The organism is Streptacidiphilus sp. EB103A (genome assembly GCF_041261405.1).
GTDB lineage: Bacteria > Actinomycetota > Actinomycetes > Streptomycetales > Streptomycetaceae > Streptacidiphilus.
Map to the genome: position 1 here is coordinate 342,034 of NZ_JBGCAQ010000003.1, position 57,055 is coordinate 399,088.

The 57,055-nt window shown below is 71.7% G+C and carries 50 protein-coding genes and 1 riboswitch (2 of these 51 running past the window's edge); of the genes, 23 read left to right on the plus strand and 27 right to left on the minus strand.

The genetic code is table 11. The features are described from left to right. Positions 1 to 317 carry the 3' end of an AlkA N-terminal domain-containing protein gene (locus ABH941_RS06710; protein WP_370127653.1) on the plus strand. Its footprint begins 1,162 nt before the window's first position, so 317 of the gene's 1,479 nt are visible here — the last part of the coding sequence; its start codon lies beyond the left edge, outside the window; its stop codon occupies positions 315 to 317. A 14-nt stretch (positions 318 to 331) separates the two neighbouring features. Then, a complete protein-coding gene (locus ABH941_RS06715; RefSeq protein ID WP_370127654.1) occupies positions 332 to 811 on the plus strand; it encodes a methylated-DNA--[protein]-cysteine S-methyltransferase in 480 nt (159 codons plus the stop codon). 71 nt (positions 812 to 882) lie between these two features. On the opposite strand, the gene ABH941_RS06720 is transcribed toward ABH941_RS06715, so the two are convergent. Together ABH941_RS06720 and ABH941_RS06725 are read right to left on the minus strand one after the other, a co-directional pair. After that, positions 883 to 1,365, minus strand: a complete 483-nt coding sequence (locus ABH941_RS06720) for a MarR family winged helix-turn-helix transcriptional regulator (protein ID WP_370127655.1) — start codon at positions 1,363 to 1,365, stop codon at positions 883 to 885. 34 nt (positions 1,366 to 1,399) lie between these two features. Continuing rightward, positions 1,400 to 2,395 carry a helix-turn-helix domain-containing protein gene (locus ABH941_RS06725; protein ID WP_370127656.1) on the minus strand — a complete coding sequence of 332 codons (996 nt, stop codon included), beginning with the start codon at positions 2,393 to 2,395 and terminating at the stop codon, positions 1,400 to 1,402. Between the two features lie 233 nt (positions 2,396 to 2,628). Here ABH941_RS06725 and ABH941_RS06730 point away from each other — a divergent pair, with 233 nt between their 5' ends. Continuing rightward, positions 2,629 to 4,095 carry a cell division protein gene (locus ABH941_RS06730; RefSeq protein ID WP_370127657.1) on the plus strand — a complete coding sequence of 489 codons (1,467 nt, stop codon included), beginning with the start codon at positions 2,629 to 2,631 and terminating at the stop codon, positions 4,093 to 4,095. Positions 4,096 to 4,111: 16 nt separating this feature from the next. Here ABH941_RS06730 and ABH941_RS06735 read toward each other — a convergent pair whose 3' ends face one another. Continuing rightward, on the minus strand, positions 4,112 to 5,080 hold the full coding sequence (locus ABH941_RS06735; protein ID WP_370127658.1) for a DUF4328 domain-containing protein: 969 nt from the start codon (positions 5,078 to 5,080) through the stop codon (positions 4,112 to 4,114). 102 nt (positions 5,081 to 5,182) lie between these two features. After that, positions 5,183 to 5,785 (minus strand): TetR family transcriptional regulator C-terminal domain-containing protein, encoded by a 603-nt coding sequence (locus ABH941_RS06740; protein ID WP_370127659.1) that lies wholly within the window; start codon positions 5,783 to 5,785, stop codon positions 5,183 to 5,185. 200 nt (positions 5,786 to 5,985) lie between these two features. On the opposite strand from ABH941_RS06740, the gene ABH941_RS06745 reads away from it, so the two are divergent. The 3 genes from ABH941_RS06745 to ABH941_RS06755 are packed head-to-tail and all read left to right on the plus strand — an operon-like array spanning position 5,986 to position 7,747. After that, a complete protein-coding gene (locus ABH941_RS06745) occupies positions 5,986 to 6,876 on the plus strand; it encodes an RNA polymerase sigma factor SigF (protein ID WP_370127660.1) in 891 nt (296 codons plus the stop codon). Between the two features lie 32 nt (positions 6,877 to 6,908). Continuing rightward, positions 6,909 to 7,301, plus strand: a complete 393-nt coding sequence (locus tag ABH941_RS06750) for an STAS domain-containing protein (protein WP_370127661.1) — start codon at positions 6,909 to 6,911, stop codon at positions 7,299 to 7,301. Beyond that, complete coding sequence (locus tag ABH941_RS06755) at positions 7,301 to 7,747, plus strand: ATP-binding protein (protein ID WP_370127662.1); 447 nt, start codon at positions 7,301 to 7,303, stop codon at positions 7,745 to 7,747. Before ABH941_RS06750 ends, ABH941_RS06755 begins: the two co-directional genes overlap by 1 nt. Positions 7,748 to 7,778: 31 nt before the next feature. On the opposite strand, the gene ABH941_RS06760 is transcribed toward ABH941_RS06755, so the two are convergent. The 4 genes from ABH941_RS06760 to ABH941_RS06775 form a co-directional block, all read right to left on the minus strand. After that, positions 7,779 to 8,822 carry an agmatine/peptidylarginine deiminase gene (locus ABH941_RS06760; RefSeq protein WP_370127663.1) on the minus strand — a complete coding sequence of 348 codons (1,044 nt, stop codon included), beginning with the start codon at positions 8,820 to 8,822 and terminating at the stop codon, positions 7,779 to 7,781. Between the two features lie 11 nt (positions 8,823 to 8,833). Beyond that, complete coding sequence (locus tag ABH941_RS06765) at positions 8,834 to 10,531, minus strand: urease subunit alpha (protein ID WP_370127759.1); 1,698 nt, start codon at positions 10,529 to 10,531, stop codon at positions 8,834 to 8,836. A gap of 56 nt (positions 10,532 to 10,587) precedes the next feature. Then, positions 10,588 to 11,292, minus strand: a complete 705-nt coding sequence (ureA, locus tag ABH941_RS06770) for an urease subunit gamma (protein WP_370127664.1) — start codon at positions 11,290 to 11,292, stop codon at positions 10,588 to 10,590. Positions 11,293 to 11,408: 116 nt separating this feature from the next. Next, positions 11,409 to 14,447 (minus strand): alpha-mannosidase, encoded by a 3,039-nt coding sequence (locus ABH941_RS06775; protein ID WP_370127665.1) that lies wholly within the window; start codon positions 14,445 to 14,447, stop codon positions 11,409 to 11,411. A 214-nt stretch (positions 14,448 to 14,661) separates the two neighbouring features. On the opposite strand from ABH941_RS06775, the gene ABH941_RS06780 reads away from it, so the two are divergent. Continuing rightward, positions 14,662 to 16,899: a SpoIIE family protein phosphatase gene (locus ABH941_RS06780; protein WP_370127666.1), complete on the plus strand. Its 2,238-nt coding sequence runs from the start codon at positions 14,662 to 14,664 to the stop codon at positions 16,897 to 16,899. Here the strand turns inward: ABH941_RS06780 and ABH941_RS06785 are convergent. Next, positions 16,890 to 17,960, minus strand: coding sequence for a DUF2637 domain-containing protein (locus ABH941_RS06785; protein ID WP_370127667.1), 1,071 nt, complete (start codon positions 17,958 to 17,960; stop codon positions 16,890 to 16,892). The genes ABH941_RS06780 and ABH941_RS06785 overlap by 10 nt on opposite strands. A 145-nt stretch (positions 17,961 to 18,105) precedes the next feature. Between ABH941_RS06785 and ABH941_RS06790 the strand changes: the two genes are divergently transcribed. Beyond that, entirely contained in the window at positions 18,106 to 19,608 is a 1,503-nt protein-coding gene (locus tag ABH941_RS06790) for a glycosyltransferase family 39 protein (protein WP_370127668.1), read from the plus strand. On the opposite strand, the gene ABH941_RS06795 is transcribed toward ABH941_RS06790, so the two are convergent. From ABH941_RS06795 to moaA, 3 genes are all read right to left on the minus strand, one after another. Beyond that, positions 19,575 to 20,396, minus strand: a complete 822-nt coding sequence (locus ABH941_RS06795; protein ID WP_370127760.1) for a hypothetical protein — start codon at positions 20,394 to 20,396, stop codon at positions 19,575 to 19,577. The two genes, ABH941_RS06790 and ABH941_RS06795, sit on opposite strands and share 34 nt — an antisense overlap. A gap of 238 nt (positions 20,397 to 20,634) precedes the next feature. Continuing rightward, the gene (locus ABH941_RS06800; protein ID WP_370127669.1) at positions 20,635 to 21,447 is read right to left on the minus strand and encodes a hypothetical protein; all 813 of its coding nucleotides are present in this window, start codon (positions 21,445 to 21,447) and stop codon (positions 20,635 to 20,637) included. Positions 21,448 to 21,565: 118 nt separating this feature from the next. After that, complete coding sequence (gene moaA / locus ABH941_RS06805) at positions 21,566 to 22,573, minus strand: GTP 3',8-cyclase MoaA (RefSeq protein WP_370127670.1); 1,008 nt, start codon at positions 22,571 to 22,573, stop codon at positions 21,566 to 21,568. A gap of 130 nt (positions 22,574 to 22,703) precedes the next feature. Here moaA and ABH941_RS06810 point away from each other — a divergent pair, with 130 nt between their 5' ends. Further along, positions 22,704 to 23,285, plus strand: coding sequence for an NTP transferase domain-containing protein (locus tag ABH941_RS06810; RefSeq protein WP_370127671.1), 582 nt, complete (start codon positions 22,704 to 22,706; stop codon positions 23,283 to 23,285). A 119-nt stretch (positions 23,286 to 23,404) separates the two neighbouring features. Here the strand turns inward: ABH941_RS06810 and ABH941_RS06815 are convergent, their stop codons facing one another. Continuing rightward, the gene (locus ABH941_RS06815) at positions 23,405 to 24,199 is read right to left on the minus strand and encodes an IclR family transcriptional regulator (protein ID WP_370127672.1); all 795 of its coding nucleotides are present in this window, start codon (positions 24,197 to 24,199) and stop codon (positions 23,405 to 23,407) included. A 151-nt stretch (positions 24,200 to 24,350) separates the two neighbouring features. On the opposite strand from ABH941_RS06815, the gene aceB reads away from it, so the two are divergent. Then, on the plus strand, positions 24,351 to 25,985 hold the full coding sequence (gene aceB, locus ABH941_RS06820) for a malate synthase A (protein ID WP_370127673.1): 1,635 nt from the start codon (positions 24,351 to 24,353) through the stop codon (positions 25,983 to 25,985). 350 nt (positions 25,986 to 26,335) lie between these two features. Here the strand turns inward: aceB and ABH941_RS06825 are convergent, their stop codons facing one another. The 7 genes from ABH941_RS06825 to ABH941_RS06855 form a co-directional block, all read right to left on the minus strand. Beyond that, positions 26,336 to 27,289 carry a zinc-binding alcohol dehydrogenase family protein gene (locus ABH941_RS06825; RefSeq protein WP_370127674.1) on the minus strand — a complete coding sequence of 318 codons (954 nt, stop codon included), beginning with the start codon at positions 27,287 to 27,289 and terminating at the stop codon, positions 26,336 to 26,338. Between the two features lie 226 nt (positions 27,290 to 27,515). Beyond that, a complete protein-coding gene (locus ABH941_RS06830) occupies positions 27,516 to 28,898 on the minus strand; it encodes an 8-oxoguanine deaminase (RefSeq protein WP_370127675.1) in 1,383 nt (460 codons plus the stop codon). Positions 28,899 to 29,004: 106 nt separating this feature from the next. Further along, positions 29,005 to 29,928, minus strand: a complete 924-nt coding sequence (pucL, locus tag ABH941_RS06835; protein WP_370127676.1) for a factor-independent urate hydroxylase — start codon at positions 29,926 to 29,928, stop codon at positions 29,005 to 29,007. Between the two features lie 7 nt (positions 29,929 to 29,935). Next, positions 29,936 to 30,253 carry a hydroxyisourate hydrolase gene (gene uraH / locus ABH941_RS06840; RefSeq protein WP_370127677.1) on the minus strand — a complete coding sequence of 106 codons (318 nt, stop codon included), beginning with the start codon at positions 30,251 to 30,253 and terminating at the stop codon, positions 29,936 to 29,938. 9 nt (positions 30,254 to 30,262) lie between these two features. Next, positions 30,263 to 30,742: a 2-oxo-4-hydroxy-4-carboxy-5-ureidoimidazoline decarboxylase gene (gene uraD, locus ABH941_RS06845; RefSeq protein ID WP_370127678.1), complete on the minus strand. Its 480-nt coding sequence runs from the start codon at positions 30,740 to 30,742 to the stop codon at positions 30,263 to 30,265. An 88-nt stretch (positions 30,743 to 30,830) separates the two neighbouring features. Beyond that, complete coding sequence (locus ABH941_RS06850) at positions 30,831 to 31,214, minus strand: helix-turn-helix domain-containing protein (RefSeq protein WP_370127679.1); 384 nt, start codon at positions 31,212 to 31,214, stop codon at positions 30,831 to 30,833. Next, the gene (locus ABH941_RS06855; RefSeq protein ID WP_370127680.1) at positions 31,211 to 31,489 is read right to left on the minus strand and encodes a thiamine-binding protein; all 279 of its coding nucleotides are present in this window, start codon (positions 31,487 to 31,489) and stop codon (positions 31,211 to 31,213) included. The genes ABH941_RS06850 and ABH941_RS06855 overlap by 4 nt, the downstream gene beginning before the upstream one ends. A 162-nt stretch (positions 31,490 to 31,651) precedes the next feature. Here ABH941_RS06855 and ABH941_RS06860 point away from each other — a divergent pair, with 162 nt between their 5' ends. The 11 genes from ABH941_RS06860 (at position 31,652) to ABH941_RS06910 (ending at position 44,109) form a co-directional block, all read left to right on the plus strand. Then, entirely contained in the window at positions 31,652 to 32,503 is an 852-nt protein-coding gene (locus ABH941_RS06860) for a TIM barrel protein (protein ID WP_370127681.1), read from the plus strand. A gap of 153 nt (positions 32,504 to 32,656) precedes the next feature. Then, a complete protein-coding gene (locus ABH941_RS06865; RefSeq protein WP_370127682.1) occupies positions 32,657 to 33,547 on the plus strand; it encodes a 2-hydroxy-3-oxopropionate reductase in 891 nt (296 codons plus the stop codon). 1 nt (position 33,548) lies between these two features. Continuing rightward, on the plus strand, positions 33,549 to 35,327 hold the full coding sequence (gene gcl, locus ABH941_RS06870; RefSeq protein ID WP_370127683.1) for a glyoxylate carboligase: 1,779 nt from the start codon (positions 33,549 to 33,551) through the stop codon (positions 35,325 to 35,327). 172 nt (positions 35,328 to 35,499) lie between these two features. Beyond that, positions 35,500 to 36,651 carry a glycerate kinase gene (locus ABH941_RS06875; RefSeq protein WP_370127684.1) on the plus strand — a complete coding sequence of 384 codons (1,152 nt, stop codon included), beginning with the start codon at positions 35,500 to 35,502 and terminating at the stop codon, positions 36,649 to 36,651. A gap of 113 nt (positions 36,652 to 36,764) precedes the next feature. Next, entirely contained in the window at positions 36,765 to 38,129 is a 1,365-nt protein-coding gene (gene allB, locus ABH941_RS06880) for an allantoinase AllB (protein ID WP_370127761.1), read from the plus strand. After that, positions 38,126 to 39,364 (plus strand): allantoicase, encoded by a 1,239-nt coding sequence (gene alc / locus ABH941_RS06885; protein WP_370127685.1) that lies wholly within the window; start codon positions 38,126 to 38,128, stop codon positions 39,362 to 39,364. The genes allB and alc overlap by 4 nt, the downstream gene beginning before the upstream one ends. Before the next feature lie 117 nt (positions 39,365 to 39,481). Next, the gene (locus tag ABH941_RS06890) at positions 39,482 to 40,942 is read left to right on the plus strand and encodes a catalase (RefSeq protein ID WP_370127686.1); all 1,461 of its coding nucleotides are present in this window, start codon (positions 39,482 to 39,484) and stop codon (positions 40,940 to 40,942) included. A gap of 143 nt (positions 40,943 to 41,085) precedes the next feature. After that, the gene (locus ABH941_RS06895) at positions 41,086 to 41,874 is read left to right on the plus strand and encodes a VOC family protein (RefSeq protein ID WP_370127687.1); all 789 of its coding nucleotides are present in this window, start codon (positions 41,086 to 41,088) and stop codon (positions 41,872 to 41,874) included. Positions 41,875 to 41,942: 68 nt separating this feature from the next. Further along, positions 41,943 to 42,725, plus strand: coding sequence for an IclR family transcriptional regulator (locus ABH941_RS06900; RefSeq protein WP_370127688.1), 783 nt, complete (start codon positions 41,943 to 41,945; stop codon positions 42,723 to 42,725). 65 nt (positions 42,726 to 42,790) lie between these two features. Then, entirely contained in the window at positions 42,791 to 43,537 is a 747-nt protein-coding gene (locus ABH941_RS06905; RefSeq protein ID WP_370127689.1) for a GPP34 family phosphoprotein, read from the plus strand. A gap of 86 nt (positions 43,538 to 43,623) precedes the next feature. Then, complete coding sequence (locus ABH941_RS06910; protein WP_370127690.1) at positions 43,624 to 44,109, plus strand: hypothetical protein; 486 nt, start codon at positions 43,624 to 43,626, stop codon at positions 44,107 to 44,109. Between the two features lie 7 nt (positions 44,110 to 44,116). Here ABH941_RS06910 and ABH941_RS06915 read toward each other — a convergent pair whose 3' ends face one another. From ABH941_RS06915 to ABH941_RS06945, 7 genes are all read right to left on the minus strand, one after another. After that, positions 44,117 to 45,544: a sugar porter family MFS transporter gene (locus ABH941_RS06915; protein ID WP_370127691.1), complete on the minus strand. Its 1,428-nt coding sequence runs from the start codon at positions 45,542 to 45,544 to the stop codon at positions 44,117 to 44,119. 956 nt (positions 45,545 to 46,500) lie between these two features. Next, complete coding sequence (locus ABH941_RS06920; protein ID WP_370127692.1) at positions 46,501 to 47,337, minus strand: bifunctional 5,10-methylenetetrahydrofolate dehydrogenase/5,10-methenyltetrahydrofolate cyclohydrolase; 837 nt, start codon at positions 47,335 to 47,337, stop codon at positions 46,501 to 46,503. Between the two features lie 20 nt (positions 47,338 to 47,357). Beyond that, positions 47,358 to 47,443, minus strand: a riboswitch (ZMP/ZTP riboswitch). 57 nt (positions 47,444 to 47,500) lie between these two features. After that, positions 47,501 to 48,733: an XdhC family protein gene (locus ABH941_RS06925; protein ID WP_370127693.1), complete on the minus strand. Its 1,233-nt coding sequence runs from the start codon at positions 48,731 to 48,733 to the stop codon at positions 47,501 to 47,503. Positions 48,734 to 48,794: 61 nt separating this feature from the next. Then, entirely contained in the window at positions 48,795 to 50,309 is a 1,515-nt protein-coding gene (locus ABH941_RS06930; protein WP_370127694.1) for an NCS2 family permease, read from the minus strand. Between the two features lie 289 nt (positions 50,310 to 50,598). Beyond that, positions 50,599 to 52,944: a xanthine dehydrogenase subunit D gene (gene pucD, locus ABH941_RS06935; protein ID WP_370127762.1), complete on the minus strand. Its 2,346-nt coding sequence runs from the start codon at positions 52,942 to 52,944 to the stop codon at positions 50,599 to 50,601. 11 nt (positions 52,945 to 52,955) lie between these two features. Beyond that, positions 52,956 to 53,450, minus strand: coding sequence for a (2Fe-2S)-binding protein (locus ABH941_RS06940; RefSeq protein WP_370127695.1), 495 nt, complete (start codon positions 53,448 to 53,450; stop codon positions 52,956 to 52,958). Beyond that, a complete protein-coding gene (locus tag ABH941_RS06945) occupies positions 53,447 to 54,355 on the minus strand; it encodes a xanthine dehydrogenase family protein subunit M (protein ID WP_370127697.1) in 909 nt (302 codons plus the stop codon). Before ABH941_RS06945 ends, ABH941_RS06940 begins: the two co-directional genes overlap by 4 nt. Before the next feature lie 255 nt (positions 54,356 to 54,610). Here ABH941_RS06945 and ABH941_RS06950 point away from each other — a divergent pair, with 255 nt between their 5' ends. Beyond that, on the plus strand, positions 54,611 to 56,629 hold the full coding sequence (locus tag ABH941_RS06950; protein ID WP_370127698.1) for a M3 family metallopeptidase: 2,019 nt from the start codon (positions 54,611 to 54,613) through the stop codon (positions 56,627 to 56,629). 156 nt (positions 56,630 to 56,785) lie between these two features. Further along, positions 56,786 to 57,055 carry the start of a PucR family transcriptional regulator gene (locus ABH941_RS06955; RefSeq protein ID WP_370127699.1) on the plus strand. The gene runs 1,305 nt beyond the window's last position, so only the first 270 of its 1,575 coding nucleotides appear in the window; its start codon is at positions 56,786 to 56,788; the stop codon falls past the right edge of the window.

Sequence of the window (57,055 nt, forward strand, 5' to 3'; positions counted from 1 at the left end):
CACGGCAGCGGGCGCTGCGCGGACTGTGCGCGGCGCTGGCCTCCGGCGAGGTGGACCTCAGCCCTGGCGTGGACCGGGAGCAGGCCGCGGCCGCGCTGCTGGCCCTGCCGGGGATCGGCCCGTGGACCGTCTCCTATGTGCGGATGCGGGCCCTGTGCGACCCGGACGCCCATCTCCCGACCGACATCGGCGTCCGCCACGGGCTGGCTGCCGCCGGCGCGCCCGAGACCGTCGACCCGGCGGGGTGGCGCCCCTGGCGCTCGTACGCGGTGCACCACCTGTGGGTGGCGGCCACTGAAGCTGACAAGAAGAACTGACGAGGGAGTATGTGATGACCAGCTACACCACGATGGACTCACCGCTCGGCGCGCTGCTGCTGGTGGCGGACGGGCAGGGACGGCTCTCGCACGTGCTCGCACCCAGCATGAAGGGGCAGGTGAGCCGCCCCGACCCGGCCTGGACCGAGCACCCGGCGCCGTTCACCGCAGCCGTCGCCCAGCTCACCGCGTACTTCGAGGGCGAGCTCAAGGAGTTCGACCTGCCACTGGCCCCGGTCGGCAGTGAGTTCCGGCAACGGGTGTGGGACGCCCTCGACACCATCCCCTACGGCGCCACCGTCACCTACGGCGAGCTCACCACGGCAGCGGGCCGACCCGCCACGTCGGTACGGGCGGTCGCCGGGGCGGTCGGGGCCAACCCGCTGCTCATCGTCCGCCCCTGCCACCGCGTCCTGGGTGCCAACGGCGCGCTCACCGGGTTCGCCGCAGGGCTTGATGCCAAGCGCCTGCTGCTCGGCCTGGAGTCGGCCTGAAGGGGCGCGAGGAACTGCGCTGCCAACCATGCACCTCCGTAGAGGGTTGGTCGCGCAGTTCCCCGCGCCCCTTAGGTAGTCGGTGGTTCGGCTCCGAGGGCTACTGCGAGTCGCTCCAACCCACCCAGTGCCCCCAGGACCGCTGCGCTGTCCTCCGCCGAGATCAACGACAACGCCGCGGCCATCCGCCGCTCGTGCGCCTGCTGCCAGTCGGCGAGCTGGCGGTGTCCGGCCTCGGTCACCGCGATCCGCGCGGTCCTGCGGTCGCCGGGATCGGCCTGCCGGTCCACGAAGCCCGACTCCAGCAGCTTCCCGATGAGCCCGCTGACCGTGTTCGGCGCCAGCCGCTGACGCGCCGCCAGTTCGCCGACCCGCAGCGGTCCCGTGGCCAGCGTCTGCAGCAGCTCGATCTGGGCCATCGGCAGCGACTCCCACGGGTAGTCCGTGCGGATGCTGCTGCGCAGGGCCCGGCGCAACTGGGTCACCACGTCGGTGAGGCGCTGCACCTGCGCGGGGTTCACGGCGGTTGTGGTGCGGGAGGCAGGATCGGACATGACCACAGACTAGTGTGCGACGCCGGCACCGCTCCTAGCGGGAGACCCAGCCGCGCTCGTACGCATGCCAGCCGAGCTGCATCCTGGTGGTGACCTCGGCGAGGTCCATCAGCCGCTTGACCCTGCGCTGCACCGTGCGCAGACCCAGGTCGAGCTGCTTGGCGACGCTCACGTCGGTCAGCCCCACCAGCAGCAGCGAGAGGATCTGCAGGTCCACGTCCTCCGGCTGCTCGCCGGCGTCCCGCACCAGCGCGCGCCGTCCGGAGGCTTCGGACACCCGCAGCGGCAGGGCCGACTCCCAGACGGATTCAAACAGCCCGGTCATGGCCTCCAGCAGGCCGCCCGCACGGACGATCAGCGCGGAGGGTTCGCCGGGGGCGTTCAGCGGACGGAGCGGCAGCATCGCCAGCGAGCGGTCCGCCATGATCAGCTTGGTGGGCACCCGGTCGGCGACCCTGACCTCCTCGTTCCGGTCCAGGGCGGTGAACAGCGCCACGGAGTTGGCGGGATCGTCCAGCGCGGCGCGCTCCAGGACCACCCGGTAGTCGACCCCGCGCGCCACCGCGGCGGGCTCGGCCTCGTTGTCGTCGCCGTTCACGGCCACCGGGGAGCTGGTGACCAGAGCCAGCACCTCCTGCTCCGCGCCCAGTTGCAGCTGTTCGAAGCGGTGGCGCACGGCGTCGGCCCCGGTGACGACCTCGATGAGGTCGCCGAGCGTGAGGCCGACGGCGTTGCGGCGGTACTCCTGTGCCAGGATCTCCACCGACTGCTCGGCCTGGGTGAGTTCGTGCCTGCGCTGGGACAGGAGTGCTCCGAGGGCGACCGCGGGCGGCGCGGCCACGAGTCGGCCGGGCTCGATCGTGGACTGCGCGACCAGGCCCAGGCCCTCCAGCACGGTCAGGGAGTCGGCCACCTGGCCGTGGCGGAGGCCGAGCTTGCCCGCGAGCTCGTCGATCGCGGCCGAGCCCAGGCCGACGAGCAGCCGGTAGACCTCTTCGCTCACGTCGTCCAGACCGACGAAGCCAAGCACCTGACCCGCCTCGCTTTCGCGTCGCCGTCCCGCCCGGGAAGCTGGAGCAACCGGAGTACTTCAAGGTCATCATGCCTGGCCAGGCGCTTTCCGGGTAGTCGGGACCCTGTGGAGGAAGTGTGCTTGCGCGCCACGGGGTGATCCGATTCGCCCGTTCCGCCCGGTGAGCGGGGTCGGGACGTGGACAATGGCGTCCGTCCGGGGTGCGGAATTGTCGCTGAGGAGACGAATCGATGAGCAGCCAGGGTGGACCCGCGTCGGGTGGGGCGGACGGTTCCTGGTGGGATGCCGTGTACGAGGGGCCGGGGGACGAGGTCCCCGACGCGCCGCGGGCCGATGCCGGGCCCGGGTCGGTGGACGACTGGTTCGACTCGGCCAGCGGCATGCTGAGCGGCGCGGCGCCGTCGCCCCCGTCGGCACCCCCGTCAGCACCCCGCGACGAGAGCCCGGAGGACGCCGCCCCGGCCGGTCCGCCCACGCTGGTCGACGCACCGCCGCAGCATGCCGCACCGCCGCAGGATGCCGTACCGCCGAAGGACGCCGCCGAGCCGCCGCCGCTGCCGCCGCTGCCGGTGCGTCCGCCCCGGATACCGGCGCTGAAGGCCGACCCCAGGGCCGTCCCCCCGCCGCGGGCGCCAGCCGATTCCGTGAGTGACGGGCAGGGGACGGTGACTGACGAGTCGTTCGATCCCTATGACCCCTTCGACGACATCCCGGACCTCCCGGTCCCACCGCTGCCCAGTGCCGCACCGAGCAGGCCGACGGCCCCGCCCACCGTCCCGCGGATCACCGTGCCCGCGGCCCGGCCGCTGCCGCCGCGCGCGGGGGAGCCGGCGTCCGACGACGAGCCGGAACCCGCGGCGCTGCCGGCCGCCGACCCCGACCTGCTCGTCGGCATGGTCCCGGACACCGCCCTGGACGGGGCCCGCTACGGCACCATGACGCTGCGCGCCGCCTCGGTCCGCGGGGACAGGGCCCGCCGTCGCGGTGAGGTCCGCGCCGACCGGCTGCTGACCCTGCGCTTCGGCGAGGGCAGCGAGGCGCTGCTGCTGGTCGTCATGGCGACCCCGCCCCCCGAGGAGAGCCCGTCGGTCGCGGACGACGCCTGCCGCCAGCTGGCCGCCTCGGTCGGTCGCAGCCGCAGCGAGCTGCTCGCCGACCTGCGGGTGGGCGCGCAGGAGCGGTTGCGCTACGGACTGCAGCGGCTCACCGCCCGCGCCGCGGTCCGGCTGCAACGGGTGCCGGAGTCCGGCTCGTCCACCGAACTCAGCGGTACCGGCGGGTCGTTGCACGCGCTGCTCGCTCCGCTGGACCCGACCAGCAGGCTGCGAGCGGGGTTCGGCCTCGGCCCCGGCGGGCTGCTGCTGCTCGGCGACGACGCCTGGTACGACGCGTACGCCGGGCGGCGGCTGGTCGGCTCGCAGCAGCCGAACGGCGGCGGGGCCGACAAGCCGGCGGCGCCGCGCAGCCCGGACCGCTTCCGGTTCCGGGTGGTGGTGCCCGAACCCGGGGACGTGCTGCTGCTCTGCAGCGAGGGCCTGGACCAGCCGCTGCGCGAGGAGCCCGCGGTGTCCGACTTCCTCGCCGACCACTGGGCGCATCCGCACCCGCCCGGCCAGGTCGACTTCCTGCGGCAGATCCAGGTCCGCGCCGAGGGCTATGCGGCGGACCGCACGGCGGCGGCGATCTGGGAGGACTGACCGGGCTCGGGCGCGGTCACTCCTCGGGCACCGCCGATTCGGCAGGTTCGGCGGTGGACTTGGCCAGTTCCACGGCCGGTGCGTCAGCCGGCGCTGGAGCCGGAACCGCGTCCTGCGGCGGCTGGTAGGGGGCAGGCGCCGGCACGGTCCCGTAGACCGGCGGCCGCATCGCCGCGGCCATCGAGTACGGGTGCCCCGCCCCCGGGCCCTGCATGATGCGCACCTGCTGGCGACTGGTCACCCGGCGCACCATCAGGATGCCCAGCACGGCCGCCGCGATCCGCAGCGCTCCGATCACGAACGCGAGGACGAACCATGCCGTGGCGACCGACGCGGTCGTGTCGTCACCCGTTTCGTTGTTGTGCTGCACCATCATGTTCATCGGGAAATAGGGCAGCGCGATCACCACCTGGCTGAGGGCGAAGGCGAGCCACCAGAACGTCACAAGCCGCGTTCGAGGCTTCCACACCCGCTGCTCGGTCAGCGGCTCGCTGGCCCGCCAGATGTCCCCGGCCACCAACCGGGGAAGCACCAGGTAGGCGAGCGGGACGAACCAGCCGCCGATCGCCCAGCCGGGGCCCAGCCGCTGCTGCCCAGGGGCGAGCACAGCGGAGAGCTTGGCGGACTTGAAGAACCACATGATGAAGGTGATGCCCGTGCCGAGGATCAGCAGCATCTCCAGGACCAGGAGCAGCGCGGACCCCCCGAGGGTGGCGGTGGCCGCGTCCCAGTGGCTGCCGGCTCCGTCCACGCCTATGGAGTGGGACAGCGCCATGCCGTAGCCGTCCAGGCCGAGGAACAGCAGCGACGTCAGCAGGCTGGCGCCGAACAGGATCTGCACGGCCAGCGCCAGGCCGGTGGGTGCGGAGGGAACGGTGTAGGCGACGGGGTAGTAGGCCGAGGGTTGGGCGCCGCCGCCCCAGCCGCAGGCGGAGCACCGTCCGTAGGGGTCGACGTACGGGGAGGAGCAGGACGGACAGGACACAGTGACTCCACCAGAGAAAGCCCGCTCATCGGCGGCGGGGGGCTGATGCTACCGAGCGGTCGGGTGGCCGTCCATCGGCTTCCCGGCTCCGGCCCGGGACGATCAGCGCAGGTGAAGGGAGTCGTCCAGGTATTCGCCGATGTGTGCCAGCGCGGCCTCCCGGCTCGCCCCGGGGACTCCGGTGACCACGGGCGTGCCGAAGCCGTCCAGCAGCGCGCCGAGCCGTACCGCGAAGCGCTCCGGATCGACGGCGCGGAACTCGCCGGCGGCGATGCCCCGGCGCAGCAGCGCGACCAGGTCGGTCCGCCAGGCGGCCTCGATCGCGGCCTGCCCGGTGCGCATCGCCTCGACGGCGAGCGAGCGGCCCCACACCTCCACCCACAGGGCCCAGCGCGGGTCGCCGGCCCTGGTGGGCAGGTAGAGGGCGACGTAGTCGTCCAGCTGCCGTGCCGCCGGCGCGTCCGAGGCGAGCGCGGCGCGGCGGCGCTCGCCCAGTTCGGCCTCGCTCCAGCCCAGGGTCTCCAGCAGCAGCCGGTCCTTGCTGCCGAAGTAGTAGAGGAGATGTCCGGCGCTCATGCCGAGGCGTCGTCCGAGCGCGGCCATGGTCAGCGCGGCCAGCCCCTGCCGGGCGATGGCGTCCATCGCGGCGGCGAACACCTCCTCGCGCGGCGGCGCGGGGCGTCGGCCCTGCTCCCGGTCTGACACGCCGGTCCCTCCGATGGCGTTGGAATGTCGTTCTAAGCCAGTAAAGCAGCCGGACCGGAGCGCCCGTCCGAAATCATCCGGCTCCCCGGCGCATGAGGTCGGCGGACGCGGGTACACGACGGCCCGAAGTCAGTCCCGATCAGTGAGCGATCGACCGCGTGGAAGCCGTTCACGCCGGTCCCGTCCCAGGGAGGAGCACCATGCACAGCAGGACCGAGGTCATGACGAGGAGCACCACCGCCGTCCCGCGGCGGTCCGCCGAACCCGTCGCGGACGTGGCACTGCCTGCCTTCGCCGTCCCTACCGCGCTGCGTCCTGCCGCTGTCGGCCCCGCCGACGCCCGGGCCATGTCCAAGGTGCTGTTCGCCCGGATGGCGACGCTGGAGGAGGGCACGCACGAGTACCAGTACGTGCGCAACACCCTGGTGGAGCTCAACCTGGCGCTGGTCCACTTCGCCGCCGCCCGGTTCCGCACCCGTAGCGAGCCGATGGAGGACATCGTCCAGGTCGGCACGATCGGCCTGATCAAGGCCATCGACCGGTTCGACCCGGCCCGCGAGGTCGAGTTCCCCACCTTCGCCCTGCCCACCGTCCTCGGCGAGATCAAGCGCTTCTTCCGGGACACCAGCTGGGCCGTCCATGTGCCGCGCCGGCTCCAGGAGTTGCGGCTGGCACTGGCCCGGGCCGGCGACGACCTCTCGCAGACGCTGGACCGCGCCCCGACCGCGGCCGAGCTCGCCGCGCACCTCGGCATCACCGAGGAGGAGGTCTGCGAGGGCCTGGTCGCCAGCAACGCCTACTCGGTGAGTTCCCTGGACGCCCAGCCCGGTGAGGACGAGACCGAGGGCTCCTTCGCGGACCGCGTCGGGGAGGTCGACCCCGGGCTGGAGGGCATCGAGAACCTGGAGTCGCTCAAGCCGCTGATCGGCCGGCTCAGCGAGCGCGAGCGGACGCTGCTGTCGCTCCGTTTCGGCGCCGAGCTGACGCAGGCTCAGATCGGCGAGGAGCTCGGGATCTCGCAGATGCATGTCTCCCGGCTGCTGTCCCGGGCGCTGGAAACGCTGCGGTCGCACCTGCTCGTCGAGGAGTGACCGGTGCTCACCGAGCCCAGGGAGGTGCCGAGATGAGCCGAAAGGTCGTCGCAGGCGGTGCGGACGCGATCCCCCGCTTCGCGGTGGAGCTTCGTCCCGTCGGACCCGCCACGGTGCTCGCCCTCACCGGTGAGCTGGACCACGACACCGCCCCCGCGCTGCGGGAACGACTGGCGCAGGCGCTGGCGCGGGCCGGCCGGCCGGGACACACGCCGACCGTGGTCGTGGACTGCGCCGGGCTGCTCTTCTGCGACTCCACCGGGCTCAATGTGCTGCTGACGGCCCGGCTGCAGGCCGACGAGCAGGGCATCTCGATCCGTCTGGCCGCCCTGCGCGGCCATGTGGTGCGGATGTTCGACATCACCGGCGCCGGAACGGTGTTCAGCATCCATCCGGATCTCGACGACGCCCTGGCGGCCGTGTGATGGGACAGGACACCATCAGGCGCTCCCCGGTGCTGCCGCCCGGCGGCCAGATCCGGCGGCTCGCCCTGACCGGCACCGCCGCTCCGGTCGGGCGGGCCCGTGACTTCTCCCGGAAGGCGCTGACCGACTGGGAATGGCTCCCCGGGGAGACCGCGGAGCAGCGGGCGGTGGCCGAGGACGTGCTGCTGCTGGTCTCGGAACTGGTCACCAACGCCTGTCTGCACGCCGGCGGACCGACCGAACTGGCACTGCGCTGCACCGGCGAGCGACTGCGGGTGGAGGTCTCCGACCTCAGCCCGGACCCGCCCCGCCCGCGCACCCCGCACGAGGCCGCCCGCCCGGGCGGCCACGGCCTGCACATCGTCGCCCGCCTGGCCCACGCCTGGGGCACCGTCCCGTCCGACCGGGGTAAGACGGTCTGGCTGGAGGTCCGGACACCCCACTGAGCGGCCCGCCGCGCCGGGCCCGTCGCCTCCTTCAGGCCGAGGGCTGCTGCTGGGTGATGCAGTGGATGCCGCCCCCGTTTGCGAAGATCTCCCGGGCGTCGACCAACTCGACCTTGCGGTCCGGGAAGTGATGGGCGAACAGTTCGGCGGCGGACTGGTCGCGGGGGTCGTCGAAGGCGCAGAGGACGACTGCGCCGTTGCAGAGGTAGTGGTTGATGTAGGAGTAGTCGACGGGTTCGCCGTGCTCCTCGAAGAGGACGGTGGGGGCCGGGAGTTCGACCACCTCCAGTCGGCGCCCCCGGGCGTCGGTGGAGGCTCGGAGCAGGTCGGCGATCTGCCGGGTGACCTCGTGGTCGGGGTGGGCCGGGTCGGGCTGGCTGTGGACGACGACGGTGCCGGGCCTGAGGAAGGCGGCGACGATGTCGATGTGGCCGCGGGTGCCGAAGCGCTGGTAGTCGCGGGTCAGCCCGCGCGGGACCCAGATCGCCTTGGTGGTGCCCAGGTGGGCGTGGATCTCCGCCTCCACCTGCTCCTTGGTCCAGTCCGCGTTGCGGCCCTCGCCCAGCTGCACGGTCTCGGTGAGCAGTACGGTGCCCTCGCCGTCGACGTGGATGCCGCCGCCCTCGTTGATCAGGCGGGAGGCGAAGCGGCGGACCCCGGCCAGGGCGCTGACCTCCTCGGCGATGTGCTGGTCGTGCTCCCAACTGGCCCATTCCTGGGCGCCCCAGCCGTTGAAGACCCAGTCGGCGGCGGCCAGTCCGCCTTTGCCGTCGGTGAGGAAGGTGGGGCCGATGTCGCGCATCCAGGCGTCGTCCAGCGGCCGTTCGACGATCTCGACCTCGGCGGACACATAGCCGCGGGCCGCCTCGGTCTCGCCGAGATTGACGACCAGAGTGACCGGCTCGTAGCGGACCACGGTGTTGGCGACGGCCGCCCAGGCCGCGCGGGCGGCGTGCAGGTCCTCGCCGCCGAAGGTCTCGTTGGGGGTGGGAAAGGCCATCCAGGTGCGGTCGTGCGGCTGCCATTCGGCGGGCATGGAGTAGCCCAGCTCGGCCGGGGTCTGATGGTTCGTCATGGTGCTTGTCCTTAGAGGAAGTAGAGGCGACTGAGGGACACCGATTCGGCGGCGACGGACTGCAGCAGTTCGCCGTCCAGCGAGACCAGCCCGGTGGCGGGGTTGACGTCGACCGTGCCGGTGCGGCCGTTGCGCAGCATGTCCCGCGGGCCGATGCCGCGGGTGTTGCGGACGGCGACGCGGCGGCGGCGGGTCGGCATGGCGTCGCCGTTGTCGACGGCGGCCCGGGCGACGAAGGCCACCGAGATGTCGGCGGCGGTCGCCCCGTGCGCCCCGAACTGCGGGCCCAGTACCAGCGGTTCGCAGCGGTCGGTGGAGGCGTTGGGGTCACCGGTGACGCCGTAGGCGGGGAAGCCGGACTTCAGCACCAGCTGCGGCTTGGCGCCGAAGTGGTCGGCGCGCCAGAGCACCAGGTCGGCGAGCTTGCCGACCTCGATGGAGCCGATCTCGTGGGCCAGGCCGTGGGCGATGGCCGGGTTGATGGTGAGCTTGGCGATGTAGCGGAGCACCCGCTCGTTGTCGTCGCCGCCGTTCACTTCGCCGAACGAACCTGTGCCGTCCATCGGGCCGAGCTCGTACTTCATCTTCCCGGCCAGCGCGAAGGTCCGGCGCACGGTCTCGCCGGCCCGGCCCATGCCCTGGGCGTCGGAGGAGGTGATGCCGATGACGCCCAGGTCGTGCAGCACGTCCTCGGCGCCCATCGTCCCGGCGCGGATCCGGTCGCGGGCCATGGCGGCGTCGCCGGGCAGGTCGACCTTGAGGTCGTGGGCGGAGACGATCATGCCGAAGTGCTCGCCCAGCGCGTCCCGGCCGAAGGGCAGGGTCGGGTTGGTGGAGGATCCGATGACATTGGGGACGCCCGCCATCTTCAGCACATTGGGGACGTGCCCGCCGCCGCAGCCCTCGATGTGGAAGGCGTGGATGGTGCGGCCCGCGAGCACGGCGAGGGTGTCCTCGACGGACAGGCACTCGTTCAACCCGTCGGTGTGCAGGGCGACCTGGACGTCGTGCTCCTCGGCGACCCGCAGCGCGGTGTCCAGGGCCCGGGCGTGGGCGCCCATGTCCTCGTGCACCTTGAAGCCGGAGGCGCCGCCCTCGGCGAGGGCCTCGACCAGCGGCGCGCCGTCCGAGGAGGAGCCCCGGGCCAGGAAGCCGATGTTCACCGGCCAGGCGTCGAACGCGTTGAACGCGTGCCGCAGCGCCCAGGGCGAGTTGACGCCGACGCCCCAGACCGGGCCGAACTCCTGGCCGATGATCGTGGTGACGCCGGAGGCCAGCGAGGCTTCCATGATCCGCGGCGACAGCAGGTGCACATGGGTGTCGATGGCTCCGGCGGTGGCGATCATGCCCTCGCCGGAGACGATGCTGGTGCCGGTGCCGACCACGACGTCCACCCCGTCCAGGGTGTCCGGGTTCCCGGCCCGGCCGATGGCGTGGATCCGGCCGTCACGGATGCCGATGCTGGTCTTGCGGATGCCCAGCACGGCATCGATGACCAGGACGTTGCTGATCACGACGTCGCAGGTGTCGCGGACGGCGGCGGCCTTGAGGTGCAGGCCGTCCCTGGCCGTCTTGCCGAAGCCGGCCAGGAACTCCTCGCCGGGCTGCTGGGAGTCGGACTCGACCCGGACGATCAGGCCCGAGTCGCCCAGCCGGACCCGGTCGCCGGCGCGCGGACCGTGCACGGCGATGTAGTCGGCGGGGGTGATGGTGCTGCTGGGCCCGGGGCGGCCGTGGCAGCCGTGGGCGTCGAAACCGCTGGCGGTCACTGGCCGTCCTCCTGGTACTGCGTCAGATATCCCGTGGCGCGGGCCTTCTCCAGCGCCGCTTCCCTGGCGCCGGGGGCGTCCAGGGGGCCGTCCACCAGGCCGGCGAAGCCGATGGCGACCCGGGCGCCGGCGATCGGCTGCAGTTCCACCTCCACGGTCGCGCCCGCGTCGAAGCGCACCGTGGAGCCGGCCGGGATGGCCAGCCGGGTGCCGTAGGCGGCGGCGCGGTCGAAGGCGAGCCGGGGATTGGCCTCGAAGAAGTGGAAGTGCGAGGTGACGCTGATCGGCACCGGCGCGGTGTTGCGCACCGGCAGCCGCACCGGCGGCTCGGGCGGCTGATAGCCCTCGCCCGCGCCGGGCAGCGCGGCCCCCGGGGCGTCCGGCCCCAGCGATCCCGCGCCGCGGAACGGGTCGTCGATCACGCAGAGCCTGGTCCCGTCGTCGAACACCGCCTCCACCTGCAGCGTGGTCACCACGTCCGGAACACCGGGCAGGACGTCCGCCGCGGTGAGCACGGACCGCCCGGCCTCGACCGCCTCGGCCAGCCGCCTGCCGTCCCGGGCGGCCTCGCACACAGTGTCGGCGATCAGCGCGGTCGCCTCCGGCACATTGAGCCGCACCCCGCGCGCCCGCCGCGCACGGGCCAGCTCGGCGGCGGTGAAGAGCAGCAGCCGGTCCCGCTCGGTCGGTGTCAGTCGCACAATGCCTCGTCCCGGTCTTTAGAACGCCGTTCAAACCCTCGCTGGCATTGAACCCCGAGGGCCGGGTCGATGTCCAGCAAGGACCGTTCGTGGCGGTGACCGGACTGCGGTCCGGCTCACTCCCGGCGGAGCCGCACCGTCAGGATCTGGAAGGGGCGGAGGGGGAGGGTGAGTGTGCCGTCGGGGGCCGGGGAGAGCGGGGTGGTGGGGCGTTCGAGGAGGTCGGTGAGGGTGGCTGAGGTCGGGGGGAAGGCGGGGTGGAGGGTGCAGGTGGTGCGGGCGCCGAGGGATTCGTAGAGGCGGACGACCACGTCGCCGGAGCGGTCGTCGGCGAGCTTGACGGACTCGACGACAGCGGTGGTGGGGCCGGTGAGGGAGATCAGCGGGGGCGCCGGTGCGGCGGCGGTGCGGCGCAGCGGGAGGTTGAGGGCGTGGCCCGCGGCGACCGCGTCGGTCAGGGTCGCGCCGGGCTGCAGGGCGTAGCGGAAGCGGTGGCGACCGGTGTCGGTCTCCGGGTCGGGGGAGTGCGGGGAGCGCAGCAGGGTCAGCCGGACGGTGGTGGTGGATCCGTCGCGGCTGATGTCATGGCCGTAGGTGGAGTCGTTGACGACGGCGATGCCGTAGCCGGGCTCGCCGACATGGACCCACCGGTGCGCGCAGATCTCGAAGCGGGCGGCGTCCCAGCTGGTGTTGGCGTGGGTGGGGCGCTGGACGTAACCGAACTGGATCTCGGAGCTGGAGCGGTCGGCGTGGACGTCGAGCGGGAAGGCGGCCTTGAGCACCTTCTCCGACTCCTGCCAGTCGATGTCGGTGTCGATCAGCAGCCGCGGCGATCCGGCGTCGAGGGTCAGCAGCTGGACGATGCGTGATGCGCCGAAGGCGCGTTCCACCCGGACGGTGGCGCTCATCGGGCCGTCCGAGGCCACGGTCACCGACTCCGCCGCGGTGAGGTCGGTCCAGCGGCGGCGGTAGTGGCGGTCGATGTCCCAGGCGTCCCATTTGCTGGGGTGGTCCGGGTGGAGCTGGAGCAGATTGCCGTAGGTTCCCGCAGCCAGGGCTTCACGGCCGACCGGGCCGGCGGTCAGGTCCAGGACCGAGCCGAGCAGGCCGTCCGGGGTGACCGTGATGCGCAGCAGTCCGTTGTCGAGGACGGTGCCGTCGGGCGAGGAGGCGGTCCGGACCGGGGCGATCCCGGCCGGGAGGCCGGCCGAGAGGGTGCCGACGCCCAGCGCGGGGGCCTGCGCCCACCGGCCGTCCAGCACTTCGGCCCGGTCGAACGAGGAGGCGTTGAGGATCCGGTCGCCGTCCTCCCCGTCGCCGGCCGGGCAGGCGGAGGCGATCAGGGCCTCCAGCTCCTCCGCCACCGCCCGGTAGGTCTCCCGCGCCTCCCGGTGCACCCAGGCGATGGAGCTGCCCGGCAGGATGTCGTGGAACTGGTGCAGCAGCACCGTCTTCCAGAGCCGGTCCAGTTCCTCGTAGGGGTACTCCGCCGCAGGCAGGAAGCTCGCGGCCGACAGCTCTGCCTCGCGCAGCAGGTGTTCGCTGCGGCGGTTGCCGCGCTTGGTCGCGGCCTGGGTGGTGTAGGTGGCGCGGTGCAGCTCCAGGTACATCTCGCCGGACCAGACCGGTGCCGCCGCCCCGTACTCGGCCTCCGCCGCGGCGAAGAAGGCCGACGGCGCCTCGACCACCACCCGCGGCGAGCCCTCCAGGTCGCGGACCCGGCGGGCCCGCTCCAGCATCTCCCTGGTGGGGCCGCCCCCGCCGTCGCCGTAGCCGAAGGGGAGCAGCGAGCGGGTCGCCAGCCCTTTGTCGCTGAACGTGCGCACGGCCCGGGCCAGCTCGTTCCCCGACACGGTGGCGTTGTAGGTGTCGACCGGCGGGAAGTGGGTGAAGACCCGGCTGCCGTCGATGCCCTCCCACCAGAAGCTGTGGTGCGGCATCCGGTTGGTCTCGTTCCAGGACATCTTCTGGGAGAGGAACCAGCGCACCCCGGCCAGCCGGGCCAGCTGCGGGAACGCGGCGGTGTAGCCGAAGGAGTCGGGCAGCCAGACCTCCTCGGTCTCCACCCCCAGCTCGTCCAGGAAGAACCGCTTGCCGTGCACCAGCTGCCGGGCCAGGGCCTCGCCGCCGGGCATGTTGGTGTCGGACTCCACCCACATGGAGCCGACCGGGGCCCAGTTCCCGGCCGCCACGGCGTCCTTGATGCGCTGCCAGATCTGCGGCTGGTGGTCCCTGGTCCAGGCGTACTGCTGGGCCTGTGAGCAGGCGAACACCAGTTCCGGATAGTCCTGCGCCAGCGCGGTGACATTGGCGAAGGTCCTGGCCGTCTTGCGGACGGTCTCCCGCAGCGGCCAGAGCCAGGCCGAGTCGATGTGGGCGTGCCCTACCGCGGAGAGCCGGTGTGCGCTTGCGTGCGCGGGGCGCGCGAGCATATGCGCGAGCTGGTCTCGTGCTTCGAGCGCCGTTCCGGGGACGTCGTGCAGGTCCAGCATGTCCAGCATCCGCTCCAGGGCGCGCAGGATCTCGTGCCGGCGCGGGTCCTCGGTGCTCAGCTCGTGCATCAGGCCGCTGAGCACCTCGATGTCCAGATCGAGGTGGAAGACCTGCTCGTCCAGGACGGCCAGTTCGGCCCGGCCGAGCCGGTAGAGCGGGGTGTCGCCGCCGGTCAGCCGGTCGCCGAGGGCAGTGGGGCGGAAGCCGTTGCCGAGGATGTCGGGGTTGGCCGCGGTCTCGGCGAGCAGCTCCACCCGCTCGCCACCGGCGACCGGAGCGCCGACCGCGATCCAGCGGTTGTCCCGGTGGATGCCCTTGACGGGGACCCCGTCCCGGTCGTGGACCAGGGCCTCGGCGTTGAATCCCGGCCAGGCCCCGCCGTAGCCGAGGTCGAGCAGGGCCTCGACCCGCCGTCCGGCCCACTCCGGAGGAACCTCGCCCTGGAACCGGAACCAGGTGGTGGACCAGGGCCCGCCCCACTCCCCGCCGGTCTCGAACGGCCGGTACTCCGCCTTCAGGGCCTCCTGCACCGGCACCGGCTCGCCCGGGGCGTGCCAGGCCGACACCTGCAGCGGCACGGTCAGCGGATAGCGGGCGGGGTGGACGAACTGCGACACCGCCCGTTCCAGACGGCTTTCCACCATGCGACGGTCGTCGTGCACGACAGCCACCTCCTGTGGGGTCACCCTCGGCTTTCCCTGGTCACCGAGGGCTGAATCGGAGGACGCGCCGGGCTCCGATTCCGGCATTGCCGCTGATACCTTCATCCGACAGGATGAAGCCAAGATAAACGTGAGGATTCACTGAGTCGCCGACCCGCTGTTCAGCGGGTTGCCGACGGCGAAGAATCACCGACCACGACCGGCAGGGAGAGCAATGGCGTCCGCACCCCAGTCGCCGTCGCCGCGCCCGCCCGCCGACCTTCCGGGCTTCCCGTTCCTGCCGGCATCCGGCCTTCTGGCGGCGGGCCCCCAGAACGGCGGCGCCGAGACCAACGGCGAGGCCGCTCCCGCCTGGCTGGCGCCGGCCATGGCCGCCAACGGGATCGGCTCCTTCGACTGGGACCTGCACACCGACCTGGTCGACGGCGACGACCGCGCCTGCCTCATCCTGGGTATCCCCCTCGACGACGGGACCGGCCACCGCCCCCCGCCGATGAACTCCGAGTCCTTCCTCGCCATGCTGCACCCCGACGACGCCCCGATCGTGCGACGCCGGGTGGCCAGGGCCGTCGAGACGCTGGGCCAGTGCGGCGCCTACTACCGCACCGTCTTCGCCGACGGCGAGATGCACGCCGTCCGCTTCCGCGGCCGGGTCCTGGCCGATGAGCGGGGCAGGCCCTCGCACATGGTCGGCTTTGTCTGGGACGCCACCGCTGAGCTGCACAAACGCGTCCGCGCCGACCATCTCGCGGTGCTCCGCGAGGAGCGCACCCGCTTCATCAAGGAAGCCGCCCGGGCCCTGTCCGAGGCGACCACCATGAACGACGTCGCCCGGGTCTTCACCGAGCTGCCGCTCCCGGGCATCCCGCCGGACGGGCTGATCCTGGCCGCGCTGGAGAACGGCCGGATCCAGATCCTGCGCTCCACCGGCTACGACCCGGACACCGCGCCGCCGCCGCACAACCACGTCCCGCTGGACGCCGACCACCCTGCGGCGCTGGCGCTGCGCACCCGCACCCCGGTGTTCATCTCCAGCCGGCCCGAGTACCAGGAGCGCTTCCCCGTCGCCTGGGCGCCGGTCGTGCACTCACGGCACAGCACCTGGGCCTTCCTCCCGCTGATCGCCAGCGGTCGCCCGCTGGGAGTGTGCCTGGTCAGCTTCACCGAGGAACGGTCCCTGGACGCCGAGGACCGGACCCTGCTCAGCACCCTGGGCGGCATGGTCGCCCAGTCGCTGGCCCGGGCCCGGCTGCACGACGCCGAGCACGAGCTGGCCGCGGGCCTGCAGCGGGTGCTGCTGCCGCGCCGGGTGCCGCCGCTGCCCGGGTTCAGCACCGCCGTGCGCTACCTCCCGGCCGGGACCGGGCTGCAGATCGGCGGCGACTGGTACGACGTGGTGCCGCTGCCCGGCGGTCATGTCGGACTGGTCATCGGGGACGTCCAGGGGCACGATGTGCACGCCGCCGGCGTGATGGGCCAGCTGCGGATCGCCCTGCGCGCCTACGCCGCCGAGGGCCACCCGCCGGCCGCCGTGATGGCCCGTGCCTCCCGCTTCCTCGCCGACCTGGACACCGGGCACTTCGCGACCTGCCTCTACGCCGAGGTCAACGTCGACTACGGCGCCGTCTACGCGGTGCGCGCCGGGCATCTGGACCCGCTGGTGCGCCGCGCCGACGGCAGCGCCGCCGTGCAGCCGGTGGCGGGCGGGCTGCCGCTGGGCATCGACCCCGACAGCGCCTACCCGGTCACCCGCTTCACCCTGGACCCCGGGGAACTGCTGCTGCTCTGCACCGACGGACTGGTGGAGACCCGCAGCATCGACATCGACGAGGGCATGGAGCGGCTGCGCCGGACCATCGCCGGTCCGCACCCCGAGGGGCCGGCCGCCCTGGAGGCGCTGGCCGACCGGCTGGAGGAGCAGGCCGCCGACAGCCATGAGCGGGACGACGACATCGCGCTGCTGCTGCTCCGCTGGGAGGGTCCGGCCGAGAACCGCCCGCGGCAGCTGCGCCGCCGGATCCAGCAGGCCGACCTGGCGCAGATCTCCGAGGTGCGCGGCGAGCTGCGCGACGCGGTACGGCGCTGGGGTGTCGGCGACCTCGCCGACACCGTCGAACTGCTGACCTCGGAGCTGATCACCAACGCCCTGGTGCACACCGACCGGGACGCGCTGCTGACCGCCCGGCTCTACCGGGAGGGCGGCCCGGCCGGCCCGGCCCGGCTCCGGGTCGAGGTGGACGACGAGTCCGACCTCTGGCCCCGGCGCCGCACGCCCGGGGAGCAGGCATCCTCCGGGCGCGGGCTGATGCTGGTCGAAGCGCTCTCCGACGCCTGGGGCGTGGACCCGCGCGGCAGCGGCAAGCGGATGTGGTTCGAGCTGATCCACCGTCAGCCGACGGCCGGGGCCGCCCCCGAGCCGAAGCCGGAGGCGGCGCCGGAACCTCAGCCGTAGAGCTGCTCCAGGTCCTTCAGCTTCTGCTCCAGCGAGTCCAGCCGGGGCAGGGTCAGCGTGTCGTCCTCGGCCGACAGGTCGAAGGTCCGCTCCTCCGGCCTGGGCCGCACCGGCAGTTCGACCACCGGCGTCTCGATCCTTGCTGTCTCGATCCTCGGCGTCTCCGTCTCCAGCGGGTCGTTGCCCGCTATGACGGGCTCCGCGGCCGGCGAGCGTTCGCCCCCCGCCGTCCGCGGACCGGCCGACGCGGGCAGCTCCGCCCGCGCGCGCAGCCCGCGCGACCAGCCCCGGCTGCTCAGCGCCCGCAGCTCGGCGCGCTCATGACGGGAGGCCCGGCGCTGCTCGTGCCGCTCGATCTCGCGCTGCCGCTTGTCGTCGCGAACCTCGTCGACGGCCTCGTCCAGGCTGCGGACGTTCTCCAGCAGCATCAGCGACCAGGCGGCGTAGGTCTCCCTGGGCGCGCGCAGCCAGCGCACGATCCGGATCTGCGGCAGCGGCCGCGGCACCAGGCCCTGCTCGCGCAGCGCCGCCCGGCGGGTCTGCTTCAGCGCGCGGTCGAACAGCACCGCCGCGGAGAGCGACATGCCGGCGAAGAACTGCGGCGCACCGTGGTGGTCCACCCCGCGCGGCGCGTGCACCCAGTTGAACCAGGCGGAGGCGGCCGCGAACAGCCACACCAGGATGCGTGACCCCAGCGCGGCGTCGCCGTGGCTGGCCTCGCGCACGGCCAGCACCGAGCAGAACATCGCCGCGCCGTCCAGCCCGAACGGCACCAGGTACTCCCAGCCGCCGGAGAGCCCCAGGTTCTGCAGACCGAAGCCGACCAGCCCGTGGAAGGACAGCGCGGCGGCGACGGCGGCGCAGCAGAACAGCAGGACGTAGGAGGCCGAACCGTAGAGCGCCTCCTTCTTCCGGCGCCGTTCCTCGCTCCGTTCCCAGGAGTCGGTGCTCGCGCGTGAAGCCGAGCCGCGCGACCGCAGCAGGGTCGCCAGCCCCGCGATGAGAAGGAGGCTCGCGACGACCGCGACGCCCCACCCCAGCGTTATGTCGGTAACTCTCATGCCCCTGCCCAAACCTCGGATGCCCCGGCCGGTGCCGAAGTGGGAACCATCCTGGCTCAAACCTGCGGGGCGCATGATGCTTTTGGGATGGATACACCGGAAGGGTGTATCCATCGTTGGTGTACGCACCGGGTAGGGTGGCCGGATGTCCCCCGTCCCCACCCACTCCGGCCTGCGGCTTCGCCCCTCCGAGCAGCCCGGGGACGGCCGTCGCGGACCGGAGTGGACGCCCGGGACCCTGGCCCTGCTGCTGCCTCCTGTGGTACTGGCGTTGACGCTGGGTCTGTGGGGCATCGGCCGGGACCGCAGCCTCTGGGGTGACGAGGCGGTCAGCCTGGAGGTCGCGCACCGCAGCACCGCGCAGATCTGGGCACTCGCCCACCACGTCGACGCCGTGCACACGCTGTACTACCTGCTGCTGCACGGCATGTTCCAGCTCCACGACGGCGGCCCGGCGCTGCTCCGGCTGCCCTCGGTGCTGGGCACCACGGCCGCGGCGGCCGGAGTCGCCCTGATCGGACGCCGGCTCGCCGGACCGCGCGCCGGGCTCGCCGCGGGGCTGGTCCTGCCGGTCTTCCCGGCCGTCCAGCAGTACGCCCAGGAGGGCCGCTCGTACGCGCTGGTCATGGCCGCGGTGGTGGGCAGCGGACTGCTGCTGCTCCGGGCCGTGGAACGCCCCGGCCCCGGGCGCTGGTGCGGCTACGCGGCTGCCACTCTGGCCACCTGCCTGCTGCACGAGTACGCGGCGCTGGCCGTCGCTGCCCATGCGGTGACGCTCGGACTGGCCCGGGTGGAGCGCCGGGTCCGGGTGGGCTGGTGCCTGGCCATGGCGGCGGTGCCGGCCGGCCTGGCGCCGCTGGCCGTGGTCGGGACGGAGCAGGCCAAGCAGGTCGCCTGGATCACCGCGCCGACCACTGACACGGTGCTGTTCGCCGCCGGAATGTGCCTGCTGGGCGCGCTGTGCGCGCTGGTCCCGCAACGGCCGGCCGGCGGCGTGAGCCTGCGTGGGTTCGCGCTGCCACTGCTCCTGCTGCCGCAGGCTCTCCTGCTGGCCGTCTCACTCGTGCACCCGGTCTACCTGGACCGCTATGTCCTGTTCGAGTACGCGGGACTGGCCCTGCTGGTCGGCTCGGCGCTGGACGCGCTCGGACGACGACTGCCCCGGGTCGGCCCGCGCGCCCTGCTGGCCGTGCCGCTGGCGCTGCTCCTGCTGCTGCCGGTCGAGACCCAGCTGCGCACACCGATGAGCCGGTCCGACGACCTGCAGGGAACCGCAAGGGCCGTCGCCGCGCTCGCCCGGCCGGGGGACGGGGTGCTCTTCCTGCCGTCCTCGCGACGCTATTCCGAGCTGGTCTTCCCGCAGGACTACGCGGGGCTGACCGATCTGGCGCTGTCCGCTCCGGTGGCCGGATCCGCGACGCTGGGCGGTGTCGAGCTGACCCCGCAGCAGATCGAGGCACGGATGGCCGGCTTCGCCCGGATCATCACCGTCCGCACCAAGGGCAAGGGCCCCTCTCCGACCGCTGCGAGCCGGGACAAGGCCAAGCAGGCGGCGCTGACCGCCGGCTTCCAGAAGTGCACCAGCCTGGAGGTCCGGGGCGTCGAGGTCAGCCTCTACGCCCGCCCCGGCGCCTGCCCGTCCCGCTGATCGGCGCGCTGGTCGGGCCGCAGGCCGTCCGGATCGCGCTCCTCGGCCAGCCACACCGGTACGTCGCCGAACGTCCGTACCAGGCGGGCGGCCTGGGCCCGCAGCAGGACGGCCTCCGGGCTGGGGGAGACCTCGGCGAGCGCGGCCAGCGCGGGGGCGATGCCGATGGCGAAGCCGACCAGCTCGCGCAGCCGCAGTGACTCGGCGAAGCCGTGCCTGGCCCCGGCCAGGTTCCCGTCCTGCTGGGCGATCGAGGCGAGATGCCGCCAGGTGTAGGAGAGCAGCAGGTCGTCCCGCTGCTGTTCGGCCCCGGCGTGGGCGCGGCGGTAGGTGGTGCGGGCGGCGGCCGGGTCCTTCAGCAGGTTCTCGGCGACCAGGCCGCGGCGGAAGTCCAGCAGCGGACGGCCCGGTGCGTCCGGCGGCAGCATGGCCGAGGCCCGGCCGAGGGCCATCTGGGCCTCGTCCAGTCGGTCGTGGACCTGGAGCAGGGTCGCGCAGTAGGCGAGGTAGCCGCGCGCGCAGGCCGCCGCGGCGCGAGTGGTGTCGACCCGCGCGCCGGCCTCGGCCAGCCGCAGCGCGGATTCGGCTTCGCCCCAGCCCCGGTTCTCGAAGAGCGCGCGCTCGATCAGCAGCTCGGCCCGCTCCAGCGCCGCCTCGGCGGAGTGCGCGGCGGCCGGCTCCAGCAGTGCGGCGGCGGCCTGCCAGCAGCCGCGCGAGCGCAGCAGCCACACCGTGGCGCCGTCGTCGGGGGCGGCGGCTCCGGGAACCGAGTCGTCGGGGTTCGGGATCGCTGCCGTTCGCTGGTCCGACGCGTCTCGGTTGACCGACAAGGACGGCTCCCCTCCGTGCTGCTGGCCGGTACTCCAATTTTTCGGGGCGCGACGCCCCGTACCCCTGCGAACCCCGCTGGTGGCCTGCTTGCGTCGACTTGAACCCGCCTGGTGAAGCTGAGGGGTGACGGAATTGCAACACGAGTCGACCACCCGCGCCAGATCAAACACACGCCCAGTTCCAACTGACGATACGTCAGTTCGAGCCGCCGGTGCGCAACAGCTCCCGGGCCGCGGAGTTCACCGGTTGCGGCACGCCCTCCAGATCCAGCTCGAAGAGGGCCACCAGCAGCTGGTCCGCCCGGTTGCGGGACTCCTGGTTGTAGCCGGCCAGCGTGAACATCACCGGCTGCAGTTCGTCGGCGTGCAGGGTGTTCAGCCACAGGCACTCGACCGCGCGCAGGTCGGCCGGTTCGGTCCAGGTGTCGACCTGGGCGACGACCGTGCTGCCCAGCAGGCACACCCCCTCACGGTCCTGCGAGTCGGACACCTCCAGCGTGCCGAAGCCCAGCCACTCCAGATAACGGGCGGCGGCCAGGATCGCGTCCTCCGAGGTCCGCACCGGATGCGGGACGAACGGCGGTCGCGAGGGCGCCGGGCGCCGGGCCACCGGGGGCGGCACGACGGGCGGCTGCTGCCCGGCCGGGTGCTGGACCGCCGGGCGCTGGACCGGCGGCGGCTTGGGCGGCGCGATCGGCACCGGCCTGCGGTCGGTGTCCACCGGCAGCCGCACGGTGGCCCCGCAGGAGCAGGTGAACTCGGGCTGCGGCCACTGCTCGGACCGGCCGCAGGACGGGCAGCGCATGCTCAGCCAGGAGTCCTCCCAGGAGCGGAACCGGACCTGGACCGGCACCCCGCCGCGCAGCAGCGGCACCTTGAGGCTGGCCCCGCAGGGACACGGGAACACCGAGGGCTCGTAGGCGTGCTCCCGGCGGCAGGACGGGCAGCGCACCGGGCGGGCAGAGGGCTGTGAAGCCCCCTGGCTTTCGGGCTGCGGCGTGGCGGGCATGACGAACCGTCCGTTCCGGTCGGGGCGGGCTGCGCTCTAACATCCTCGCTGATCCAAACGGGTTCGGGGAGGCCCTTTATCGGACGGGACTGCAAGGATCGTGCAGGAATGCGTGCGATCAGCCGCCGATGGCCGACATCGGGCGGTCCGGCTGCCGGAAGTCCGCGCTGTTGATCGCGTGGCCGGGGCCCTTGCCGGCGACCGAGGCGCGCCAGGCGGCCTCGACGGTGTCGTCGTCGGCACCGCCTCTGAGCAGGGCGCGCAGATCGGACTCGGTGGCCGCGAACAGGCAGTTCCGGAGCTGGCCGTCGGCGGTGAGCCTGACCCGGTCGCAGCCGCCGCAGAACGGTCGGGTCACGCTGGCGATCACGCCGATGGCGGCGTCCGTCCCGACGACGCGCCACTCCTCGGCGGGGGCGTTGCCCTGGCGGGGCAGCGGCTCCAGCTCGAAGCGTTCACCGAGCTGTTCCAGGATCTCGTCGGCGCTGACCATCCTGGCCCGGTCCCAGGCGCCCTGGGCGTCCAGCGGCATGGACTCGATGAAGCGCATCCGGTAGCCGTGCTCGACCGCGAAGGCGGCCAGGTCGGCGATCTCGTCGTCGTTGACGCCGCGCACGGGCACGGCGTTGATCTTCACCGGGGCCAGCCCTGCGGCCTGCGCCGCGGCCAGGCCCAGCAGCACGTCCGGGAGCCGGTCGCGGCGGGTGATCCGGGCGAAGCGCTCGGGCCGCAGCGTGTCCAGGCTGACGTTGACCCGGCGCAGTCCGGCCTCCCGCAGGGCGGCGGCGGTGCGGGCCAGGCCGATGCCGTTGGTGGTGATCGACAGCTCCGGCGCGCACGGCAGCGCGGTCAGCCGCGCGATCAGGCCCGGCAGCCCGCGCCGCAGCAGCGGCTCCCCGCCGGTGAGCCGGACCGTGCGGATGCCCAGCCGCGCGGTCGCCAGGCCGACCAGCCGGACCAGCTCGTCGTCGGTCAGCAGCTCCGGCTTCGGCAGCCAGGCCAGGCCCTCCTCCGGCATGCAGTAGCTGCAGCGCAGGTTGCACCGGTCGGTGAGGGAGACCCGCAGATCGGTGTGGACCCGGCCGAGGCGGTCCATCAGGGGGGAGAAGACGGCAGTGCTGGGCATTGGCTCAGTAGAACGGCCGCGCCGGGCGGCGGTCCAGCGGGTGAAGCCCCGGTGAACGGGGGAGGGGGTGCTGGTACGGCTGTAGTTTCGTCCAACGCGGGGTCCGGGTCCCTCCCGGCAGACTGGACGCATGCCCTCCACACCACCTGTCGCCCTGCTGCTGGCCGCCGGCGCGGGTCGCCGTCTCGGGCTCGGCCCCAAGGCGCTGCTGCCGTACCGGGGGCGCCCGCTGATCGAGCATGCGCTGGCGGTGCTGCGGGCGGGGGGGTGCGAGTGGATCGTGGTCGTCCTGGGCGCGGGGGTCGAGGAGGTCCTTGCGACGGCCGAGCTCGGTGACTGCGGGGTCGTGCGCAACGCGGACTGGGCGTCCGGGATGGGGTCCTCGCTCCGTGCGGGGCTCAGCGCGCTGCCCGCGGACGCGCCGTCGGCGCTGGTCGCGCTGGTCGACACGCCCGGGCTGACGTCGGCGGCGGTGGCGCGGCTGCTTGCTTCGGAGGGGTTGGCTGCGGCGGCGTACGGGGGAATGCGGGGGCATCCGGTGCTCATCCCGGCGCGGTACTGGGCGGAGGCGGCGGAGGGTGCGGTGGGGGACGCCGGGGCGCGGGCGCTGTTCGCTGCGCGGGCGGGGGAGGTTTTGTTGGTGGAGTGTGGGGACGTTGCCACGGGAGACGACGTCGACACCGTTGACCAATGGGAGCGGTGGCGGGGTTAGCGGGGCGCTCTACCGTGTGCATGGTTTGTCGCGCAGTTCCCCGCGCCCCTGAGCAATTGCAACTGAGCCAGTTGCAGACCCCCAGGGGCGCGGGGAACTGCGCGAACAACCATCTACGTTCAGTCAGCCGTCCCCAAAGCGTTGCCCAACCGAACAGCAATCTCCCGCATCTGCGGAATGAGCCCCCCGCTCCGCGACTCCAGCGCCTGCACCCGGGCCTCCGGCCCCGAGATGGAGAGCGCCGTGGGCGTGGGTGCGCCGGGGACCAGGACGGCGATGCAGCGGACGCCGATCTCCTGTTCCTGGTCGTCCACGGCGTAGCCGCCTGCACGGATCGCGTCGAACTGGGAGAGCAGCAGGGACGGGTCGGTGACGGTGTGTGCGGTGTGCGCGGGCAGCGCCCCGCTGCCGAGTACCCCCGCGGCCTCCTCCCGGGGCAACTGCGCCAGCAGGATCTTGCCGACGGCGGTGCAGTGCGGCTGCACCCTGCGGCCGACCTCGGTGAACATCCGCATGGAGTGCCGGGAGGGCACCTGCCCCACGTAGACGACCTCGCCTGCCTCCAGGACGGCGAGGTTCGCCGTCTCGCCGGTGGCCTCCATCAGCTCGGCCAGGTACGGCCGGGCCCAGCTGCCCAGCAGCCGTCCGGCGGTCTCGCCGAGGCGGATCAGCCGGGGGCCGAGGGTGTAGCGGCGGGCGGTGTCCTGGCGGACGTACCCCTGTTGGACCAGGGTGCGGACCAGGCGGTGGATGGTGGGCATCGGCAGTCCCGAGGCCGCCGCGAGATCGCTCAGCGTGCTCACCCCGCCCGAGTCGGCGAGCACTTCGAGCAGCTGGAAGGCACGCTCGACGGACTGGACGCCTCCGGAGCGGTCAGCTGTCGGTGCGTCGATCGATGCGGGGGATACCGCCACAGGACTACCTTCCAGGGCAGGGGTACGGTGTGCCGCGATCAACATCAACAAAGTGTTGAAATTCTGTATCGCGGAAACTAGCCTCCACCTTACAGAAGACCGAGGGTACCGAGCACGCCTTTCGATCATCATCCCGAAGGAGCACTGGACCATGGCAGGACCGCAGGAAGCCGAACCCGAATCCATCCTCGTCGCCGGCCTCCCGGTCGACCGTGGTGAGGAGGTCCTGACGCCGGAGGCGCTCGCCTTTGTCGCCGGTCTGTCCCGCCGCTTCGGGCCGCGCCGACGCGAACTGCTGGCCCTGCGCAAGGAGCGCCGCGCCCGGATCGCCGCCGAGGGCACCCTCGACTTCCTCCCGGAGACCGCCGCCGTCCGAAGCCGGGACTGGAAGGTCGCCCCCGCGCCCCGCGCCCTGCAGGACCGCCGGGTCGAGATCACCGGCCCCACCGACCGCAAGATGGTCGTCAATGCGCTCAACTCCGGTGCCAAGGTCTGGCTCGCCGACTTCGAGGACGCCACCGCGCCGACCTGGAGCAATGTCGTCGAGGGGCAGATCAATCTGATCGACGCCTTCGAGCGCCGCATCGACTTCAGCACCGAGGCCGGCAAGAGCTACGCCCTGCGCCCCGACGCCGAGCTCGCCACCGTCGTGGTCCGGCCGCGCGGCTGGCACCTGGACGAGGCGCATCTGCTGGTGGACGGCGAGCCGGTGGCCGGCGCCTTCGTCGACTTCGGGCTCTACTTCTTCCACAACGCCACCCGGCTGCTGGCCCGCGGTCCCGAGGACCCCAACTCGGGCCCGTACTTCTACCTCCCCAAGACCGAGAGCCACCTGGAGGCCCGGCTCTGGAACGAGGTCTTCACCCATGCCCAGGAGACCCTCGGAATTGAGCACGGCACCATCAAGGCCACCGTCCTGATCGAGACCATCACCGCGGCCTTCGAGATGGACGAGATCCTCTACGAGCTGCGCGACCACGCCGCCGGGCTCAACGCCGGGCGCTGGGACTACCTCTTCTCCATCATCAAGAACCTGCGTGACGCCGGGGAGCAGTACATCCTCCCCGACCGCAACTCCGTGGGCATGACCTCGCCGTTCATGCGCGCCTACGCCCAACTCCTCGTCCAGACCTGCCACCGGCGCGGTGCCCACGCCATCGGCGGGATGGCCGCGTTCATCCCCTCCCGCCGCGACCCGGCCGTCAACGCCGCCGCGATGGAGAAGGTCACCGCCGACAAGGAGCGCGAGGCCGGCAACGGCTTCGACGGCTCCTGGGTGGCCCACCCGGACCTGGTGCCGATCTGCCGGACCGCCTTCGACGCGGTGCTCGGCGACCGCCCCCACCAGAAGGACGTCCACCCGGCCGGCGCCGTCACCGCCGCCGAACTGCTGGACATCGCCGGCGCGGAGGGGCAGTGCACCGCGGTCGGGCTGCACAACGCGGTCCAGGTCGGCATCCGCTACATCGAGGCATGGCTGCGCGGCCTGGGCGCCGTCGCCATCTTCAACATGATGGAGGACGCCGCCACCGCGGAGATCTCCCGTTCGCAGATCTGGCAGTGGATCTACAACGGCGTGGTGCTGGACGACACCGGCGTCAAGGTCACCCCGGAGCTGGTCCGCGACTTGGTCGCCACCGAACTCGCGGAGCTGCGCGCCGAGTTGGGCGACGAGGCGTACCAGTCCGGACGCTGGACGGACGCGGCCGGGCTGTTCGAGCAGGTGGCGCTGGCCGAGGAGTTCCCCGACTTCCTGACCCTGCCCGGGTACGCCCTGCTGGGCTGAGCGGGCAGTCACGACCGGCGGCGGTGACCGGGAGCAACCTGGGGAGGTCCTTCCCGGTCACCGCCGCCTGATTGCCTGTCAGCGGCAGTTGGGGCGCCGCCCGTGGTTGGCCTTGCGCCTGCGCCAGCTGCGCTTGCGGGTCTTCTTCGACATGATGCCTCCCGGGATCGTGTCCTACGAGGCAGATGATGGACCGTCAGAACAGCGGTGGCTAGGCATGGGCTCTTGACTGCGGACCGTAGCGGGCTTGTCGCGCAGTTCCCCGCGCCCCTGGGCAACTGCAACTGGGCCAGTTGCAGACCCCCAGGGGCGCGGGGAACTGCGCGACAAACCATGCAGAACGGTGCACCTTACCGCCGGGGGTCCAGCACCAGCTTCCCCGTGGTCCGCCGAGCGCGCAGCTCAGTGTGAGCCCGTGCGGCCTCGGACATCGGGTACGCCTCGCCCACCAGCGGGTTGAGCTCGCCGGCGGCAACCATGTGCAGCAGCTCCGCCATCGGCTCGGCGTGCAGCGCGGGCTTGCCCATGCAGTGCATCAGCCAGAAGCCGACCACGGCGGTCGAGTGCGCCATCAGCTTTCCGGCGGCCACCGGACGCGGTTCGGTGCGCGACGCCATGCCGTAGGTCACCAGCCGCCCGAACGGGGCCAGCGCGGCCAGCGAGGCGTCGAACACCGGGCCGCCGGTCATCTCCAGCACCAGGTCGACCTTGGCGCCGCCGTTGGCCTCGACCAGGCGCTCCTTCAGCCCCTCGGCCTCGGCCTCCACCGCGACGTCCGCGCCGAGCTCCAGGGCCAGGTCCCGCTTCTCCTTGCTGGACGCGGTGGCGATGATCCGTCCGGCCCCGAAGCGCCGGGCCAGCTGCACCGCCAGCGAGCCGGTGCCGCCCGCCGCCGCGTGTACCACCACGGTCTCGCCCGGGGCCATGCGTCCGGCCGTCCGCAGCAGGTGCCAGGCCGTCAGGCCCTGGACGACCAGCGCCAGCGCGGCCCCGTCGGAAACCTCGTCGGGCACCTCGGTCGCCATGTTCTCCCAGGCCACGGCCTTCTCGGCGTAGCCGCCGGTGGCGGTGAGCGCGACCACCCGGCGCCCGTCCGCGGTCCGACCGACGACCTCGCCGCCGGGCACCATCGGCAGGGTACTGCGGGAGAGGTAGGAGTCCTCCACGGAGTGGGTGTCCGCGTAGTTCACGCCGACCGCGGCGACATCGATCAGCAGCTGCCCCGGTTTGGCCACAGGATCGGGCAGCTCGACCGGCCGCAGTACCTCGGGGCCGCCGAACTCGGTGATCTGTATCGCCCGCATACCTGACTCCCTACTAATGGGTAACACCTTTGGAGTGCCAACATACCCGCTGGTATGTCATCTGGGCAGAGTCGGGTCGGAGTCGGTCCGCACGGGCACGCCGCGGCCCCGGATCCTCGCCGTGGATCCGGGGCCGCGGTCCCCGGCTGCGCGCAGGGCGCGGCCGGGGAGCCCGGGTGCCACACCGTCCAGCGGCACCCGGAGAACAGGGGGTTCTTGCACCAGTTCAGGTGCGGGAAGTCAGCTCCTTGGCCGCGTCGGCGGCGGCCTTGGCGATGCGGTCCTCGTTGACCGTGGTCAGGTGGCCGTTCTCGACCACCGGGCGGCCGTTGACCAGGAGCAGGGTCAGCGGCGGCAGCGCGCCGAAGGTGAGCGCGGCAACCGGGTCGGCGATCGAGGAGTGCATCACCCCGTCGATCTTCCACAGCGCCAGGTCGGCCAGCTTGCCGACCTCGATGGAGCCGATCTCGTTCTGCCGGCCCAGCACCCTGGCGCCGCCCATCGTGCCCAGGCGCAGCGCCTTGCGCCCGGTGAGCGCGTCGGGGCGGCCGTGCAGCCGGTTGATCAGCAGCGCGTTGCGCAGCTCGGTGCCGAGCTCGCCGGACTCGTTGGACGCGGTGCCGTCCACGCCCAGGCCGACCGGGACGCCGGCCGCGAGCATGTCCGGGACCCGGGCGATACCGGCCGCGAGGCGGGCGTTGGAGGAGGGGCAGTGCGCGACACCGGTGCCGGTCTCGGCGAACTTGGCGATGTCGGAGTCGTTCATGTGGACGCAGTGCGCCATCCACACGTCCTCGCCCAGCCAGCCGGTGGACTCGAAGTAGTCGGTCGGGCCCATGCCGAACAGTTCCTTGCAGAACTGCTCCTCCTCGGCCGTCTCCGAGCCGTGGGTGTGCAGCCGTACGCCCTTGCGCCGGGCCAGCACGGCGGCCTCGCGCATCAGCTCGGTGGAGACCGAGAACGGCGAGCAGGGCGCGATGGCGATCTGCAGCATCGAGTCGAACGAGGCGTCGTGGTAGCGGTCCACGGCGGCTTCCGAGGCGATCAGGATCGCCTCGGTCTCCTCCACCGCGTGGTCCGGCGGCAGGCCGCCGTCCTTCTTGCTGCGGTCCATCGAGCCGCGCAGCGCGGTGAAGCGCATGCCGAGCTCGGCCACCGCCTCGATCTCGGCGCCGAGGATGTCGCCGCCGTCCCTGGGGAAGACGTAGTGGTGGTCGCTGGCGGTGGTGCAGCCGGACTTCAGCAGGGCGGCCGTCGACCCCTGGGCGGCGGCGTGGACCAGCCGGTCGTCGATCCGGGCCCAGGTCGGGTAGAGCGCGACCAGCCAGTCGAACAGGATGGTGTCCTGCGCGAGCCCGCGGGTGATCCACTGGTAGAAGTGGTGGTGGGTGTTGACCAGGCCCGGGGTGACCAGGTGGCCCTCGGCGTTGATCCGGCGCACCACGCCCTGCAGCCACTGCGGTGCGGGGCCCTCGCCGACCGACTCGATGCGGTTGCCGGCGATCACGACATGCCCGCGGGTGTACTCGTTGTCGGCGGCGTCCACGGTGGCGATGGCCGCGTTCTCGATGACGATGCGCTCGTCGGAGGACGGGGGGAGGGTTGTCATCTGCTTGTCTCAGCTCCTCGGCGATGGCGGTTGGCGGGACCGCCGTCGGGTGGGGCTGCCCAGGGCGGGACGGCGGGAGAATCCCTGGGGTGGATCTGGGGGAGGGCTAGGCCACCGGGATGACCGGGGTCACGCCCTCGCGGTGAACCGTACCCTCGATCAGACCGTACGGGCGGTCCGCGGCGAAGTAGACCTCGTTGTTGTTCTTGAGGCCGAACGGTTCCAGGTCCACCAGGAAGTGGTGCTTGTTGGGCAGCTCCAAGCGGACCTCGTCCACCTCGGCGCGGTTGTTCAGGACCCGGCTGCCCATCGCGTACAGGGTCTGCTGCAGCGAGTAGGAGTAGGTCTCGGCGAAGGCCTCCAACAGGTGGCGGCGTACCTGGGGGTACGAGCGCTCCCAGTTGGGCTGGGTCTCCTCGCCGCTCCAGGAGTGCGCCCAGCGGGCCGTCACCTGGGTGGCCAGGATCCGGTCGTATGCCTCCTTGAGGGTGGTGTACTTGTCCTTGATGTAGCCCCAGAACTCCGAGTTGGTGGAGTTCATGACGGTCAGTTCCTTGAGGCCGGAGATGACCTCGAAGCGGCTGCCGTCATAGGTGATCTGCGCGGTGCGGATCTCGCCGCCGTTGCGGACGAAGGAGTGGCCGACCTCTTCCGATCCTATGCTGCGCTTCTCAAGATATGGCGCCGAGTTGTCCGGCGTGCTGATCCGGTCCCAGCTGTACTCCTCGATCCGGATCCGGGCCCGGTGGATCGGCTCGTTGTTGTCGACGAAGTGTCGGGCCAGGAGGATGCCGAAGGCCTCGGCGGACTCGATGCCGTGCTCCTTGGCGAACGCGTACACCGTGTTCTTGGTGGTGTCGGTCGGCAGGCAGTTGGCGTTGGAGCCGGTGAGGTGGACGTCGTCCAGGTCGCCGGAGAGGGCGACCGAGACGTTCAGGTCCTTGATCTCGTGGCGGGCACCGTCGCGGTGGATGCGGACGACACGGGTCTCCGCCTTTCCGTACTGGTTCTGGCCAAGAACGTGAGCCATGGGTTCTCTAGCTTCCTCGGTAGACGGAGTACCCGTACGGGTTGAGCAGCAGGGGTACGTGGTAGTGGGCCTGGGCCGGGTCGACGTCGAAGACGATGGAGACCTCGGGGAAGAAGGGGCCCTCGGTGGTGAAGTTCAGCCGCAGGACCGTCCCCGCCGCCGTGTCCGGGACCGGCAGGTCCTTGCAGCGGCCGTCGGCGTCGGTCTTGGAGCCGCCGAGGACGGTCCAGCCGCCGTCGGCCCCTCGCTGGGCCAGCTCGACCGGGACGCCCTCGGCGGGGCGGCCGGTGCTGGTGTTCAGCACATGGGTGGAGATGGACGTCATGATGCTCCGTCAGTTCTCGGTGAGAAGCCGGTCGATACGGATGTCGTTGATCTTCAGCAGCTCACCGCGGACGGTCTCGCGCTCGGTCGCGGCGTCGTTGCCGTAGCGCTCGCGCAGGGCGCCGAGCATCATCTCGGCGGTGCGGCCGGTGGCGCAGATCAGGAAGACATGGCCGAACTTGGCCTCGTAGTCGGCGTTGGCCTGCGCCAGCTCGTCCAGCAGGGCGTGGTCGGCGGCCCGGACACCGGACTGCTCGCGTTCGGAGGTCGCGTCCCCGGCCTTGGGCTGCCCGATCCGGGCGTGCCCCGCCATCGCGTCGGCCAGGTCGGCGGCGCTGAGCCGGGCCATCGCCGCGGCATTGGCGGCGTGCACGGCGTCGGAGTCGGCCCAGGGGCCGGCGGTCCGGACGAGCTTCGCCCAGGCGGGGCTGGAGCAGATCTCGTCGAGCCCGGCTTCGAGCCGGGCGAGCGCGGAGGTGGACAGGGCCACGGATGACCTCCTCGGAGGGGCGTCATCCAAAAGCTAGGTCTACGGGCCGCCGTACGTCAACAGTTTGTTGAAACCGTGTTGACGGTGCTCAGGTGTCCTTGGCTGCGGTCGCCTGCTGCCGGTTGAGGTAGTTGTAGACCGTGAAGCGGCTGACGCCGAGCGCCGTCGCGACGGTCTCCACCCCGTGCCGGATGGTGAAGGCGCCGCGCTCTTCCAGCTGCGCCACCACCCGCTGCTTGCTCGCCCGGTCCAGCGTGGTCAGCTCCGCGCCGCCGAACTGCCGGCGCACCTCGCCGAGCAGCCGGTCCAGCGCGCTCTCCAGTCCGGGGAGCCGTACGGCCACGGCCGGCTGATCGTCCCACTCCAGCAGGACGTCGTCGGGCCGGGCGTCGGCCGGGCTGACCGCGGTGGCGCCGACCGCGTCCAGGAGCGGCTTGATGGCCTGCGCCAGCGGGTGCTCCTCGCGGCTCATGCGCCGTCCTCCTCTCGCTCGGCTATCGGCAGGCCGGTCTCGTCCAGGGTGCTGACCTGGAGTGAGATCCGGGTGGCGCCGCTGGCCAGGGTCTCCCGGAGCAGTCGTTCGACGGCCGCGAGGGCGGCAGTGGCCTCGCCCTCCGCGCTGGTGCCGAACGGGCCGACGTCGACCGTCAGTCCCGCCTCGTCCACGGCTCGGCGGGCGGCCTTGGCATGGTCGGGGAAGCCGTCGAGTTCGAACGGCTCTGTCGTGAACTCCACCTTCAATCGCACGGGCGCAGCGTATCCGACCGTTCGGGGGCGGGCTGGGGTGATGACCGGCCAACTTCAACATTTTGTTGCGGAAGCCCTTGACAGTCCCGCGCGCCGCCATGCGATAGTTCCATCAAGCAGAAACAAGCTTCCGTATTGTGGAATTGTTGATTGGGTGATCGCATGACCGCCGCCGCGCAGAACGACTGGTTCGACCAGCGCTGGACCGTGAACCTGTCGATCCTCTTCACCGAGCTCCCGCTGTTCGAGCGCCCCGCCGCGGCGGCGGCAGCCGGCTTCGACGCCGCCGAACTCTGGTGGACCCTGGACGGCCCGACCCCGCCCGACAGCGACCTGGACGCGCTGCGCCGCGCCTTCACCGACGCCGGCGTCCAGCTCACCGGGCTCAACTTCGACGCCGGGAACATGGCGGCGGGCTCCAAGGGCCTGCTCTCGCGGCCGGCCGAGTCCCAGCAGTTCCGCGACAACATCGCGGTCGCGGTCGGCCTCGCCGAGTCGCTCGGCTGCCGCTCGCTGAACGCGCTCTACGGCAACCGGGTGGAGGGGGTGGACATCGACGTCCAGGACGAACTGGCGCTGGAGAACCTCGCGCTCGCCGCGCAGGCCGTCCACGGCATCGGCGCGACCCTCCTGGTCGAGGCACTGAACGCGCCGGAGGCGCCGCTCTACGGGCTGCTCTCCAGCAAGGACGCCGTCGCGGTGGTGGACCAGGTCAACGCCGTCACCGGCCTCGACAACACCCGCTTCCTCTGCGACCTCTACCACCTGGCCCGCAACGGCGAGGACCTCCTGTCGGTCATCGACACCCACGCCGACCGCATCGGCCACGTACAGGTGGCCGACGCCCCGGCCCGTACCTTCCCGGGCTCGGGAGAGCTGGACTTCCCGTCCCTGCTCAGCCGTCTCGACGCCGTGGGCTACACCGGGTACATCGGCCTGGAGTACAAGGCGGCGGAAGCGCAGGACCCCTTCGCCTGGCTGCCCCGGGACCTGCGCACCAGTGCACGTTCGTAGGTGGCTTGTCGCGCAGTTCCCCGCGCCCCTAGGGGGCTGCAACTTTCTCTCGCGTCATTGACCACCGCTCAGGGGCGCGGGGAACTGCGCGACAAGCCCCCGCAGACCCGCACCCTCCCACCCCCTCAACTTGCACCCCCTGAGGAGCACCACATGTCACCCCGCACCATCGCGTTCATCGGCCTCGGAATCATGGGCAGCCCGATGGCTGCCAACCTGGTCAAGGCCGGCCACACCGTCACCGGCTTCAACCTGACCCAGCCCGCCATCGACAAGCTCGTCGCGGACGGCGGCCGCGCAGCGGCCAGCATCGCCGAGGCCGTCGCGGAGGCCGAGGTCGTGATCACCATGGTCCCCGCCGACCCGCAGGTCGAGCAGGTCATCCTGGGCGAGGGCGGGGTCCTTGAGAACGCCAAGCCCGGCACCCTGGTCATCGACATGAGCAGCATCACCCCGCAGACCTCCGCCAGGGTCGCCGAGGCCGCCGCCGCGAAGGGGATCCGCACCCTGGACGCCCCGGTGTCCGGTGGCGAGGCCGGTGCCATCGAGGCGGTGCTCTCGATCATGGTCGGCGGCAGCGCCGCCGACTTCGCCGAGGCGAAGCCACTGTTCGACGCGCTGGGCACCACGGTCATCCACGTCGGCCCGGCCGGTGCCGGACAGACCGTCAAGGCCGCCAACCAGCTGATCGTCGCGGTGAACATCCAGGTCGTGGCCGAGGCCGTGGTCTTCCTGGAGAACGCCGGCGTCGACCTCCCGGCCGCGCTGGACGTCCTCGCGGGCGGCCTCGCCGGCTCCACCGTGCTGAACCGCAAGAAGGCCAACATGGTCGACCGCCAGTTCGCCCCGGGCTTCCGGATCGACCTGCACCACAAGGACATGGGCATCGTCACCGCCGCCGCCCGCGCCGTCGAGGCGCCGCTGCCGGTCGGCTCCCTGGTCGCCCAGCTCGTCGCCTCGGCCCGGGCCAACGGCGACGGCTCGCTGGACCACTCGGCACTGCTGCGCGGCGTCGAGCGCTTCGCCGGACGGAAGGTCAACTGACATGGCACGTATGACTGCCGCCCAGGCGGCTGTTGAGATCCTCAAGGCCGAGGGCGTCACGCACCTGTTCGGCCTTCCGGGTGCGGCGATCAACCCGTTCTACTCCGCGATGCGGACCAACGGCGGGCTGACCCACATCCTGGCGCGCCACGTCGAGGGCGCCTCGCACATGGCGGAGGGCTACACCCGCGCCAAGGCCGGCAACATCGGCGTCTGCATCGGCACCAGCGGCCCGGCCGGCACCGACATGATCACCGGTCTGTACTCGGCGAGCGCGGACTCCATCCCGATCCTGTGCATCACCGGGCAGGCGCCGGTCTCGAAGCTCCACAAGGAGGACTTCCAGGCCGTCGACATCACCTCCATCGCCAAGCCGCTCACCAAGATGGCGATGACCGTGCTGGAGCCTGCCCAGGTGCCGGGCGCCTTCCAGCAAGCCTTCCACCTGATGCGCTCCGGCCGTCCCGGCCCGGTCCTGCTCGACCTGCCGATCGACGTCCAGATGGCCGAGATCGAGTTCGACATCGAGACCTACCAGCCGCTGCCGGTCTACAAGCCGTCCGCGTCGCGGGCCCAGATCGAGAAGGCGCTGGACCTGCTGGAGGCCGCCGACCGGCCGCTGATCGTCTCCGGCGGCGGCGTCATCAACGCGGACGCGGCCGACCTGCTGGTCGAGTTCGCCGAGCTGACCGGCGTCCCGGTGGTCCCGACCCTGATGGGCTGGGGCAGCATCCCGGACGACCACGAGCTGACGGCCGGCATGGTCGGCCTGCAGACCTCGCACCGCTACGGCAACGCCAGCATGCTCTCCTCGGACTTCGTGCTGGGCATCGGCAACCGCTGGGCCAACCGCCACACCGGCGGCATCGACACCTACACGGCCGGGCGTACCTTCGTCCACGTCGACATCGAGCCGACCCAGATCGGCCGCGTCTTCGCCCCGGACTTCGGCATCGTCTCCGATGCCAGGGCCGCGCTGGAGCTCTTCGTCGAGGTGGCGCGCGAGCGCAAGGCGGCAGGGCGCATCAAGGACCGCAGCGGGTGGGCGGCGAGCTGCCAGGAGCGCAAGGGCGAACTGCTGCGCAAGACCGACTTCGAGAATGTGCCGGTCAAGCCGCAGCGGGTCTACCAGGAGATGAACCTCGCCTTCGGACGCGACACCCGCTATGTCACCACCATCGGCCTCTCCCAGATCCAGGCCGCGCAGATGCTGCACGTCTACGGGCCGCGCAACTGGATCAACGCGGGCCAGGCCGGCCCGCTGGGCTGGACCCTGCCGGCCGCGCTGGGCGTCGCCACCGCCGACCCCGAGGGCACGGTCGTCGCGCTCTCCGGTGACTACGACTTCCAGTTCATGATCGAGGAGCTGGCGGTGGGGGCGCAGTTCCAGATCCCCTACATCCACGTCGTCGTCAACAACGCCTACCTGGGCCTGATCCGCCAGGCGCAGCGCAACTTCGACATGGACTACCACGTCCAGCTGTCCTTCGAGAACGTCAACGCTCCCGAAGTCAACGGCTACGGCGTGGACCACGTCAAGGTCGCCGAGGGTCTGGGCTGCAAGGCGATCCGGGTGTTCGACCCCAGTGAGCTCGGCGCGGCGTTCGAGCAGGCCAAGAAGCTCGCGGCCGAGTTCCGGGTGCCGGTGGTGGTAGAGGTGATCCTGGAACGCGTCACCAATGTGTCGATGGGCGTCGAGATCGACAAGGTGAACGAGTTCGAGCCGATCGCCGAACGCGCCTCGGACGCGCCCAGTGCTCTCCTCAACACCCTGGCCTAGCCACCAGAACTCCCCCCGCGCCGGCGTATCCATCTCCGGTCGTGCCCGCCGACGCGGGGGGCACCAAGCTTCCTTCGCTTCCTCCCGGCGGCGTGACCCATCCCATGATGGAATCCGGTCGTGCCCGCGCCGCCGGGAGGAGACCCACCGTGAAACGCAGAAGAGGACGGCGATGACCCAGCACCAGAGGACCACCGGTCATGTGGTCATCGCCCCCGACAAGTTCAAGGGCAGCCTGACCGCCGCCGAGGCCGCCGAGCACATCGCCGCGGGCATCCTGCGGATCGCGCCCGGCACCGACGTCCGCAAGCTGCCCGTCGCCGACGGAGGGGAGGGCACGGTCCTGGCCGCGCTCGCTGCGGGCTACCGCCGCATCGCGCTGACGGTCAGCGGCCCCACCGGCGAACCGGTCGACGCGGCCATCGCCGTCCTCGACGACACCGCTGTAGTCGAGGCCGCCCAGGCCAGCGGCCTGACCCTGCTCCCCGGCGGGGTCCCGGCACCGCTGACGGCGAGCAGCTACGGCACCGGGCAGCTGATCGCCCGATCGCTTGAGCTCGGCTGCACCCGCATCGTCCTCGGCCTGGGCGGAGTCGCCTGCACCGACGGTGGCGCCGGCCTGGCCCAGGCCCTCGGTGCGACGCTCCAGGACGCCGACGGCGCCGACCTCCCTCCTGGTGGTGCCGCGTTGCGCTGGCTGCACCACCTCAACCTCGGACCCGTCGCGGGAACTCTCGGCGGGGTCGACGTGGTGATCGCCGGCGATGTCGACAACCCGCTGCTCGGCGCACGCGGCGCCCCCGCCGTCTACGGCCCGCAGAAGGGCGCGAGCCCGGCTGACGTGGCCGAACTGGACGCGGCGCTGGCGCACTGGGCCGACGCGGTCGCCAAGGCCACCGGGACCGAACTGTGCGAGGCGCCCGGCGCCGGCGCGGCCGGCGGCCTGGGCTTCGGCGCGATGGCGCTGCTGGGGGCCCATATGCGGCCCGGCATCGAGCTGCTGCTCGATCTGCTGGGCTTCGACCAGGCTGTGCGGGGAGCCGGCCTGGTCGTGACCGGCGAGGGTTGCCTGGACGTGCAGACCCTGCACGGCAAGGCCCCCGCCGGGGTCGCCGCTGCGGCCGCCGGGGCGGGGGTCCCGGTGGTCGCTGTGGCAGGCCGACTCGAACTCGACGGTCCCACCTGGCGCGCCGCCGGTTTCGCCGCAGCCTACGAACTCGCCGCGCTGGCCGGACCGGGCGCGGCGGCGGGCGACAGCATCGCCCGCGCTGCGGAGCTGGCCGAGCTGGCGGGCGAGCGGATCGCTCAACAGTTCCTGCTCTGATCGGCGGTTTCTCTGAGCGCAGTCGATGTGGAGATTCGAACGTTGACGTTTTGTTGAAACCGCCCGTAGTCTCCCCGTACCACCTGAGCCGTACCACCTGAGCCGCAGCACCGATTCCGGAGGTTGAGTTGACCCAGGTCTTCCGATCCCGTCGCGCCGTCCTTCCCGAGGGGGAGCAGGCCGCCGATGTCGTGGTCCGCGAGGGGAAGATCGTCGAGGTGCTGCCGTACGGGCAGGCCGACGGTGAGCACCTCGACCTCGTCGACCTCGGCGACCTCGCGCTGCTGCCCGGCCTGGTCGACAGCCACGTGCACGTCAACGAGCCGGGCCGGACCGAGTGGGAGGGCTTCGCCACCGCGACCCGCGCGGCCGCCGCCGGCGGGGTCACCACGATCGTCGACATGCCGCTCAACTCCATCCCGCCGACCACCACGGTCGCCAACCTGGAGGCCAAGCGGAAGGCCGCCGACGGCCAGACCTTCGTCGACGTCGGCCTCTGGGGCGGTGCGATCCCCGGCAACACCGCTGATCTCGAACCGCTGTACCGGGCAGGGGTGTTCGGCTTCAAGAGCTTCCTCGCCCCCTCCGGGGTGGACGAGTTCCCACATCTGACGGGCGATCAACTCGAAGAGGCCCTCGCGGAGCAGGCCCGGATCGGCGCGCTGGCCATCATCCACGCAGAGGACCCCGCCGTCCTCGACGCCGCGCCACAGCAACCGGGCCCGCACTACGCCGACTTCCTCGCCTCCCGACCGGACGACGCCGAGGCCACCGCTGTGGCCGGGCTGCTCGCCGCCGCCGGGCGCACCGGCGCCCGGGTGCACATCCTGCACGTCTCCTCGGCCGCCGTGCTGCCGCTGCTGCGGCAGGCCCGCGCCGACGGCGTCCAGGTCACCGCCGAGACCTGCCCGCACTACCTCACCCTGGCCGCCGAGCAGGTCCCCGACGGGGACACCGCCTTCAAGTGCTGCCCGCCGATCCGGGACGAGTCCAACCGCGACCTGCTCTGGCAGGCCCTGGCGGACGGGGAGTTCGCGGCCGTGGTGTCCGACCACTCGCCGTCCACGCCGGACCTCAAGCACCTCGCCCGCTACGGCGGCAGCGGCGACTTCGCCGCCGCCTGGGGCGGCATCGCCTCGCTCCAGCTCGGCCTGCCGGCCATCTGGACCGAGGCCCGCCGTCGCGGCTTCGCCCTCACCGACGTCGTGCGCTGGATGAGCGCGGGCCCGGCGTCCCTGGTCGGGCTGTGTACGAAGGGGGCCATCGCCCCCGGTATGGACGCCGACCTGGTCGCCTTCGATCCCGACGCCGCCTTCACCGTCGACCCCGAGGGCCTGCACCACCGTAATCCCGTCACCCCATACGCAGGCCGCTCGTTGACCGGCGCCGTCCGTACTACCTGGCTTCGCGGCCAGGTCGTGGACGTCGACGCGGACGCCCGTCCGATCGGCCGCATCATCGTCCGAGGAGAAGCATGACCGACAGTCAGCAGCCCACCGCCTTCACCGAGTTGGTCAACCTCGCGGCCCGCGGGCTGGGCGCCGGGGTGGTGGACGCCAATGACGAGCTGTTCGCCGAGAAGGAGAACCTGATCGTCGCGGCCTCCGCCGAGTTCCGGCCGCACACCTTCGGGCACAAGGGCCAGATCATGGACGGCTGGGAGACCCGCCGTCGCCGTGGCGTGAGCGCCGACGAGCCGCACCCCACCGACGAGGACCACGACTGGGCGGTGGTCCGGCTGGGCGCGGCGGGCGTCGTCCGCGGCGTCATCGTCGACACCGCCCACTTCACCGGCAACTACCCGGAGACCGCCTCGGTCGAGGCCGCCTCCGTCCCCGGGCACCCCTCCCCGGCCGAGCTGGCCGCCGCAGAGTGGACCGAGATCGTCCCCCGCACCGCGCTCAAGGGCGACACCGCCCATGAGTTCCCGGTCGACACTGAGCAGCGCTTCACCCACGTCCGCCTCAACATCTGGCCGGACGGCGGCGTCGCCCGGCTCCGCGTCCACGGCGAGGTCGTACCCGACCCGCGCGACCTGGACGGGCTGACCTTCGACCTGGCCGCGCAGGAGCACGGCGGGGTCGCCACCGGCGCGTCCGACCGGTACTTCTCCTCCCCGCACAACCTCAACTCCCTGGGCCGCGCGGCCGTCATGGGCGAAGGTTGGGAGACCCGGCGCCGCCGCAACAAGGACAACGACTGGGTTGAGCTGGACCTGGCCGGCACCGGCGAGGTCCTGGCGATCGAGCTGGACACCACCCACTTCGTCGCCAACTGCCCCGGCTGGGCCTCGGTCTCGGGCCGCGACGCCGCGACGGGTGAGTGGTTCGACCTGCTGCCGCGCACCCGGCTCCAGCCCGACACCCGGCACCGCTTCCGGGTCGAACCGCACCGCCCGGTCGCCGGTGCGCGGCTGAACGTCTTCCCGGACGGCGGCGTGGCCCGGCTGCGCCTCACCGGCCGCCTCACCGAAGCGGGGCGCGCGGCGCTGGCGCTGCGCTGGTTCAACCTCGTCCCGGCGGCGGAGGCCGAGCAGGCGCTCGTCGAGGCCGGACTCACACCGGCTGAGGCTACGTCAATCACCGCTTCCCGCATTCTTGCTGACGCATCGTCTATCCAGTCGGCGGTCGCTGCACTCCAGCCCGGCGACACCCCCGACGGCGCGGAGACCTCCCGCCGCCGGGCTGCGATCTGGCGGCTGCTGGGCGTCTGACGCCCTCCCGTCGCCCGCCGCCACCCTCATGCGGCGCGCTTCGCGCGGCGCCTCTCCTTGCCCAGTAGCCGCCGCACCACCCTTCAACTTTCCCCGAGCCACTACCGAGGTACCGCTATGTCCAAAATCCTCACCACCGAGTCCGGCGCCCCCGTCGCCGACAACCAGAACAGCGCCCAGGCCGGCATCGGCGGCCCGGTCCTGATCCAGGACCAGCAACTGATAGAGAAGCTCGCCCGGTTCAACCGCGAGCGCATCCCGGAGCGCGTGGTGCACGCCCGCGGCTCGGGCGCCTACGGCTACTTCGAGGTGACCGATGACGTCACCCCGTACACCCGGGCCAACTTCCTGGACACGGTCGGCAAGCGCACCGAGGTCTTCCTGCGCTTCTCCACCGTGGCCGGCAACCTCGGCGCCGGCGACGCCGTCCGCGACCCCCGCGGTTTCGCGCTGAAGTTCTACACCGAGGAGGGCAACTACGACCTCGTCGGCAACAACACCCCGGTGTTCTTCATCAAGGACCCGATCAAGTTCCCCGACTTCATCCACTCGCAGAAGCGCGACCCGTTCACCGGCGTGCAGGAGGCGGACAACGTCTGGGACTACTGGTCCTACTCGCCCGAGTCGCTCCACCAGATCACCTGGCTGTTCGGCGACCGCGGCATCCCGGCCTCCTACCGCCACATGAACGGCTACGGCTCGCACACCTACCAGTGGGTCGCCGCGGACGGCGCCGCCTACTGGGTGAAGTACCACTTCAAGACCAACCAGGGCGTGCGCAGCCTGGATGCGAATCAGGCGGCCGAGCTGGTCGGCCAGGACGCGGACAGCCACCAGCGCGACCTGCACCAGGCCATCGAGCGCGGGATCTTCCCGTCCTGGACCGTGCACGTTCAGCTGATGCCGGTGGCCGACGCCGCCGACTACCGCTTCAACCCGTTCGACCTCACCAAGGTGTGGCCGCACGCGGACTACCCGCTGCAGAAGATCGGGCGGCTGGTCCTGAACCGCAACCCGGACAATGTCTTCGCCGAGGTCGAGCAGGCCGCGTTCTCGCCGAACAACTTCGTCCCCGGCATCGGCCCCTCGCCCGACAAGATGCTCCAGGGCCGGCTGTTCGCCTACGCGGACGCGCACCGCTACCGCCTGGGCGTCAACCACACCCAGCTCGCGGTCAACGCCCCCAGGGCGACCACCGCGCAGAACTACGGCCGTGACGGCCTCGGCGCGGTCAACCCGGCCGGACGGGCCAAGAACTACGAGCCCAACTCCTACGACGGCCCGCACCAGACCGACCAGGCCCTGGCCGCCCCGACCGCGGTGCACGGCTGGACCGGCACCCATGCGGCCCAGGCCCACGCCAAGGACGACGACTTCTTCCAGGCGGGTGAGCTGTACCGGCTGATGTCGGACGGGGAGAAGAACCGTCTGATCGCCAACCTGGCCGGCTCCATCGGCTCGGTCGCCCGCGACGACGTGGTCGAGCGGGTCCTGCCGTTCTTCCACGCGGCCGACGCCGACTACGGCAGGCGGCTGCAGGCCGCAGTCGAGGCCGTCCGCAACGCCGACGAGGCGTGAGGACCAGCGGACTCCGGTGCAGCGTCGCACCGGGGTTCGCTTTTTTGTTCTATTTTGCGATTCCGGTAGCGGAGTGGCTCCGGACGGTGAAGAGTGGCCTCCGGGGGGACCGTCCGCACGTCTCATTCCGGAGGCTCGCACCGATGCCTGAAGTCAAAGCCCCTTACGCACCTGGAACCCCCTGCTGGGTGGACCTGATGGTCCCGGACCAGCAGGCAGCACTCGACTTCTACCGCGACATCCTCGGCTGGCAGGGCGAACCCGGCCCCGCCGAGACCGGCGGCTACGCCGTCTGTACGTACAAGGGCCTGCCGGTCGCCGGCATCGGCCCGACCATGGACGAGTCCACGCCCACCGTGTGGACCACCTACCTGGCCAGCTCGGACGCCGATGCCACCGCGGCCGCCGTCGGCAAGGCCGGCGGCACGGTCATGATGCCGCCGATGGACGTGATGACCCTCGGCCGGATGATGGTCTCGGTCGACCCGGCCGGCGCGGTCTTCGGGGTCTGGCAGAACAAGGACTTCATCGGCGCGCAGCTGGTCAACGAGCCGGGCGCGATCGCCTGGAACGAGTGCAACACCCGCGACGCGGAGGCCTCCGCAGCCTTCTACAAGAACGTCTTCGGCCTCGGCGTCGGGCCGATCCCCGGAGCGCCCGAAGGGGCCGGCGGCTACCTGACCATCCAGGTCGACGGACGCCCGGTCGGCGGCATCAACCCGATGACGGACCAGAACTTCCCGCCCGAGGTCCCCTCGCACTGGATGACCTACTTCTGCGTCGACGACACCGACAGCACCGCCGACGCCGCCGTCAAGCGCGGGGCGAACGTCCTGCAGACGCCGCAGGACACGCCCTTCGGCCGGATGGCGACCCTGTCCGACCCGTGGGGTGCGACGTTCTCCATCATCCAGGAAGTGCCGTCGGACTGACGTACGGTCATTCCCGCATTCCGTGCAAGCCATGCCCATCGGACGTCCCGCTGATTACTCTGATGGGCATGGCGGCACAGAACAGAACCCGTCCGGCCGATTCGGCCCCACCCTCCGGCTCCCCGCGCGGCCCCGTCGCGCGGGCATTGCGCCTGCTCGAAGCGGTGGACCGGCGCGCGCACGGGGGCACCCCGGCCGAGCTCGCCGCCGAGGTCGGCCTCCCGATCGAGGCGGCGCGGCGGCTGCTGCGCACCCTGGAGCGCGAGGGCTACCTGCTGCGTCTGGACGACGGCGCCTACGTCCTCGGCGGCGCGCTGGCCGTGCTGGGGGAGGCCAACCGCGAGCTGATGGTCCAGTCCCGGCTGCTGGCGAAGCTCTCGTCACTGCGGGACGAACTCGGCGCCGCCGTCTACTTCAGCCGCTACCAGGACGGCGAGGTGTCCGTCGACGTGGTGGTGGACGGCCCGTCCACCCCGAGCGTCCACGAATGGGTGGACTTCCGGGCCACCGGCCACGCCAGCGCCCTGGGCAAGTGCCTGCTCGGCCAGCTCGACCACGACGGCCGCCGGGACCACTTCTTCCGCTACCCGGCCGCCCGCTTCACCGAGCGCACCGAGGTCGACCAGACCGTGCTACTGCACCGCCTGGACCGCCAGCCGGCGACCGTCCCGGTGCTGGACCTCCAGGAGTACGCCCTCGACACCGTCTGCGCCGCCGTCCCGATCACGGCCGGAGGGAGCGTCGGCGCCCTCGGCTTCTCGCTCCCGCTGGACCAGTCCTTCCGCCTCCGCGAGACGGCGGAGACCCTCGCCTCCCGCGCCGCCCCGGTCCTGCTGGCGCTGTCGCTCTGAGCAGTCGAAATAACCTGAAGGCCGCAGGCCTGTCCGTAGGAGTCACAGCGACATACGTTGAACGCATGACACGCGGACGAGAACTCGCACTGCTGGCCTGGGACGACCGAACCGGCGAACTGGGCGGCGGACCGGAGCTGGGCTGCGCCCTGGCCGGAGCGGAACTCCTCGATCTGCTGGAGGCGGGGCGGCTCGGCATCCACGGCGCCAACCTGGCCGTCCTCGGCCGGACCCAGACCGAGCCGCACACCGGAGACCCGCAGTTCGACCGCGCGATCGCGGTGATCAAGCTCATCCCCGAACCCAAGGTCATCCAGGCCTGGATCAAGCGCCATGCACCGGGGCTCCGGGACAGCTACCGGGCCCTGCTGGAGAACGAGGGCGCGATAGCCCCGCAGCGCGGCCGCCGCCTCGGCCTGATCCCCACCTCGCGCATCGCCCTCACCGACCCGTCCGAGCGGGAGGAGCTGATCGCCCGGCTGTCGCTGCTCAGGATCGAGGACGAGCCCTTCGCCGCACTGGCCCACCGCGCCGGCCTCACCCCGCTCCTCTTCCCGGGCCCGGAACACGAGGAGCTCCGCGAGTCCATCGCCGACACCACCCGCTCCCTGAGCGAGGCCTTGCCGGCCACCGCAGCCCCGGACGCACTCGCCGCCCCGGACACCGCCGTCCGCACCGTCCTCCGCCAGGTCCGCGACGCGGTGGTACAGCTCCGCACAGCCAGCCCGAAGAAGCGCGGCGGCTACGCCTCGCTGTCGCACACCTCGCCGGGCGACTCCAGCAGCAGCATCGCCGGCATCGGCGGCATCTGAACGCCCTCGGACCACTGCTCGACAGACCGGGGCCGGGATGTCATGCTTCGGCGATCATCAGCGGTCGGGGCGGGAGCAGAACAGGCATGAGCTGGAAGGACGGCGTCACCATACGGGGGGCGGCAGTCGACGGTTCGGTGGAGTCGATCCGCTTCCGGCAGCCGCTCCGGCAGCTGTTGCTGGGCCTGCTGTTCGTACCGATCGGCATGCTGTTCGGGGGCCTCGCCTCCGGTTCTCTGTTCACCGTCGTGGCTCACCCGGCGGCTTTCTTCGCGCCGGCCATCGGGGTCCCGGTGGTCGGCTTGGTCGGGTTCGTCGTGAACGGCACCAGGGCAGTCAGTCTCACGCGAGACGCCTTGGTCGTCGAGCGGATAGGGGGTCACCGGACCATCCCCTGGAGCGAGATCGAGGGCTTCACCATCCGCGAGCTGCTCGGCGCCAAGCAGATAATGGTCCACCGGGTCAAGGGCAGACGCGTGCGGCTGGGAGCGCCGATCGGCGGCTTCCTCGGTGACCGGGACTTCGACCGCAAGTACCACACCATCGGCCAGTGGTGGCTGACCTGCCGCTGACTGCTGCTCAGCCGACCATGTCCTCGAGCCGCTTGCCCTTGGTCTCCTTGACGAACTTGGCCACGAAGGGGATCGAGAGCGCGGCGAACACCGTGTAGATGACGTAGGTCGTGGTCAGGTTCCAGCCCGCGAGGCTCGGGAAAGTCGCGGTGATCGCCCAGTTGGCGATCCAGTTGGCCGCTGCGCCGACGCCCAGCGCGGCAGCGCGGATGCGGTTGGGGAACATCTCGCCGAGCATGACCCAGACCACGACGCCCCAGGACATCGCGAAGAAGAACACGAACGCATGGGCCGCGATCAGCGCGACCATGCCCTGCGCGTGCGGCAGCGTCGTCCCGGTCTTGGCCGAGAACGCCCAGGCTTCAAACGCCAGCGAGACGGCCATGCCGCAGGAGCCGATCAGGGCGAGCGCCCGGCGCCCGATCCGGTCGACCAGGATCATCGCGACGACCGTGCCGATGATGTTCACGATCGAGGTGGTGAACGAGTAGAGGAAGGACGAGCTCGGGTCGATGCCGACCGACTGCCACAGCGTGTTCGAGTAGTAGAAGGCGACGTTGATGCCGACCAGCTGCTGGAACACGGCCAGGCCGATGCCGACCCAGACGATCGGCTTGAAGCCGAAGCGGGCGCCGAGCAGATCCTTGAAGGTGGACCTGTGCTCGGACTGCATCCCGGCACGGATCTCGGCGACCCGGGCGTCCAGGTCCAGGCCGTCGCCCTCGACCTCGGCGATGACGGCCTTGGCGCGGTCGGTCTTCCCGACGGAGATCAGGAAGCGCGGGGACTCGGGGATGGCGAAGGACAGCAGCCCGTAGACCACGGCGGGGATGACCATCACGCCGAGCATGACCTGCCAGGCCTCCACCCCGAGCAGGTGGCCGCGGTCGCTGCCGCCGGCGGCGTTGAGCAGGCCCCAGTTGACGAGCTGGGAGATGGCGATGCCGATGACGATCGCCGCCTGCTGGAACGAGGCCAACCGGCCCCGGTAGGCCGGCGGTGCGACCTCGGCTATGTAGGCCGGGCCGATCACGGACGCCATCCCGATGCCGAACCCACCGATGACGCGCCACAGCGCGAGGTCCCACACGGCGAAGGAGAGCGCCGAGCCGACGGCACTCACCGTGAACAGGACGGCGGCGATCTGCATGACGCGGATGCGCCCGATCCGGTCCGCGACCCGCCCGGCCACGGCCGCGCCGATCGCACAGCCGATCAGCGCGATGGCGACGACCTGCGCCAGCTCGGCGGACCCGATGCCGTACTTGCTCTGGATCGCACCGGTGGCCCCGTTGATGACGGAGCTGTCGTACCCGAAGAGGAAGCCGCCCATGGCAGCGGCGGCAGTGATGAAGATGACATGGCCCAGGTTGTCACCGGCGGTCCGCGGGGACGCGGGAGAGCTGGGGGACGTGGGCAAGGCTGTGCTGGTCACTGTGGGGCTCCTTGGCGCCCGGCATCCTTGCCGGACTTGAAGGCTTTAGTCAACCAACGCAGAATATGCCTTCAAGGTGTGAAGTCAAAGTGACCTAAATACGAACAGGTGGGGGGACATGACACGTTACAAGTTGAACTAATGGGGGCGGGGAGGTGGTGCGGCCTAGCCGGTAGTTGGCGGCAGCTGTAGGTGGCTTACATGGCGGGTTCGTTGCCGGGTGGCGCGCCCGTGGCTTGTTGCTGTTGCTCGCTTCGCTCGCGGGCCAACTGCAGCGGGGGAGCCGGGTCGGGGCCGGGCGCCGTTCCCGGGCTGGGGGTCGCGGGTGGGGCGTGCAGAAACGGTTCTGCGGGCGGGGTCCGGTCGAACCGGGGGCACTTTTGGGACGCGGGGGCACTTTTGGTACGCCAGGATCAGGGTAAATGGGGCATTTCTGCATGATCAAATGACACCTTGTCCCGAAAGTGACCCGGGTTTGCCCTCGGGCCGGGCTTTTCGGGTCACTGCCTATACGTTCGGGTCACTCCCTCGACGTCAAAAGCGGACATAGCGGGCGGGATCCGTCGGACGAGTGACCCAAAAGCATGGGCAGTGACCCCAAACCGGCCAAGCCAACGAGCAGGATCGTTTCTGCACGCCCCGCCACCAACCGCCCCGCCGCCCGGCAACGGCGAGAACGCGCACCCCCTCCCTGGCCTTGTCGCCGCGAGCGAAGCGAGCTACAGCAACAAGCCACGGGCGTGTCACTCGGCAATGGTGGCGCCATGTAAGCCACCTACCGTTTCCGCCGCCCGGCAACGGCGAGGACCCGCACCCCTCCCCGCCCTGGTTGCCGCGAGGCGGAGCCGAGCAACAGCAACAAGCCACGGGCGGGGGTGGGCGGCAACGGTGGCGCCATGTAAGCCACCTACAGCTGCCGCCGACCAGCGAAGACGCCCCGCCTCCCCCGACCCCCCTTACCCCCGCTCCGCCGCGTCCACCGTCTGTTCCAGCAGGACCGCGATCGTCATCGGGCCGACGCCGCCCGGGACCGGGGTGACCAGGGCGGCGCGTTCCATCGCGCCGGCGAAGTCGACGTCGCCGATGTTGCCGGGGTTGTAGCCGGCGTCGATGACGACGGCGCCGGGCTTGATGTCGTAGCCCTTGATGAACTCGGGCTTGCCGACGGCGGCGACCACGATGTCGGCGGCGGCCACGTGCGAGGCGAGGTCGACCGTTCGGGAGTGGCAGTAGGTGACGGTGGCGTCGCGGGCGAGCAGCAGCATGCCCATGGGCTTGCCGAGGATCGGGCTGCGGCCGACCACGACGGCCTGACGGCCGGTCAGTTCGACGCCGTAGGCTTCGAGGAGCCGGATGATGCCGCCGGGGGTGGCGGAGGCGAAGCCGGGGTCGCCGAAGGCCATGGCGGCGAAGGAGTGCATGGTGACGCCGTCGACGTCCTTGGCCGGGTCGATGGCCTCGAAGGCGGCCCGCTCGTCGATGTGCGCGGGGACGGGGTGCTGGAGCAGGATGCCGTGCACGTCGGGGTCGTCGGACAGCGCTCGCACCGCGCTGACCAGTTCCTCCGTCGTCGTCTCGGCGGGCAGGCGGACCAGGCGGGAGTCGATGCCGGCCTTGGCGCTGCGGTTGCGCTTCATGGTGACGTAGGTGACCGATGCCGGGTCGTCCCCGACGAGGACGGTGGCGAGGCTGGGCCGTACGCCGCGCGTTTCGAACAGCGCTCGCGCCCGCTGGGCGCAGCGTTCGACGATCTCCTGGGCGATGGCGGTGCCGGACATGAGCTGGGCGGACATGGGCGGATCCCGGGGTCGGAAGGGAGTGCCCAGGCGCGCGGCTTCGCTCTGAAGGCGGGTCGCTCCCCGGTGGTCGTCCACCCAAGCGCCAGTTACGGCCCGCCTGGGAAGCATAAGTCATCCACCAGGCCGAGCGCCGACGGGTTCAAAGGGTTCGAAGGGTTCAGGCGATTCGGCGCGGCAGGTCGCTCACCCGCAGCGGGTGGTCGTGGTGGATCGGGCCGCCGTGGCTGCTGAGCGGGAGGCAGGTGCCGCCGCGGCGGTGGGCGACGATCTCGGCGGCGACGGCGACGGCGGTCTCCTCCGGGGTGCGGGCGCCCAGGTCCAGGCCGATGGGGGAGCGCAGCCGGGAGAGCTCCAGCTCGGTGAGCCCGACCGCGCGCAGCCGTTCCAGGCGCTCCAGGTGGGTGCGGCGCGACCCCATCGCGCCGACGAAGCCCAGTGGCAGACGCAGCGCGCGCTCCAGCAGCGGGATGTCGAACTTGGCGTCATGCGTCAGTACGCAGAGCGCGGTTCGGCCGTCCACCCGTCCGGCGGCGACCTCGGCGTCGAGGTAGCGGTGCGGCCAGTCGACGACAACGGCGTCGGCGGTGGGGAAGCGGCGCGCGGTGGCGAAGACCGGGCGGGCGTCGCAGACGGTGACGTGGTAGCCGAGGAAGCCGCCGATCCGGGCGACGGCGGCGGCGAAGTCGATGGCCCCGAAGACGATCATGCGGGGGGCGGGGACATGCGACTCGACGAAGAAGGTGACGGTCCGTTCGGAGGCGGAGGCGAAGGCGAAGGAGGAGTCGGCGTCGGTCTCCGCGGAGGTGGCGTCGGGGGTGCACGGGCGGCCGTCCAGCGCGAGGGTGAACTGCCCGGTGCGCCCGGCGTCCAGCATGGCCCGGCTGTGCGTGGCGGCGGCTCGCTCCAGGCCGGCCGGGTCCAGCCCTGGGTGCCGGCCGAGGGTGCCGTGGTGGGTGTCGGCGGTGACGGCCAGGGCGGAGCCGATCAGGGCGGCCGGTCCGGCGATGGCGCGGACCAGGGCGACCGGGGTGCCCGAGTGGATGTGGGCGAGCGCCGCGTCCAGCCCGTCCGAGGCGCCGGGGACGACCGGCTGGACGAAGACGTCGATGATGCCGCCGCAGGTCAGTCCGACCGCGAAGGCGTCCTCGTCCGAGAAGCCGAAGCGGTGCAGCTCCGGCTTCCCGGACTCCAGTGCCGACTGGCACAGCTCGTAGACCGCCCCCTCCACGCATCCCCCCGACACGCTGCCGACGGCCTCGCCGTCGGTGTCCACGGCCAGGGCCGCCCCCGGGTCGCGCGGGGCGCTCCCGGAGACGGACACCACGGTGGCCACGGCGAAGGAGCGACCCGCTGCGTGCCAGGCGTTGACCTGCTCGGCGATGTCCTGCATGGGTGGCTCCTTCGAAACGTAGAGGGGATGGAGAGAGCGGACGGAGGGAGAGGGGGACCGGCTAGTGGATGCCGAGCCAGGCCTTGAGCGGGTGCAGGGCGAAGAAGACGACGAACACCAGCGAGAGCGACCACATCAGGAGGCCGGGCTCGCGCCACTTGCCCGCGCTGGCCTTGATGACGACGTAGGAGATGACGCCGGCCCCGACACCCGCGGTGATGGAGTAGGTGAACGGCATCAGCGCGATGGTGAGGAAGGCCGGGACGGCCACCTCGCGGTCGCTCCAGTCGATGTGGCGGGCCTGGCTGAGCATCATCGAGCCGATCACGACCAGGGCGGCCGCGGCGACCTGGCCCGGGACCATGCCCGCCAGCGGGGTGAAGAAGAGCATGAAGGCGAAGACCGCGCCGGTGACCACGCTGGAGAAGCCGGTCCGGGCGCCGTCGCCGACCCCGGTGGCGGACTCGATGAACACCGTCTGGCCGGAGGCGCCCGCGAGGCCGCCGATCGCGCCGCCGGCGCCGTCCACCAGCAGGGCCTTGGACAGGCCGGGCATCCGGCCCTGCTGGTCAGCCAGCCCGGCCTCGGTGCCGATGCCGATGATGGTGGCCATCGCGTCGAAGAAGCCGGCCAGGACCAGGGTGAAGACTGCGAAGCCCGCGCTGAGCGCGCCCATGCCGTTGGAGCCGAAGGCGCCGAACAGGTCGATGTGGCCGAAGAGCCCGAAGTCGGGGGCGGAGACCGGGTTGCCGGGCCACTTGGGCACGGACAGGCCCCAGGTGCCGGCCGGCAGGTTGAGCGCGGCCTGCAGGATCAGCGAGAGCACGGTGCCGATGGCGATGCCGATCAGGATCGCGCCGCGGACCTTGCGGACCTGGAGCACGAAGATCGACAGCAGCGTGATGGCGAAGATCAGGACCGGCCACCCGGTGAGGTTGCCGATGGAGCCGAGCTGGACCGGGGTCTCGGAGTGCGCCGAGTCCGGGACGCGGGTCACGAATCCGGCGTTGACCAGGCCGATCAGCGCGATGAACAGCCCGATGCCGATGGTGATCGCGTGCTTGATCGCCAACGGGATGCCGTTCATGATCATCTCTCGGAGCCCGGAGACGACCATGACCACGATCAGCAGGCCGTAGATCACGCAGAGGCCCATCGCCTGCGGCCAGGTCACGTGCGGGGCCATCACGGCGGCGAGGGTGTTGGAGACGCTGAGCCCGGCCGCCGCGGCGAGCGGGGCGTTGCCGACCACGCCGAGCAGGATGGTGGTGACTGCCGCCGCCAGGGCGGTGGCGGTGGTGACCTGGGCGTGGTTCAGGTGGTTGCCGTTGACGTCCGCCACCGAGAGGATGATCGGGTTCAGCAGCAGGATGTAGGCCATCGCCATGAAGGTGGTGAGGCCGCCGCGGATCTCGTTGCCGATGGACGAGCCACGGGCGCTGATCCTGAAGTAGGCGTCCAGCGCGTTCTTCGGCGCGGGGCTTGCCGGGGCCGGGGGCTGGGACGGGGACGGGGACGAGGTGGCGTCCGCGTCGGTCTCGGCGGTAACTCTGGATTCCGTGGGGATCTGGGTCACGGGTTCCACTCCCAAGGTTCATAGGGGGTTGGGGTGGGGCTCGCGGCCGGCCTGGTGGCCCATCTGGTAGGGGAACAGGGGACGGTGCGGCTCGCAGGTGGTGCTGTCCGGCCGTACGGCTCCGGCGAGAGCGGTGTACGGGCGGTGGTGCTGATCCGGTCGTGCGCCTGGTGGTTCATGCATGTACCTCGGTACTGCGGCTCGGTACTGCGGTGGTGCAACCCCGGGGCGGAGCTGTGGGAAGACAGAACGGCCGCCCCGGGGAGGTTCATTGACGGGACCTCAGACCTCAGGTCCCGGTGATGTGTTCCGGGCGGACCGGCACCCGGTTCAGGGCCAGGCCGGTCGCGGCGCGGATGGCCGAGACGATGGCCGGGGTGGAGGAGAGGGTGGGGGCCTCGCCGACCCCGCGCAGCCCGTACGGGGCGTTGGGATCGGCCAGTTCCATGATCTCCACCGGCTGCGGCGGGGTGTCCAGGATGGTGGGGATCAGGTAGTCGGTGAAGGAGGGATTGCGCACCTTCCCGTCCTTGGTGATGATCTCCTCCATCACGGCCAGGCCCAGGCCCTGGGTGGAGCCGCCCTGGATCTGGCCGATCACCGACAGCGGGTTCAGCGCCTTGCCGACGTCCTGGGCGGCGGCCAGTTCGACCACCTTCACCAGGCCCAGCTCCACGTCCACGTCCACCACCGCGCGGTGCGCGCAGAAGGTGTACTGGACGTGGCCGAAGCCCTGCCCGGTCTCCTTGTCGAAGGGGACGGTGGGCCGGTGGTGGTGCTCGCGGGTCAGGTCGATCGCCTGGTCGCCGAGCAGGTCCACGATCGGGATCAGCACGCCGGCCGAGGCCGAGACGACCTTGCCGCCGATCAGCGAGAGGTCGTTGTAGGTCCAGCCGTAGCGCGAACGCCCCAGGTTGAACAGCTCGTTACGGACCGCCTCGGCGGCCAGCTTCACCGCGCCGCCGGTCATGTAGGTCTGCCGGGAGGCGGAGGTGGAGCCCGCCGAGCCGACCTCGGTGTTGGCCGGGTGGATGGTGACCCGCTCCACGCCCAGCTCGGTGCGGGCGATCTGGCCGTGCACGGTGACGCCGCCCTGGCCGACCTCGGCCATCGCGGTGTGCACCATGGCGACCGGCTCGCCGCCGATGACCTCCAGCCGGACCCGGGCGGTGGAGTAGTCGTCGAAGCCCTCGGAGAAGCCGACGTTCTTCAGGCCCACCGCGTAGCCGACGCCGCGGACGATGCCCTCGCCGTGCGAGGTGTTCGACAGCGCGCCGGGTAGCTCGCGGATGTCCAGGTGGTGCTCGGTGTCCAGCGGAGGCGGCAGCGGCAGGTCCTTGACCTTCTGCAGCAGCTCGGCCACGGGCGCCGGGGCGTCGATGACCTGACCGGTCGGCAGGTGCGAGCCCTGCGAGACGGCGTTCAGCTGGCGCAGCTCCACCGGGTCCATGTCCAGCTCCGCGGCCAGCCGGTCCAGCTGGGTCTCGTAGGCGAAGCAGGCCTGGACGGCGCCGAAGCCGCGCATCGCGCCGCAGGACGGGTTGTTGCTGTAGTAGGCGATGGCCAGCACATTGACGTTGGGGACCTCGTACGGGCCCACGCTCAGTGAGGAGGCGTTGCCGACCACGGCGGGGGAGGCGGAGGCGTAGGCGCCGCCGTCCAGCACGATCCGGGCCTCCATGTAGACGAGCCTGCCGTCGCGGGTGGCGCCGTGCTCGTAGCGCATCTTCGCCGGGTGACGGTGGACGTGCCCGAAGAAGGACTCCTCGCGGGAGTACACGATCTTGACGGGCTTTCCGGTGCGCTGCGCCAGCAGGCAGGCGTGGATCTGCATGGACAGGTCCTCGCGGCCGCCGAAGGCGCCGCCGACGCCGGCCAGGGTGAGCCGCACCTTGTTCTCGGGCAGCCCGAGCACCGGGGCGACCTGCTCGCGGTCCACGTGCAGCCACTGGGTGGCGATGTAGAGGTCGATGCCGCCGTCCTCGGCGGGCACCGCCAGGCCGGACTCCGGACCGAGGAAGGCCTGGTCCTGCATGCCGACCTCGTACTCGCCGACCACCACGACATCGGCCATGGCCCGGACGTCGTCGTTGACGCCGAGGCCGGAGACGACCTTCTGGGAGTGCACGACGTTGCCGGAGGCGTGGCCCCGGTACTCGTGCGGCTCGTGGACGTAGCCGTAGGTCTCCGGGTTCTGACAGTGCTCCTCGGTGGTGATCGGCGGGAGCACCTCGTACTCGACCCTGATCTTCGCCAGCGCCCGGCGCGCGGTCTCCGGGTGGTCGGCGGCCACGATGGCGACGGCCTCGCCGTGGTAGCGGACCTTGCCGAAGGCCAGGGCCGGCTGGTCCTTGATCTCCAGGCCGTAGTACTTGCTGCCGGGGATGTCCTCATGGGTCATCACCGCGTAGACGCCGGGCTGGGTCAGCGCCTCGGTGGTGTCGATGGAGAGGATCCTCGCGTGGGCGTGCGGCGAGCGCAGCGCCATGCCCCACAGCATGTCTTCGTGCCAGAGGTCGGAGGAGTAGGCGAACTCACCCCTGACCTTCAGCGTGCCGTCGGGCCGCAGCGGGGAGCCGCCGATGCCGTCCGGGTGCGCGGTGGTGATGTCCTGGAGGTTCTTCTCACCACGGATGGTTCTGGTACTCACTGGGACACCTCCGAGCTGTCGCTGCTGCACTTGCGGGCGGAGGCGAGGCGGACCGCGTCCATGATCTTCTCGTAGCCGGTACAGCGGCAGAGGTTGCCGGACAGGGCCTCGCGGATGTCGTTGTCGCTGGGCTGCGGCTTGCGCTCCAGCAGGTCGTGGGTCTGCACCAGCAGCCCGGGGGTGCAGAAGCCGCACTGGACGGCGCCGGCGTCGATGAACGCCTGCTGCACCGGGTCCAGCCCGTTCACGTCGTCGGCCAGGCCCTCGACGGTGCGGACCTCGCGGTCCTGCACCTGGCCGGCCGCGACCAGGCAGCTGCAGACCGGGGAGCCGTCCAGGTAGACCGTGCAGGAGCCGCACTCGCCCTGCTCACAGGCGTTCTTGGAGCCCGGCAGGCCCAGCCGCTCGCGCAGCATGAACAGCAGGCTCTCGCCCTCCCAGACGTCGTCGGCCTCGACCGGCCGACCGTTGGCGTTGAAGGTCACCCTCATGCTGCTGCGCTCCTCAGGGACTGCGTGTACTCGTTCCAGGTCCAGGTCAGGGTCCGCCGGGCCATCACCGCGAGGGCGTGGCGGCGGTAGGCCGCGCTGCCGCGCACGTCGTCGATGGGGGAGGCGGCGGCGGAGACCAGCTCACCGAAGCGCTGGACGGCGGCCGGGCCGATCAGGCCGCCGCTCTGCCACAGGCCGCGGTCCGCGAGCTCGTCGGCGAGGAACTGCTCGGCCTCGGGGGCGCGGCGCGGGGTGGGCGCGGCGGAGCCGATGCCGGTGCCGACTGTCTCGTTCTTGGGGTGCAGCGCGAAGCCGAACGCGCAGACCGCGATCACCATGGCGTTGCGGGTGCCGATCTTGGAGAACTGCTGCGGTCCATCCGCGACCGGGATCCGGACCGCCCGGATCAGCTCGTCCGGCTGCAGGCTGTTGCGCTTGACCCCGACGTAGAAGTCGTCGATCGCGATCAGCCGGGTACCGCGCACCGACTCGGCCTCGACGAAGACGTCCCGGCCGGCCGCCAGCAGGGCGGGGTGGGCGTCGCCGGCCGGGGAGGCCCCGCCGAGGTTGCCGCCCACGCTGCCCCGGTTGCGGATCTGCGGGGAGCCGACCGTGTTGCCCGCGATGGCCAGCCCCTGCAGCGGTCCGGACAGCTCCTTGCTGATCCGGGCGTAGGGCACGGCGGCGCCCAGCCGGATCACCTCGCCCTCCTGGCCCTCGTAGGTTCCCGACTCCCACTCGGTGAGCTCGGTGACGCGGTTCAGGTCGAGCAGGGCGCCGGGGCGGTGGCGGTCGAAGTTGAGCTCGACCATCACATCGGTGCCGCCGGAGATCGGCAGCGCGGACGGGTTCTCGGCCTTCGCCGCGAGTGCCTCGTCCCAGGTGGCGGGCCGCAGGAACTCCATGCGGTGACTCCTTCGTCAGACGTGCGGTGGGTCGTGCTGTGGGGGTCTGCTGCAGGTGTGCGGGGTTGTGAGCAGTAGACAAGCGCCGAGGGGTGCGTCGGCAGTCACTGATGGCATGAACCCCTCGGTACGGACCCACCGGAAGCGCTGTACTTTTCTCCAACCGATGGCCCTCCGTTCACGGGATCGTCACCGGGCGGACCCGCGCCCGAATTCAGCGGCTGATCTGCCACCCCGAGGCGTAGTGTCTGGCGGATGAGCAACCCCTTCCTGAGCCCCAGCCCCCTGCCGTTCGAGCTGCCGCCGTTCGCCGAGATCCGCGAGGAGCACTACCTCCCCGCCTTCGAGGCAGGCATGGCGGAGCAGCTCGCCGAGGTCGCCGCTGTCGCGGAAAGCCCGGAGCCGCCGACCTTCGAGAACACCATCGAGGCTCTGGAGCGCTCGGGCGCCGTGCTGAGCCGGGTGTCGCTCGCCTTTTCCAACAAGACCGCGTCCGACACCACCCCGGGCCTGCAGGCCCTGGATGCCGAGATCAGCCCCCGGCTGGCCGAGCACAGCGATGCGATCAACCTGGACCAGGCCCTCTTCGCCAGGATCGACGCGCTCTACGAGCAGCGCGCCGAGCTGCGGCTGGATCCGGAGTCGGAGCACGTCCTGGAGCGCTACCACGCTCGCTTCGTCCGGGCCGGCGCCCGGCTCGGCGAGGCCGAGCGGGACCGGCTGCGGCAGATCAACGCCGAGCTGGCCTCGCTGGGCACCGCCTTCGAGCAGAACGTCTTCGCCGACACCAGGGCGGCCGCCCTGGTCCTGGACCATGCCGAGGAGCTGGCCGGACTCCCCGAACTGGCCGTCGCGGCCGCCGCCGAGAACGGCCGTGCGCTGGGGCACGACGGCACATACGTGCTCAGCCTGCAGAGCTTCAGCAACCAGCCCGAGCTCGCGGCCCTGGACGATCCCACGGTGCGCCGCCGACTGCTGGCCGCCTCGCTCGGGCGCGGCGCCGAGTCCAACCCCGACCTGATCCGGCGGATGGTGGTGCTCCGCGCCGAGCGCGCCGCCCTGCTGGGCTTCGCCAACCACGCCGAGTACGTGGTCTCCGACCAGACGGCCGGCAGTACCGAGGCCGTCGAGACCATGCTGACCGGACTGGTCGGCCCGGCCGTCGCCAACGCCCGCCGCGAGGCCGAGGCGCTGGCCGCCGAGGCGGGCGTCGAGCGGATCGAGGCCGCCGACTGGAAGTACTGGTCCGAGAAGGTCCGCAGGGCCCGCTACGACGTCGACGCCTCGGTGATGCGGCCCTATCTGGAGCTGGAGTCGGTGATCCGCAACGGCGCCTTCTTCGCCGCCGAGCAGGTCTACGGGCTCAGCTTCACCGAGCGCACCGACCTGGTCGGCCACCACCCCGACAGCCGGGTCTTCGAGGTCAAGGACGCCGACGGCAGCCCGGTCGGACTGTTCATCGGCGACTGGTTCGCCCGCGAGTCCAAGCGGGGCGGCGCCTGGATGAACGAGGTGGTGCTGCAGTCCCACCTGCTGGGCACGCTGCCGGTGGTGGTGAACAACCTGAACATCGTCAAGCCCCCGGCCGGCGAGCCCGCGCTGCTCAGCTGGGACGAGGTCACCACGCTGTTCCACGAGTTCGGCCACGCGCTGCACGGCCTGCTCTCCGACGTCCGCTACCCGCTGGTCTCCGGGACCCTGGTGGCCCAGGACTTCGTCGAGTACCCCTCGCAGGTCAACGAGATGTGGGCGGACTGGCCGCTGGTGCTGGCCAACTACGCCAGGCACCACGTTACGGGCGAGCCGATGCCGGCCGAGCTGGTCACCCGGATGAAGCAGGCCGAGGGCTTCGGCGAGGGCTTCCGGACCGTGGAGTACCTGGCCGCGACGCTGCTCGACTGGGCCTGGCACACCCTCCCGGCCGGCACCGACCCCGGCAAGGTCGCGGCGTTCGAGGCCGCGGCGCTGGAGCGGTACGGCATCGCCATGCCGGAGATCCCGGTGCGCTACCGCAGCGGGTACTTCGCGCACATCTTCGCGGGCGGGTGGTACGCGGCGGGGTACTACGGCTACATCTGGTCGGAGGTGCTGGACGCGGACACGGTGGAGTGGTTCAAGGAGAACGGGAAGACGATCCGGGAGAGCGGGGAGATCTTTCGCAGGGAGCTTCTCGCCGTGGGCGGGAGCAAGGACGCGATGGCGGCGTTCGCGGCGTTTCGGGGGAGGGGGCCTGAGATCGAGCCGTTGTTGGTGCGGAGGGGGCTCACCGGGTGAGGGGTGGGTTGACCGGCTGACTCTTCGTGGGTGGCTGGTCGCGCAGTTCCCCGCGCCCCTTGGGCGCGTCCGGGGTTGCCGCTTGGCGGGTCGGGTCGGGTAACGTGCGGCAACGTGTTTGCCACAAAACGTCAACCTTGACCCGGAGGTATCCCCGTGCGGATCGGAGCACTGCTCGCGCCTGCCGCACCGCGGCTGCGCCTGCTGGCCGGGCGCGAGGAGCTGGACCGGGTGGTGTCCGGGGTGATGACCACCGACCTGCACGATCCCGGGCGGTACCTGCAGGGCGGGGAGCTGGTGCTCACCGGGATGCTGTGGCGCAGCGGCGCCGAGGACTCGGAGCGGTTCGTCCGAGGACTCGCCGCCGCGGGCGCCGTCGGGCTCGCGGCGGGCGAGGCAGAGGTCGGACCTGTGCCCGAGGACCTG

Coding starts and splice junctions, on each gene's coding strand:
- ABH941_RS06715 (WP_370127654.1), top strand. CDS start 332: ATGACCAGCTACACCACGATGGACTCACCGCTCGGCGCGCTGCTGCTG.
- ABH941_RS06720 (WP_370127655.1), bottom strand. CDS start 1,365: ATGTCCGATCCTGCCTCCCGCACCACAACCGCCGTGAACCCCGCGCAG.
- ABH941_RS06730 (WP_370127657.1), top strand. CDS start 2,629: ATGAGCAGCCAGGGTGGACCCGCGTCGGGTGGGGCGGACGGTTCCTGG.
- ABH941_RS06745 (WP_370127660.1), top strand. CDS start 5,986: ATGCACAGCAGGACCGAGGTCATGACGAGGAGCACCACCGCCGTCCCG.
- ABH941_RS06750 (WP_370127661.1), top strand. CDS start 6,909: ATGAGCCGAAAGGTCGTCGCAGGCGGTGCGGACGCGATCCCCCGCTTC.
- ABH941_RS06755 (WP_370127662.1), top strand. CDS start 7,301: ATGGGACAGGACACCATCAGGCGCTCCCCGGTGCTGCCGCCCGGCGGC.
- ABH941_RS06760 (WP_370127663.1), bottom strand. CDS start 8,822: ATGACGAACCATCAGACCCCGGCCGAGCTGGGCTACTCCATGCCCGCC.
- ABH941_RS06780 (WP_370127666.1), top strand. CDS start 14,662: ATGGCGTCCGCACCCCAGTCGCCGTCGCCGCGCCCGCCCGCCGACCTT.
- ABH941_RS06785 (WP_370127667.1), bottom strand. CDS start 17,960: ATGAGAGTTACCGACATAACGCTGGGGTGGGGCGTCGCGGTCGTCGCG.
- ABH941_RS06790 (WP_370127668.1), top strand. CDS start 18,106: ATGTCCCCCGTCCCCACCCACTCCGGCCTGCGGCTTCGCCCCTCCGAG.
- ABH941_RS06800 (WP_370127669.1), bottom strand. CDS start 21,447: ATGCCCGCCACGCCGCAGCCCGAAAGCCAGGGGGCTTCACAGCCCTCT.
- moaA (WP_370127670.1), bottom strand. CDS start 22,573: ATGCCCAGCACTGCCGTCTTCTCCCCCCTGATGGACCGCCTCGGCCGG.
- ABH941_RS06810 (WP_370127671.1), top strand. CDS start 22,704: ATGCCCTCCACACCACCTGTCGCCCTGCTGCTGGCCGCCGGCGCGGGT.
- aceB (WP_370127673.1), top strand. CDS start 24,351: ATGGCAGGACCGCAGGAAGCCGAACCCGAATCCATCCTCGTCGCCGGC.
- ABH941_RS06825 (WP_370127674.1), bottom strand. CDS start 27,289: ATGCGGGCGATACAGATCACCGAGTTCGGCGGCCCCGAGGTACTGCGG.
- ABH941_RS06830 (WP_370127675.1), bottom strand. CDS start 28,898: ATGACAACCCTCCCCCCGTCCTCCGACGAGCGCATCGTCATCGAGAAC.
- pucL (WP_370127676.1), bottom strand. CDS start 29,928: ATGGCTCACGTTCTTGGCCAGAACCAGTACGGAAAGGCGGAGACCCGT.
- uraH (WP_370127677.1), bottom strand. CDS start 30,253: ATGACGTCCATCTCCACCCATGTGCTGAACACCAGCACCGGCCGCCCC.
- ABH941_RS06850 (WP_370127679.1), bottom strand. CDS start 31,214: ATGAGCCGCGAGGAGCACCCGCTGGCGCAGGCCATCAAGCCGCTCCTG.
- ABH941_RS06860 (WP_370127681.1), top strand. CDS start 31,652: ATGACCGCCGCCGCGCAGAACGACTGGTTCGACCAGCGCTGGACCGTG.
- ABH941_RS06865 (WP_370127682.1), top strand. CDS start 32,657: ATGTCACCCCGCACCATCGCGTTCATCGGCCTCGGAATCATGGGCAGC.
- gcl (WP_370127683.1), top strand. CDS start 33,549: ATGGCACGTATGACTGCCGCCCAGGCGGCTGTTGAGATCCTCAAGGCC.
- ABH941_RS06875 (WP_370127684.1), top strand. CDS start 35,500: ATGACCCAGCACCAGAGGACCACCGGTCATGTGGTCATCGCCCCCGAC.
- alc (WP_370127685.1), top strand. CDS start 38,126: ATGACCGACAGTCAGCAGCCCACCGCCTTCACCGAGTTGGTCAACCTC.
- ABH941_RS06890 (WP_370127686.1), top strand. CDS start 39,482: ATGTCCAAAATCCTCACCACCGAGTCCGGCGCCCCCGTCGCCGACAAC.
- ABH941_RS06895 (WP_370127687.1), top strand. CDS start 41,086: ATGCCTGAAGTCAAAGCCCCTTACGCACCTGGAACCCCCTGCTGGGTG.
- ABH941_RS06900 (WP_370127688.1), top strand. CDS start 41,943: ATGGCGGCACAGAACAGAACCCGTCCGGCCGATTCGGCCCCACCCTCC.
- ABH941_RS06905 (WP_370127689.1), top strand. CDS start 42,791: ATGACACGCGGACGAGAACTCGCACTGCTGGCCTGGGACGACCGAACC.
- ABH941_RS06910 (WP_370127690.1), top strand. CDS start 43,624: ATGAGCTGGAAGGACGGCGTCACCATACGGGGGGCGGCAGTCGACGGT.
- ABH941_RS06920 (WP_370127692.1), bottom strand. CDS start 47,337: ATGTCCGCCCAGCTCATGTCCGGCACCGCCATCGCCCAGGAGATCGTC.
- ABH941_RS06925 (WP_370127693.1), bottom strand. CDS start 48,733: ATGCAGGACATCGCCGAGCAGGTCAACGCCTGGCACGCAGCGGGTCGC.
- ABH941_RS06940 (WP_370127695.1), bottom strand. CDS start 53,450: ATGAGGGTGACCTTCAACGCCAACGGTCGGCCGGTCGAGGCCGACGAC.
- ABH941_RS06945 (WP_370127697.1), bottom strand. CDS start 54,355: ATGGAGTTCCTGCGGCCCGCCACCTGGGACGAGGCACTCGCGGCGAAG.
- ABH941_RS06950 (WP_370127698.1), top strand. CDS start 54,611: ATGAGCAACCCCTTCCTGAGCCCCAGCCCCCTGCCGTTCGAGCTGCCG.